This is a genomic window from Barnesiella sp. WM24, assembly GCF_004570975.1.
Taxonomy (GTDB): domain Bacteria; phylum Bacteroidota; class Bacteroidia; order Bacteroidales; family Muribaculaceae; genus Muribaculum.
In genome coordinates, this window is the sequence record NZ_SPPC01000002.1 from 230,687 (window position 1) to 288,357 (window position 57,671).

Annotated in this window: 39 protein-coding genes (2 of these 39 running past the window's edge); 11 read left to right on the plus strand and 28 right to left on the minus strand. The window is 50.0% G+C overall.

From position 1 onward, the window contains the following. Positions 1 to 532 carry the 5' portion of a HipA family kinase gene (locus E4T81_RS02865; protein WP_135041334.1) on the minus strand. Its footprint begins 251 nt before the window's first position, so 532 of the gene's 783 nt are visible here — the first part of the coding sequence; the start codon lies at positions 530 to 532; its stop codon lies beyond the left edge, outside the window. A gap of 167 nt (positions 533 to 699) precedes the next feature. Here E4T81_RS02865 and E4T81_RS02870 point away from each other — a divergent pair, with 167 nt between their 5' ends. Continuing rightward, on the plus strand, positions 700 to 2,670 hold the full coding sequence (locus tag E4T81_RS02870) for a heavy metal translocating P-type ATPase (protein WP_135041192.1): 1,971 nt from the start codon (positions 700 to 702) through the stop codon (positions 2,668 to 2,670). Here E4T81_RS02870 and E4T81_RS02875 read toward each other — a convergent pair. The 11 genes from E4T81_RS02875 to E4T81_RS02925 all read right to left on the minus strand — a co-directional run bounded on the left by E4T81_RS02875 (position 2,664) and on the right by E4T81_RS02925 (position 20,879). Further along, positions 2,664 to 4,871 carry a DUF2339 domain-containing protein gene (locus E4T81_RS02875; RefSeq protein ID WP_135041194.1) on the minus strand — a complete coding sequence of 736 codons (2,208 nt, stop codon included), beginning with the start codon at positions 4,869 to 4,871 and terminating at the stop codon, positions 2,664 to 2,666. The two genes, E4T81_RS02870 and E4T81_RS02875, sit on opposite strands and share 7 nt — an antisense overlap. A 296-nt stretch (positions 4,872 to 5,167) precedes the next feature. Then, positions 5,168 to 8,512 carry a DUF4906 domain-containing protein gene (locus tag E4T81_RS02880; RefSeq protein WP_167761608.1) on the minus strand — a complete coding sequence of 1,115 codons (3,345 nt, stop codon included), beginning with the start codon at positions 8,510 to 8,512 and terminating at the stop codon, positions 5,168 to 5,170. Between the two features lie 43 nt (positions 8,513 to 8,555). After that, positions 8,556 to 9,812 carry a hypothetical protein gene (locus tag E4T81_RS02885; protein ID WP_135041198.1) on the minus strand — a complete coding sequence of 419 codons (1,257 nt, stop codon included), beginning with the start codon at positions 9,810 to 9,812 and terminating at the stop codon, positions 8,556 to 8,558. A 24-nt stretch (positions 9,813 to 9,836) separates the two neighbouring features. Beyond that, complete coding sequence (locus E4T81_RS02890) at positions 9,837 to 10,889, minus strand: FimB/Mfa2 family fimbrial subunit (RefSeq protein ID WP_135041200.1); 1,053 nt, start codon at positions 10,887 to 10,889, stop codon at positions 9,837 to 9,839. 8 nt (positions 10,890 to 10,897) lie between these two features. After that, the gene (locus tag E4T81_RS02895; protein ID WP_209308144.1) at positions 10,898 to 12,859 is read right to left on the minus strand and encodes an Mfa1 family fimbria major subunit; all 1,962 of its coding nucleotides are present in this window, start codon (positions 12,857 to 12,859) and stop codon (positions 10,898 to 10,900) included. Positions 12,860 to 12,913: 54 nt separating this feature from the next. Then, positions 12,914 to 14,338 (minus strand): DUF3868 domain-containing protein, encoded by a 1,425-nt coding sequence (locus E4T81_RS02900; protein WP_245206994.1) that lies wholly within the window; start codon positions 14,336 to 14,338, stop codon positions 12,914 to 12,916. 14 nt (positions 14,339 to 14,352) lie between these two features. Next, a complete protein-coding gene (locus tag E4T81_RS02905; RefSeq protein ID WP_135041202.1) occupies positions 14,353 to 14,937 on the minus strand; it encodes a DUF3575 domain-containing protein in 585 nt (194 codons plus the stop codon). Positions 14,938 to 15,487: 550 nt separating this feature from the next. Further along, positions 15,488 to 16,828: a porin gene (locus tag E4T81_RS02910; RefSeq protein WP_135041204.1), complete on the minus strand. Its 1,341-nt coding sequence runs from the start codon at positions 16,826 to 16,828 to the stop codon at positions 15,488 to 15,490. Positions 16,829 to 16,864: 36 nt separating this feature from the next. Continuing rightward, positions 16,865 to 18,343 carry a glycerophosphodiester phosphodiesterase family protein gene (locus E4T81_RS02915; RefSeq protein ID WP_135041207.1) on the minus strand — a complete coding sequence of 493 codons (1,479 nt, stop codon included), beginning with the start codon at positions 18,341 to 18,343 and terminating at the stop codon, positions 16,865 to 16,867. 38 nt (positions 18,344 to 18,381) lie between these two features. Next, positions 18,382 to 19,770, minus strand: coding sequence for a phosphoglycerate transporter protein PgtP (gene pgtP / locus E4T81_RS02920; RefSeq protein WP_135041209.1), 1,389 nt, complete (start codon positions 19,768 to 19,770; stop codon positions 18,382 to 18,384). Between the two features lie 188 nt (positions 19,771 to 19,958). Continuing rightward, the gene (locus E4T81_RS02925) at positions 19,959 to 20,879 is read right to left on the minus strand and encodes a magnesium transporter CorA family protein (protein WP_135041211.1); all 921 of its coding nucleotides are present in this window, start codon (positions 20,877 to 20,879) and stop codon (positions 19,959 to 19,961) included. Between the two features lie 132 nt (positions 20,880 to 21,011). Here E4T81_RS02925 and E4T81_RS02930 point away from each other — a divergent pair, with 132 nt between their 5' ends. Beyond that, positions 21,012 to 23,378, plus strand: a complete 2,367-nt coding sequence (locus E4T81_RS02930) for a choice-of-anchor J domain-containing protein (protein WP_135041213.1) — start codon at positions 21,012 to 21,014, stop codon at positions 23,376 to 23,378. 83 nt (positions 23,379 to 23,461) lie between these two features. Here the strand turns inward: E4T81_RS02930 and glpC are convergent, their stop codons facing one another. The 6 genes from glpC to prmC form a co-directional block, all read right to left on the minus strand. Further along, complete coding sequence (glpC, locus tag E4T81_RS02935) at positions 23,462 to 24,718, minus strand: anaerobic glycerol-3-phosphate dehydrogenase subunit GlpC (RefSeq protein WP_135041215.1); 1,257 nt, start codon at positions 24,716 to 24,718, stop codon at positions 23,462 to 23,464. Between the two features lie 14 nt (positions 24,719 to 24,732). Further along, a complete protein-coding gene (glpB, locus tag E4T81_RS02940) occupies positions 24,733 to 25,986 on the minus strand; it encodes a glycerol-3-phosphate dehydrogenase subunit GlpB (RefSeq protein ID WP_135041217.1) in 1,254 nt (417 codons plus the stop codon). Between the two features lie 8 nt (positions 25,987 to 25,994). Next, complete coding sequence (gene glpA / locus E4T81_RS02945) at positions 25,995 to 27,653, minus strand: anaerobic glycerol-3-phosphate dehydrogenase subunit A (RefSeq protein ID WP_135041219.1); 1,659 nt, start codon at positions 27,651 to 27,653, stop codon at positions 25,995 to 25,997. A 111-nt stretch (positions 27,654 to 27,764) separates the two neighbouring features. Continuing rightward, positions 27,765 to 28,466 carry a ComF family protein gene (locus E4T81_RS02950; RefSeq protein WP_167761610.1) on the minus strand — a complete coding sequence of 234 codons (702 nt, stop codon included), beginning with the start codon at positions 28,464 to 28,466 and terminating at the stop codon, positions 27,765 to 27,767. Beyond that, positions 28,447 to 28,947: a regulatory protein RecX gene (locus E4T81_RS02955; RefSeq protein ID WP_135041223.1), complete on the minus strand. Its 501-nt coding sequence runs from the start codon at positions 28,945 to 28,947 to the stop codon at positions 28,447 to 28,449. The genes E4T81_RS02950 and E4T81_RS02955 overlap by 20 nt, the downstream gene beginning before the upstream one ends. Then, positions 28,940 to 29,815 carry a peptide chain release factor N(5)-glutamine methyltransferase gene (gene prmC / locus E4T81_RS02960; RefSeq protein WP_135041225.1) on the minus strand — a complete coding sequence of 292 codons (876 nt, stop codon included), beginning with the start codon at positions 29,813 to 29,815 and terminating at the stop codon, positions 28,940 to 28,942. The genes E4T81_RS02955 and prmC overlap by 8 nt, the downstream gene beginning before the upstream one ends. A 44-nt stretch (positions 29,816 to 29,859) precedes the next feature. On the opposite strand from prmC, the gene ribD reads away from it, so the two are divergent. The 8 genes from ribD to murI all read left to right on the plus strand — a co-directional run bounded on the left by ribD (position 29,860) and on the right by murI (position 38,763). After that, complete coding sequence (gene ribD / locus E4T81_RS02965; RefSeq protein WP_135041227.1) at positions 29,860 to 30,873, plus strand: bifunctional diaminohydroxyphosphoribosylaminopyrimidine deaminase/5-amino-6-(5-phosphoribosylamino)uracil reductase RibD; 1,014 nt, start codon at positions 29,860 to 29,862, stop codon at positions 30,871 to 30,873. Between the two features lie 118 nt (positions 30,874 to 30,991). After that, on the plus strand, positions 30,992 to 32,530 hold the full coding sequence (locus E4T81_RS02970) for a DUF6242 domain-containing protein (protein ID WP_135041229.1): 1,539 nt from the start codon (positions 30,992 to 30,994) through the stop codon (positions 32,528 to 32,530). Then, entirely contained in the window at positions 32,527 to 33,213 is a 687-nt protein-coding gene (locus E4T81_RS02975) for a DUF6089 family protein (protein ID WP_135041231.1), read from the plus strand. The genes E4T81_RS02970 and E4T81_RS02975 overlap by 4 nt, the downstream gene beginning before the upstream one ends. Positions 33,214 to 33,223: 10 nt before the next feature. After that, on the plus strand, positions 33,224 to 33,976 hold the full coding sequence (locus E4T81_RS02980; RefSeq protein ID WP_135041233.1) for an isoprenyl transferase: 753 nt from the start codon (positions 33,224 to 33,226) through the stop codon (positions 33,974 to 33,976). 34 nt (positions 33,977 to 34,010) lie between these two features. Further along, positions 34,011 to 36,647 (plus strand): outer membrane protein assembly factor, encoded by a 2,637-nt coding sequence (locus tag E4T81_RS02985; protein ID WP_135041235.1) that lies wholly within the window; start codon positions 34,011 to 34,013, stop codon positions 36,645 to 36,647. Positions 36,648 to 36,720: 73 nt separating this feature from the next. Beyond that, positions 36,721 to 37,236: an OmpH family outer membrane protein gene (locus tag E4T81_RS02990; protein WP_135041237.1), complete on the plus strand. Its 516-nt coding sequence runs from the start codon at positions 36,721 to 36,723 to the stop codon at positions 37,234 to 37,236. A gap of 111 nt (positions 37,237 to 37,347) precedes the next feature. Continuing rightward, the gene (locus E4T81_RS02995) at positions 37,348 to 37,848 is read left to right on the plus strand and encodes an OmpH family outer membrane protein (protein ID WP_167761612.1); all 501 of its coding nucleotides are present in this window, start codon (positions 37,348 to 37,350) and stop codon (positions 37,846 to 37,848) included. Positions 37,849 to 37,926: 78 nt separating this feature from the next. Continuing rightward, positions 37,927 to 38,763, plus strand: a complete 837-nt coding sequence (murI, locus tag E4T81_RS03000) for a glutamate racemase (RefSeq protein ID WP_135041241.1) — start codon at positions 37,927 to 37,929, stop codon at positions 38,761 to 38,763. A 12-nt stretch (positions 38,764 to 38,775) separates the two neighbouring features. Here the strand turns inward: murI and E4T81_RS03005 are convergent, their stop codons facing one another. From E4T81_RS03005 to E4T81_RS03050, 10 genes are all read right to left on the minus strand, one after another. Continuing rightward, positions 38,776 to 40,803, minus strand: a complete 2,028-nt coding sequence (locus E4T81_RS03005; protein ID WP_135041243.1) for a glycoside hydrolase family 20 zincin-like fold domain-containing protein — start codon at positions 40,801 to 40,803, stop codon at positions 38,776 to 38,778. Further along, entirely contained in the window at positions 40,796 to 41,779 is a 984-nt protein-coding gene (locus E4T81_RS03010; RefSeq protein ID WP_135041245.1) for a glycoside hydrolase family 43 protein, read from the minus strand. The genes E4T81_RS03005 and E4T81_RS03010 overlap by 8 nt, the downstream gene beginning before the upstream one ends. Positions 41,780 to 41,796: 17 nt before the next feature. Further along, positions 41,797 to 42,924, minus strand: coding sequence for an endo-1,4-beta-xylanase (locus tag E4T81_RS03015; protein WP_371683027.1), 1,128 nt, complete (start codon positions 42,922 to 42,924; stop codon positions 41,797 to 41,799). A gap of 48 nt (positions 42,925 to 42,972) precedes the next feature. Then, on the minus strand, positions 42,973 to 44,403 hold the full coding sequence (locus E4T81_RS03020) for an MFS transporter (protein WP_245206996.1): 1,431 nt from the start codon (positions 44,401 to 44,403) through the stop codon (positions 42,973 to 42,975). A 30-nt stretch (positions 44,404 to 44,433) separates the two neighbouring features. Continuing rightward, on the minus strand, positions 44,434 to 46,149 hold the full coding sequence (locus E4T81_RS03025) for a sialate O-acetylesterase (protein WP_135041247.1): 1,716 nt from the start codon (positions 46,147 to 46,149) through the stop codon (positions 44,434 to 44,436). Positions 46,150 to 46,160: 11 nt separating this feature from the next. Continuing rightward, a complete protein-coding gene (locus E4T81_RS03030; protein ID WP_135041249.1) occupies positions 46,161 to 47,855 on the minus strand; it encodes a DUF5597 domain-containing protein in 1,695 nt (564 codons plus the stop codon). A 160-nt stretch (positions 47,856 to 48,015) separates the two neighbouring features. Further along, complete coding sequence (locus E4T81_RS03035; RefSeq protein WP_135041251.1) at positions 48,016 to 50,391, minus strand: endo-1,4-beta-xylanase; 2,376 nt, start codon at positions 50,389 to 50,391, stop codon at positions 48,016 to 48,018. A gap of 23 nt (positions 50,392 to 50,414) precedes the next feature. After that, positions 50,415 to 51,845 carry a glycan-binding surface protein gene (locus E4T81_RS03040; protein WP_135041253.1) on the minus strand — a complete coding sequence of 477 codons (1,431 nt, stop codon included), beginning with the start codon at positions 51,843 to 51,845 and terminating at the stop codon, positions 50,415 to 50,417. A gap of 17 nt (positions 51,846 to 51,862) precedes the next feature. Further along, positions 51,863 to 53,542 (minus strand): RagB/SusD family nutrient uptake outer membrane protein, encoded by a 1,680-nt coding sequence (locus E4T81_RS03045; RefSeq protein ID WP_135041255.1) that lies wholly within the window; start codon positions 53,540 to 53,542, stop codon positions 51,863 to 51,865. Positions 53,543 to 53,562: 20 nt separating this feature from the next. Then, a complete protein-coding gene (locus E4T81_RS03050; protein ID WP_135041257.1) occupies positions 53,563 to 56,718 on the minus strand; it encodes a TonB-dependent receptor in 3,156 nt (1,051 codons plus the stop codon). Positions 56,719 to 57,061: 343 nt separating this feature from the next. Between E4T81_RS03050 and E4T81_RS03055 the strand changes: the two genes are divergently transcribed. Beyond that, positions 57,062 to 57,671 carry the start of a two-component regulator propeller domain-containing protein gene (locus E4T81_RS03055; protein WP_135041258.1) on the plus strand. It continues 3,419 nt past the right edge of the window, so only the first 610 of its 4,029 coding nucleotides appear in the window; the start codon lies at positions 57,062 to 57,064; its stop codon lies off the right edge, out of view.

Consider the following 57,671-nt stretch of genomic DNA (forward strand, 5'->3'; position numbering starts at 1 on the left):
TATAGCTGAACGGCGACACCGCCGCTTTCTCCCAATCACGCCATGAATGATGGAAATACAATGCCGCACCGTGGTCTATCAGCCACGTCTCCCCATGCCACACAAGCATGTTGGTATTCTTTACCGTGCGGTCCACATTGGTTATAAAAGCGTCAAGCCACACAATCCGTGAGGCAAGCATCTCATCAACTGGATTTACATACGGGTCCACCGTCAGAGCCCCCGACAGGAAGTGCAGTCCGAGATTAAGCCCACGGCTCGCCTTCAGCAGGTCCTGTATCTCCTCGTCACCCTCGGCCCTGCCGAAATCCTCGTCAAGATCAAGCATCACGAGCTCAGGCACCCTGAACCCGAGCGCCCTCGCTATCTCGCCGCCAATAAGCTCGGCAATCAATGCCTTTTCCCCGTGACCTGCACCGCGAAATTTCACCACATACTTAAATCCGTCATCAGCCTCGGCAAGAGCCGGCAATGAACCGCCCTCACGCAATGGCGTGATGTAGCGCGTAACCTGCTGTCGTCTCAATTCCATCATAAATTATCTTTTGCAAATATAACAAACTTTTCCATAAAAAGACGCGGTCGCATATCCTCCCATGCCCCTAACGTGATGTTTGACGATTAATTGCATAGGCGGATATTTGAAACCAGGTTGCAAAACTTTCCATGTAATTTTGCTGTATATAAAACAAGAAGATTATGGGACATTGCAACTGTAACAACAACACTGCCACCCACAGCCACGGACATCACCACGGGCAGCACGGACATCACCACGGGCATGGCGAGGGACACTCATTAGCAGCTCCGGCGCTGTCGCTCGTGATGCTTGTAGCCGGGCTCATTATGGAGCACACGGGACTAAGCTTTTTTGCAGGGAGCGAGACGACGCGCCTCATATGGTATATCGCGGCATTTCTTCCTGTCGGAGTCCCTGTAATCAAAGCCGCCGCCGCAAGCATCAGTGCAGGCGACTACTTCAATGAGTTTTCGCTAATGGCGATAGCTTGCATCGGCTCATTCTGCATACGTGAATACCCCGAGGCTGTAGGAGTAATGTTGTTCTACTCCATCGGAGAGACATTGCAGGACAAAGCCGTAGGCAGAGCCACGCGAAACATATCACGCCTGCTTGACGTCAGGGGCGAACACGCGACAGTGATACGCGACGGAAAGGCTGTCGTCACAATCCCCGAAGATGTAACCGTAGGCGAGCTTATTGAGGTACATCCCGGAGAGCGTGTACCTCTCGACGGCACGCTCGCAAGCGACAATGCCACCTTCGACACCTCTGCGCTCACCGGCGAAAGCATGCCACGCGAAATATCACGCGGCGAAGAGGTGCTTGCCGGAATGATCTCCTCCACGAAAACGGCAAGAATCACCGTCACCCGACCATATGCCGACAGCGCCCTGTCACGCATACTCGACCTTGTAAACAATGCCCAGACGCGCAAAGCGCCCGCTGAGATGTTCATCCGCAAGTTTGCGCGGGTCTACACTCCGGCAGTGCTTGTGCTTGCGCTGCTTGTCGTCACGGTGCCGGCGCTCGTCTCGCTGATAAATCACGGGTTCCATTACGACTTCTCGGAATGGGTCTACCGCGCCCTGGTGTTTCTTGTAATCTCATGCCCGTGTGCCCTCGTGATCAGCGTCCCGCTCGGCTACTTTGCCGGCATAGGAGCCGCCTCGCGCAAAGGCATCCTGTTTAAAGGCGGCAACTATCTTGAGGCTATCACCACGATTGACACTGTAGCATTTGACAAGACAGGAACGCTCACCACCGGTCAGTTCAGCGTGACAGAAACAGAGAGCGACACTATCGGTAACCGCGAGATGCTGGCTCTTCTCGCCGCAGCCGAGACAGGCAGCACCCACCCTCTTGCCAAAGCGATTGTCAATTACGTGGAGTCGCTCGGCATAACAATTCCGGCGGCTGAAGAGGTGCAAGAAATAGCCGGTCACGGCATACGCGCCTCCATCGGGGGTAACGATGTAATCGCAGGAAATCTCAGGTTGCTCGATTCAGAAAACATACCCTATCCGGAAAGTGTAAGCCACTCGGGCACCACTATAATAGCCTGCGCGATAAACGGGAAATATGCAGGATATGTAGCGCTTGCCGACACGATAAAAGATGACGCCAAGGCAACGGTCGAAGGGCTACGCAATCTCGGTGTCAGCGATGTGGTGATGCTCTCGGGCGACAGAAAAGAGACAGTAAGCGACTATGCCCGCCGGCTTGGCATCACGGAAGCCTACGGCGCACTTCTCCCCCAAGACAAAGCGGCATACATCGAGCGGAAGAGGACAGTCGAGCGAAGAAAAACCGCATTTGTAGGCGACGGCATGAACGACGCGCCGGTGCTCGCCATCAGCGATGTCGGCATCGCAATGGGCGGTCTCGGCTCTGACGCCGCGATAGAAAGCGCCGACGTAGTGATACAGACCGACAGGCCGTCGCGACTGCTTACCGCGATAAGAATCGGACGGACCACTCACGCGATAGTAACCGAAAACATCGTCGGCGCCATCGCCATAAAGGTCATAATCCTCGTGCTCGGCGCCTTAGGCTACGCTTCGCTCTGGGCGGCTGTGTTCGCCGATGTAGGCGTGGCACTCCTTGCCGTAGTCAACTCGATGCGCATACTCTGGAAAAAATATCAGTGACGCGATTCATCGTCAAGAAGCACCCCGCGCAGCCGCTGATAGAAAAATGACACCACAAGCAGTATCGCGCCAAGCAGGATGAACACAACGATACGCCCTACAGGAGCCATGCGCCACAGGTCATACACGCCGAGTTTCAGAATCACTACCCCAAACGTGCATAACGCGATAACGCGTAACAGGCGTGAGTGAAGGCGCATGCCTAAAGCAATCTGCACGGCGCCGGCGAGAGCGAGTGTCACAGATATGCCGGCACTGTGGAGCCTCCCGAGATGAAGCGACGACAGCACCACCGAAGTGACAAGCAGCGCAAACAATACCGCTGATACATTATAATACACCATATACCATTTATAACTCAGCGGAGCGGCAGGCAAGCCTTTGCAGAACCGGTCAAATCCATTCACCGCCAACACTGCCGACAAGACAATGATGGCACAATATTGAGGCACATATAACAGAAGAGGCACGTCATCGCCTGTATAACCTCCGACGTGCATCGCCACAACCACGATTGCGGGAAGCGCAAATGCCCCGTAGCTGTCATGGCGAAATGCCAATGTCACCACGAGCATCACTGCCGCGAGGCTCAGCAACGCCACTCCACGGTAAGCTGCATACAGGAAGTAATGATAATAGATAAAGCCGGCCCCCATAAGCATCAAGACCGCACCACACCACAGCGACGCAACAAAAAGAAACCGCCCGGCAGCGACATAGCCCGAGGACATGACAGGAAGATAACGCCTGACAATCACTGCAGCGAACCATAAGGCGATGCCCGAAAGGAGATAAGAAGCACCTACACTGACCGGAGCGCCCCAGAAACACTCGTCACCGACAATCCCGGTAATAATCAGTGCCGACACGAGCGGCACAGAAATGACAAGCGTGACCACAAGATACAGACGCCGCCCTGTGTGGCAGAAGAGCCACGCAGTCAATGAAGCGTAGACGGCAAGAGATACAATCCGCACACACGGGTCACTGAACTGCATGAAAATGGCAATCAGAATAAATCCGCAAGCTGTCGCCAGGAGTATATTACTGACAACACGGTCGACAGCCGTCCTGTAATACCGGAAAAATATAATAAGATTAAGCACAGCTCCGGCAAGAGCCACTATGCCGCGTACCGGTTCAAGAAACCCGATTTTCCTGACAAGATACATCGCGAAACCGATGTAGGCGAAGTCATTTAACACCATCGCCGCTGTCAGCAGCCATGTCATCGACGACTTTTTCCCGTCGCGGCGCAGCACTGTCACAAGCGGCAGCGAGAACAATACAAGATAAAGCACAAAGAAGAGCAGCGCAAATCCCGCCGAGCCCCTGACTGCAGGCGTCGCGATGACGGTCAATGACGCGACATAGGTAAACAGACATGACAGCGGAGGCAGCAAAAGCCAGTTTTTACGCAGCGTCACGACAAACATCGCCACGTCAAGCAACGCCATGTATCCGAAAAGGAAAAACACGTTACCACCGCTGTCGCCGGCTATGAACGGAGCCACGAAGCCGCCTATAAGAGCCGTGACGGCAAGCTCCTTCCTGTCAAAACGCAAAGCGACAGCAACCATAGCCGCAGTCAAGGCGACAAGTATGCCCATCGCCAACGCCGAGCCGAAGAGCGAATAAAGATTATAGCCGATGCCCACGCTCGCAAAGCAGATGGCAAAACCACCGCCGGCAAGCAGGGATGAAAATTTACGATAATTGTCACGAAGACGGTAAGCCACAGCCCACAGGCCAAGTCCCGCAGCCATGCCGAGCAACGTGCGCGCAACCTCGTTTATCCAGTCGCGGTCGATGGCATACTTGACAAAGAAGCTTACGCCTATTATCAGCACGAGGATTCCGATTTTACTGAACAGGTTTTCACCTATCAGTCGCTCGATATTGCGCGTCCTGCCCATTGTGGCAGGTTCGGCCTCAGCCATCGGCGAAGGTGGCACCGGAGGTATCACAACCACAGGAGGCACAGGCGGTATCTCCGGAGGCAGCTCCGGTTCTGGCGCTGTCTCAAAATAAAGTTCATCATCGACAGCGATGTCAATATCGGGTTCGTCAACCTGACTCCACGACTTTTCATCATGCGACATGATGTTTCGGAGTTCCGACTTAATTTCCGAAATCTCACTCTTCAGGTTCAAGAGCAACACCATTATCACCACCAGAAGAAAAAAGCCTATTATCTCCATTGCTACTGAAATTTTTAATGTGGTAAGCCGTTCATTTTCCCAAATATAACAATTCTCTGGCTCAATTCAAAAAAATCAGCAGATAAAAAATTCCCGGCAAATGCCTATCCATCAGATAAAGGCAATACCGGGAATCCATTGGAACATAAATTAAACAAGGGATTGTCTTTTCCCAAAGACAAGACCTAAAAACCTAACTAACATTCACCTGATCAAACATGCCGGCTGCTGTCGTCACGACATTTTCCGGCGCTTCAGTCTAATTATATAGATAAAGTCATTATTGGATTATATCGTTAATCTTCCACAAGTCTTATAAACGCCGCATCGGTATCATTAAACAGCGAATAAGCATCGCTATTGAATGTATTAAAGTCAAATGTGGTATAGTTTATATCCCAAGCCGAGATAAGCGTAGGCCCGGGATTTTTAGGGTCTTCCTCTACCTCACCGGTCCAATAGACGGCGCCATTCTGCAAGTACATCGTGTAGAGCAACGGGCGATATTCCGCAAAATGTCCGGTTCCGTCAGGCATCAGCTTCGACCTGTTGCCATATCTAAGGACCCCCTCCTTATCATCTTCAGAATAATATGCCCCGGATTTACCGCTGCCATCTTTACGCCTGCCATGACCCGCGACTCCAATCGGAAAGAACAGGTTGAGACCATCTTTTCCAACATTGTAGACAAACCATCCACGCATGCCGCGCGACTGGCGACTGCTCTCGTCGACATAAGAAGCATAACCTTCCGAAACATCCACTTCGGTCAGAGTCATTGTCGCTCCGTCGCCATACAGGATTCCGGCTCCGAAGTCACATTCCTTGCGAAGATCCTGAAAATCAGCCTGTGAAGCCACTCTGCACTCTGTATCGCCTACTTTCAGTTTTGCCTTTTTAAAGAAATCCCTTGCGCTCCCATTGTTGAGGGACTTCGCGGTCTTTATCTCTCTCCACTTTTTACCAGTCTTATCCTTGTTTTCAGCATAAGGGGCAAGTATGAAATCTTCACGACTTTCAGGATAGTCCTTAAAGCGGTCACGCATCTGATTGTTATAAGACGCAATCGCATCTGTCAGGTTTCCATATCGGAACAGCGAGCCTTCAGAACGGGGATAGCGTTCTTCATGCGCGACATAACCGTTATCTTCATCGGTTGTCACATACTCCAGATTGACAGTATGCCACTTTACCCCGTTATTTGTAATCGCAACCGGAGCATAGCCCTGACGCACCATTATACGATGGGTACATGTATAATTGTTATAAAGCACTTTTATAACCGCACATCTCACATCATCGGCTGACGCTGCCTTGGACAGGAATTTCACATCAAACTGAATATCGCTACCGGTATCGCCATGAATCTTGGCACCACGTGCGACATTTCCTCCGATAGAGAGCCAACCGCCACCTCCGGTGATATACTCAACCTCTGCGCTCCAGGGTCCTCCTGATGATTTAACCGGCTCATACGGTTTTGATCCATCTTCAGTAGTGTTGTGCATCAGATGCACATTAAACGGGTCGGTACAATTCCAGCTGCGGTATATGCCTTTCGGATTCACGATACGCGGCACCTGGAGCACCTTTGCCACGATTTCCTGATTTCCAAGTCCCTTGATTTTTGCCTTGAACGTAATCTCGGCATAACGGTAATAGCCGATATATGGATTGTTGCCACGGTAACCCGCTGTCTTGATAAGATTTATCTCACGCGAAAAGAGCGGTATCAAGAAAGTGGTGTGTGGCACTCCGTTTTTGACCGTGGTCGACACCTCATATGTACCGTCTTTAGCAAAATCATCGTTTGCATTATCCGTTCTGTCGGTTGTTGGAGTCTTGGCGACATTATAAAAACGATGTCCCCTGTGATTCACTTTCTCATTAATGGCAGGGTCACCTTTTCCCTCCCAATATGCCTGATTATAAGGCAAACCATTATACTTAGACGTTGATTGATTATAGTTATATTTGTCCCCTCCTACAGCCGCTTTGAATCCTCGCTCGACCTCATCAGGAGGAGCCTGACGTAAAGAGAGGAATCCGTGCCAAGGTCCATCATTTACAACCTTATTACGAGGATATACCTCAATGCCAGCAGGAGGCACACCTGGGTTGTCCTCCGTGCAGGGGAACCAGTCGGAACGTGTAATCTCTGCTTCAAGCTCGCCTTCGAGTTCTCCGACAATAGTCACGGGATACACCATGGACTGATTGTATATATAGGGCACGTAATAATATGGGATGGGGACCTTAATGCCCTGTTCCTCATTATAATCTATGTGCCAGTCATAGTCGTTTGCCCTGCCGTTAAACGACAGAGTAAGCTTGTAGTGGTAATTTCGCTCGGCGTTATAATCGGTAGTCTCGTTCTTGCCAAGCATGAAACGATAGACTATATTTCCATTGCTCACGATGTTGTCGCGCGAACGATAATATGCCTTCACTTCTATATATGAGCCCAAAGGCTTGTCATCCTTTTTAATGTCAGAATCCTTGACGTCGCCGGTAGGAGTGTCGCCGTCCATTTCAGGATATTGACGCTTGTCCTTTCCCTCGCCCTGCATATTCTCGTAAAAGAATAGCGACACCTCATCCTGCAGGTGGCTTCCGTCGGCTTCCTCGGGATACTTGCGGCCATGCACTATCGTGGTCCATTCGGTGTTATACAGTCCGTCGTTATCGGTAGCTTCATGACCGTTGGTGTAATCGATAATCTGGGCGTCGTCGCCATAGTTTCCGCCGTCGCCGTCATTACCGTTAAGCAGCTCCCCGGCTTTTTCAACAGTGTTGGGGCGCCCGAGACAGCAGCGGGAAGGAATATCCATTATTGTCGCCGACTTCAGGTGAATCCAGATATTATCGCGCAGATTTGTGCCGTCAAAAGCGATTGTCACCTTTGACGCCGCACGCCTGAGCCATGACCTTACCTCCATGCCGTTGCTGCTTATGGTCTCTGTAGGCAATGACTCCATGCTGAAAAACTGTGCCGCCTCGATTGAGGTCTGCCCGCTTGTAAAGCAGCCAAACATCTCCGCATTATTGGCAAGACATGAGGAATCCCATTCCAGTCTCAGTCCGCGCAGCCCGTCGACGGTCGACACATCATTGTCAGCGTTATTGAAAAGTTCATCATAGGTGGTTGTAGCCTCACTATATTTCTCCGACACCGAATTTCCGAGATTAGCCACACCGATTATGGTGTATTCGCCATAAGGAACGATTATCTTATTAAGCGTGCCGGTCATCGACTTGTCCTGGGCAAGCTTGCCGTTGGAAGCGTCGTCGGGATTGCGCTCTACCTCCTTGAACACTCCGGAGCCGTGAATAAAGCGACCGTCGGGCAATCCGGCAGGTTTCTTATCAGAATCGGGATTATAGTAATAGACATAGTCTTCCAGCAGATTACCCTCCTTGTCATAGAAAAGCAGACACAAGTCGGCTATCCCGTTAAGCGCATCGCCCTTTCCCGTCTCGGCACGACCGCCCGTAAGCCCCTCAGCCATAGGCATGAAATCCATCTGCATTGAAATCGATGTCATACCTTCGGGTATGTTACCTGCGCCGTCAGGGAATCTATCCTCACAAGCCTGAGCCATAACGACAACCGCAGCGGCGACAGCTGCCTTATATAACAAATGTATTAACCGTAGTCCTCGCATAATGAATCATTTCAACAGTTCACTTTCTCACAATTATCTCTCCGTTTTCATCACGGTCAAGACCAAACACGGGTTTAAGTTCCACCCACGCGTAAGGCTGCTCCTCCACGGTGACGTCAAGAAGCCTTCCGACAGCTACATCGACCACCACATGAGTGTTGCGGAACAGCGACACAAGCTGAGGCAGCTCCGCCTTATACTCCCTGGCGGTCCACGCCTCGCTGTCGTCAGCCCCTGCCACGCGTTCCTCGGTATGGAGCGTAAGCGTGTAGCTCTGTAATCCGAGCGCCGAGCCATTGTCCACGTCGCGGCTCTCGGCAAAATATACCGGCGAAGCTGTATAGACGGCTTCGGAAGCGGAATTGCCGGCAAGCAGAGGCGGCTCACTGTAAGAGCATGTCTTGCCCCCATATGTGACACTCGACGGCATGGCATAGTCAGTAAGCCACTGGTAACGCGCCACGTCGCCACGCTCGCGCTTCTTGGCCTCATCCACAAGCCACTCGGTCCAGTCACTGACATAGACGGTGTTGACAAGATCGGTGTCGACAACGCGACAGCCTGAGCCGGTCATCCCGACATGGGGCATCAGAAAACTCCTGTCGGCGATGTCGCTTACGGTCCAGTCAACGAGCCTTATGTCGCGCGCCTCCTCATCTCCGTCACTTGCCGCAGTGCGGTTTTTAACGGTAAGGGTGAGCTTATTGACCGCCCTCACTATATAGCAGCGGCTATGCACATCGTTTTCATAGACATAGGTCTCGTAGAGGGCACTCATGGGCAGCATCTCCATCTCGCCTTCAGTGAAGCCTAACGCAGCGTCGTCAACGGGCGCCGAACCGTCTGACGCAGGCAGATATGCAGCCGGCTGACTCATGTCAAGCACAGAGCCGTCGGCAGCAACCGCCGACCGGCAATTGGCGATAAGATACACGCGCTTGAAAGCATTAGGCGCCACCTTGTACTCCTTGCGGTCATGCATCACCGCGCCGTCATAGGCGATGTAGTCATTATGCTCCACAGTCCATTCACTGCCCTCGATATTGCGGCTGAGAATGATGACACGCAGATTGTTAATCTTCTCCGCGTCGGGCAGCTCACCGGCATCGTCACCGGCAACCGCGTCAAGAGTCAGCGCGTCAATCGCCATTGTGACATAACCCGGTTCCGGCGACCCGCAGGGCTCTTCATAAGTCCTGCCGCCACACGAGGGTAATGCCGCAAGCATTACAGCACACAGCAAGCCTAAACAATATATATTAACTCTTTCAATCATTACAATGAAGCGATTGAAACGTCACTAAAATTCAGTATTGTTAATTCTCACCACCCAATCGTTAATCACCAGGCGGGTGTCAAGCCAGGTATTGTCAGGACGAAGGAAAAACACCACCGAATAGTCACTCTCACGGTCAAGATACTCCTGACTGTCGGTGATATTATAAGGAGGCTTTGAGTAGCGGTCGCTCATCAACAGGGAGAGATAGGTAATCAGAGGAAAGTCGACCACTGTGCCGCCGTCGGAACGGCGTGTGACAATAAGCCTCGGAGCGTTGCCCGACACAATCCTTGAAGTGCTCAGCTCGGCATAGGCGACTGTCACGTCAAGCGGTGTCACGTTATTGCCGACAATCGACACTCCGGTGCGTGCCTGTCCCGTAGACCAGGGACGGTAGACCACCTCCTCCACCCCGTCGGTGACAAGAGTATTGTCGCAGGCAAACAGCGAATTGTTGTCAGTGATTGAAAACTCGAAGTCATCGGGATTCACCTCGCCGCCCGCTTCCTGCTGCAACACGACACGTATATTGTTGGTGTCCTTCATCATCCTGACCGTCCCGCTGCTGTAATTGTCGGCAGAGGCGAGAGTCAGCTCTCCATAAAAGAGGTCGTGAAGACGCCTCTGAGAAGGCTCCGCCGCTCCTGTCACCGACAAGTCCATGGCGACACGCAAATCGCTGTAGCCCGTGCCCTGCCGCGGCAGGTCGACGACAGAAAATGTGGCGTCGTCACAAGCCAAGCCGCCGTAGGCAACAAGGCGGTAAGTGCCGGGGGCAAGTTCCAGGGTCATGCGGTAATCTTCATCGGCAAGCTCGCTTCCGGTGACCACGCGGGTAGTCACATAACGGTCGTCACTGTCATAGACATACAGTGTCAGACAGTCAACCTGAGCAGGAAACGCATTTGCCCACTCCATGTTGTAGTCGTAGACAAAGCGCAGTTCCATCCCGTGAGGACAAGGCTCCAGCTCCTCAAACATTCTTTCACACGACGTGAGGGTTATGCCCATAGATGTGACATATGCCGTCACACCTATGAGCTTGAAAATATTCTGTATGCTTTTGTCCGTCATGACTTTTCTTAAAATTCAATTTCGTTGACACGTACAACCCAGGGTACAGCCTCGACCTCAACATCAAAGTAGACATCGCCCTTCTCGTCGGGAGTGTCGGGATCCACGGGGTCGGGGTCGTTTTCCGACAGGCGCGGATGACCGAGACGACGTATACCGGTCACGGCAAGCTTATATACATTGTTGCGCACGACGGCAAATTCCATCCGTCCCATCACACCGTTGTTATGGTTGTCATTATGACGGTTCCAGTAGAAATAATAGCAGTAGTAGCCTGCGCCATCAAGTTCGTCGTCAACGCTTGACTCGTAGATAGTGCAGCCGGCATTCAGTGCGGCAACCTTGAACTTAGATTTAGCCTCGCGGTTGTCGAGCGCCTTGTTGTGCCATTCATTCCACAGATAGTCGGCACTGTTCACGTCATCACTGTACACATTTTCTTCATCGGTGTTTTCAGATTTTGGCACATTACTGGGAGTGCCAAATACCTGGCGGTAGAAATCGCTTCCTGTTCCGGCTTCAAGTGCAAAGGCACGCACTTCGGTCCAGCTTACATATATATTTCCGCCATGTACATAAAGAATGGCATCCTTGTCAGGATCTCCTGTAGCATTCTTAACGGCTGTAGCGATTGATGACTCCGCGTCTTCGGGAACAATCATCTTGCCCTTGAATACAACTCCGGTAGTGATACCGGCAACCTGACGGTCAACCGGACCGGGGATGGTGTTTTCAGTAACGTAGCGCCAGATGTGATAGCCCGGATCTTTAGTGGGCTTTTCTTCGCCGGTCCATCCGTTGAAATTGTCAGGTGTACCTTTTAAAACATCGGAAATCTTTGATGTGTACCACTGGTTGCGTGCCTGAATATCAATTGTCGCAGTGTTGCCGGATATATGGAAGAGTCCGAAATTAAAGTTTTCAGCGAAGCCAAGACCTGAGATAAAGTCCTCGTTGTTCTTTTGTGTGGCATCTGTGTCAACAACATAATTGCCGGAAGTCTCTGTTCCGCCTATCACGGCATCATCAGCCAAACCGTTGCCGGACACACGGCGGAAAAAGTAGAAATTCTTGCTCATGTTGACAAGCGCCATCTTGCCGAGCTGAATCTGCAAAAGGACTTTGCCATCCCTATCAGTCACCACATCATAAGTGTTTTCACCTTTAGGACTACCGTCACGGAAATCAAAGCGAGCCACACTGCGCTCAATCCTGATTGCTCCGCTGTTGTCAATCTCCTGATTGGTATTGGCATGATTGACTCCCGAGAGCTGGAACGCGTCAGCAGCCGAAGTGTGATGTTCCCAGTCGCTGAAATCCTGAGGCAACTCCTTCTTTACAATCTCCGACGAAGTCATCAGGAATCCGCTTTTATGATTGTCACCGCCCCATATTGCCGAATTATTATTTGCAGCGCCCTGAGTAGAAGTCGACGATGTCTCAATGATAGAGCATATCTCGTCAATCCAGGTCTTGGTCTTTTTAAGATATGCATCAGCAATCGATTCTTTAATGCTTTGTGTACCGTTGGCTATCAGAATGACATTAATCTTTCTCTCGTCAGCATCGAGTCTGTTGTCAGAGCCGTAGTAAGCTGAGAGCACTGACTTGTTAATCTTCTGTACCGACTTAACCTTACCGGTATTGTCGATTTCAGAGACTGACTCCTGAGTGCCGTAAGCGATAATCTCATAATCATCTTTGGTGAAAATCATCATGATTTCATTCACCTTGTTTTCATTATCGCTACCTATTTCCACTCCGCCGGTGCTGCCGCCGTTTTCTCCGGTAGTACTGCGGCTGCTGCCGGCTCCGGGGAGCTGCATGGTGATATTCATGTAGACCGCATCGTTGGGGTCAACCGGATAGCTGCCCGGCTCGTCATTGACAATGTTGTCACTTCCACATCCGGTCAACACGGATGCAACAAGGAAAGCGCCAAAACAATTACGCAAAATTCTTCTTTCCATAAAAAATATAAACAAATAGTTAGATAATTCTTAATAGGCTTACAATATCATCCCTTATTTCTGTCGATTAATCTCTTCAATCTGCTCGATCATGACTGCCGCACGGTCAATGCCCATCTCACGCGACTTAATGAAATGGCTCATCGCAGTGGCGTTGTCACCGAGAATAGCCGCGCGGGTGCCACGCGCATATTCCGCCTCGCCGGAGTCGCCCGCCTTGTCGAGATACCTCGCCGCGCGCTGCATATCGCCCGACATCATAGCGATGTTTGCCGCGTTCAGGTTGGCGACAGCGTCCTGAGGAAACATCCTGACAGCTACGTCAAATGTCTCGCGGAACTCCTCGCTTCCGGGCTCCATCTCCTTGGCGGCAAGATACATCTCGTTAAGACTAAGCTTCGAGGGCGATGTCTTTATAAGACGCTTGATTTCTTCTATGTCGTTGAATTCCCTGACCTGATAGCGCACGACATAATCGGAGTGTCGCAGACCGGGATACACCTCTTTCAGCAAAAACGCATAGTCAGCCGGAAATCTGCGCTTTATCGCGGCATCCTTTTCATCGGGAAGAAGCTGCCCGGCTATGATTTCCAATATGGCATCCTTGTTGGCAAGAGCCGATGACACGACATATCTCTCCAGTCCTTTCCAGTCTTCAGGCTCATAGTCGGTCGTAATAATCGAGTCGGGAAACGCGTAACGGCTGTTTACAAAGTCCTTCAACGCGGCTGTACGACCCTTCGCGAGACGCTCATTGTTGGCATAGGAGCCTTCGGGAGAGGCATAACCCTTTATCGACAGCCCTATTATGCGAGTGTCGGCATCATTGCGCACAGTGTCTATCGTAGCGATAATCTTCTGTAGCTCAATAGGGTTGCGGCGATAATCGGGATGAATCTCGGTGCGGTTGACGGGGAAGTCGATGTAGGCCGAGCCTTCAAGTTCATTTATCTTAGCCACAGCCTCGGGCGTGACATACAGAAATTCGGGCATAAACCTCTTTGTCTCAAAGGAGAGCTTCATAAGATTCTGCTCGTCGCCAAACACTGTTTCATCGCAGCATCCGGCAATCACGCCCGACACATTGAGCTGCGCACCGTTCATCCACGCCTCATAGGGAAGCACCGCGCTATATTCAAGCCGCTCTTTACCGCCTCCATTCAAAAGTATCGCGGAGGTGTTGAGTCCGTTGCGCAGGTCGGAATAGTAACGGTTACGCCCCGCCACTACCACCTCACGCAGGCGCAGGGTGTCGCCGCCATTGGCAAGCACGGGCTTCAATATAAGCTCTTTATTGTTTTTAGGCTTATAGCCCGACACATCAACATCCATAGTGACCAGCAGACGGTCGCCCGAACGCACAGCCGATACGTTGTCGAAATTCACATTTCCATCGGAAAATTCCACCGGAGCCGCCTCTGCGACACAACATGACGCCAACATGGCGCATACAGCGATTTTTGATATTGAATTTAGCATTATGTTGCTGATTTTTAGAATGTATAAATTAGATTAAGAGCTGCCTTTGTAGGTCCTACATAGTTGTGGGCCTTCCCCTCGGCAAGTTTTGTGCCGCAAGTGGCGCAGGGATATACATCGGAGCGGGAATAAGTCCATCCGAAGCCTATCTCCGCCTCAAAATTCCAATGTCGGTCAATTATCCATGAATAGCCGTAAGCCACACCCGCGCCGGCAAACCAGCCCTGGTATCTACGGTCGGAAAGCAGGGAAAAATCGGTGCCGAGAAACTTGATTCCGTTTTTCAATCCGCCGACATTATATTGTCCGCCGACAAGATGAGCCCCCACAAAATGACCGGAAAAGCGTTCACAAAACCAGTAACGCGCCTCGGGCTGCAGAAACCAGTGTTTCCACTTCCTGTCATGAGACAATGTCCAGCTGTTATAATCGGCTGAGACATCCACTGTCCACCGTGGGGCAAGCCCTACCTCCACCCCTGCGTTTACATTCAGCAACGCGTCATAGAGCAGATTGGTCTTTACCGCAACTTTCTGCGCTTCGATTGTAAAATGAGCCGACAAAGCAAAGGCAAGCATCAGATATACAACTCTTTTCATCTCAAAATCAATTATTCACAGGTTTAAAATCAAAATTCACTCAGGTGTGTAAGACAACAGGATTCACAGATGTTCCCTCTGCAAACCGTCAAAATAAATCCAAACAAAAAAGCCTATAGGAGCCGGGTATTAAATAATACCTGACACAAATAATGATTGTAGATTAAATCAAACTTCTCCATTTTTCCTTATTTTTTTTGCACCAAATCAACTTTTTCATAAATTCATCCTGCATGACAACCCAATCTGTCACATCGGACTATAACTAATTTTTCCGGACGCTGTTAAATCATTTGCTAATTTTCAAACATTTAGCAACGAAACACCGCACTTTTTTCATAATTGGAAAAAATTCGGGTTCAAAAATAAAAAATTTTTTACCCATAACCAAAAAATTTTCCGAAAATAAGTAAAAAAAAAAAAAAAAAAAAAAAAAAAATAGTTAATTTGGTAATGTGTTAGTAAAACATTGAGTTTTATCACAAAATCCTATAAAAACACAGGCGCGATCACCATGACCGCGCCTGAAAAAAACAACTTATTGTCTATGTCAGAAAGAGAACATAAGTCTTCCCTGTATACAGTTGAAATTGGAGTCTTCCATATACTTGTCCCTGTCAAGGTGATTGTAGTTGTACTCCAGCATCACCTGGACAAACTTGTTGAAGGAGAAGTTGGCGCCTACGGTGACAGAGTGCAGGTTACCGCCGCCGATGCTCAATGAGGTCGCGGGATAGTCGGCAATCACGCCATTGGGATAATACTGGTCACGACCGGCGGAATAGTATTCGCCGTCAACCTTGTCATTAAGCCCGGTATAGCTGTAGCGTGCCACAATCTCAAGCGAGCGGCCCGACAGTCCGCCAAGCAGACCTTCGGCGCTGTTATACTTGTAGTCGGGGCCGAAAATCTTATAACCCGCCTCGATATAGGCTCCGTTGAAGCTGTTGCTGCCAAGCGGGTTGCCGTTTTGCCATGATTCGAGTGTAGCCCAGGAGTCGATTGAGCCGAGATTTGCCTCAAAGAGAGTCTGGTCGTCACGCTTCTTGGTGACATGCTTCCACATGTACTCGGCACGTGCAAAGAACTTGGGGCTTACATACAAAGCCTCGGCACCGATATTATACACATTGCGGGCATAAGGGAGTATAGCCTCCACAAACTGAGTGTCGTCGACAAGCGTCTCCATCGGAGTGCCGAGCACCAGCTCCGTCATCTTAACGTTGTTTTCGGTTTTTCCCACATTGAGATTCTCATAGTGGAAGCTCGCGCCGATATGGAATGCCGTCGTACCGTCATTTACCGGGCGGTAAAGCCAGCGTCCGCCCACAGCCACGCCCTGATATCCTGAAGGCTGGTTGTTATAAAGGTTTTCGGCAAACACACCGATATTGGAGTAAAACGGAGTGTTGTAATACTTGTAAGCGATACCAAGCTCACGTCCGGGGCAGAGAGCCACGGTAGGCGCCGCACGGTTGATGAAGTGCAGGCTGCCGAGCGACGTGTTGCGCGCCATGCCGGCAGGGTCATTGAAATAACCGGCCTTGATAGAGTGGACACCGCCATACTCCTGATCGGGGTCAAACGAATATTGCAGGAAGATATTTTTCTGATTGAACTTGCCGCCTGAAAAATCAAAGTCGGCGTAGAAATACCAGTTCTGATATGCCATCGATGTACGTATACGCGCATCGGTAAGCTTGGCACCCGATTTCATCGGCGTAAAATCAGTGTGATACCACGCGGCATCCATCATCATGCGTGCCCCTACGGTAAAGTGCAGGTCCTCTTCCTGATTGTCGATCTTGACAGTAGGATTGGTGTCAAAGTCCTGTGCTGCTGCCGAAAGCGTAAAAGCAGCTGCGGCACATAGTATAATATGTCTTTTCATCGTTGTTGCTGTTAATAAATATGGTAAAACTGACTATTAATAACCGAGACGCTCAAGAGTCTCAACAGGGTCAGGCACAAATGAGGGCGCTGAAGCGTTGTCAAACTGCGGATTGCAACGGAAGCCGTTTTCAATCAGGTAACGCAGTGTAAGCTCCGAACGGTTGGTGAAAAGTCCGTTTAGATAAACGGTCCACTGCTTTCCGTCGACAGTAACGCTGAGAAGATCGTCAAACTGGGTTGTGTTGCCGAAATTATACTGTCCCATATATTTAGCCATCTGCGCGTAAGAGTCAAATGAATAAGGATGGTTAAGCATTCTCGAGCGTGCAATCAGATAAGCCTGCCAGGGAGCGTCAAGCTCGCCGTAATTGTTTGGGGCGCCGGCAATCGACGGGCCGATGATATGAGCCTTGTTGGCAAGAGCCATATTGATGAAGTCGGCATATCCCTGAGGAGTGTTTACCTTCAGGTCGGTCGCAGCCTTTCCTTCCCACAGGAGGAAGCACATAGGGAGCTGTCCCTTGAACACGTCGGCAGTGCGGCGCAGCGATTCGAGCGAGAAAGTCTGTAACACCACCTTACCGTTGGCGTTTCCTACATTCACCTTGCCGTCCTTATAGTTGGGCACCCCGTCACACGGTTGAGTGATTACATTCCATCCGAGACGGTCAAGCTCGTCATATACACGCTGCTCGAAGTCGCCGGGGTTAAGCCATGACTCCTTGAACTCGATGTATATACCGGGGCGGTTGCCTGTATCCTCGGGGTCGGCCTCATATTCCAGCGTATATGTGAGGCAGTCACGCGCATTCTCCGGATCCCATGTGCCGGTCACGGAATATATGCGCTCGCCGTCGGCATTACGCTTCAGAATCTTGCCCTCGGCAAAAGCGATCTGGTCGCTGAGCGCCGACACATACTGATGCTGTCCCATAGGATTATCGGGCGACTTGGGCGCGAAATTGTTGCGCGCCTGCTCAAGGCTTGACTCGTTAAACCAGCTTCCCGCGTCAAGCGCAAGCAGCTCTTCATACATGTAAGACATCGCGTAGTAAGGACGGAACGAAGCCACGTCAGCCTTATACCATTCCTCAGCCTGCTCGGCTGTGGCGCCATGAGCCATATAGAACGCCTTACGGGTCTGAGGCACATATTCGCCATACACATTTTCTATATTGGTTGTGCGACACAGATTTTCATCATGATTGGCAAGAATCACGCCGTCTTTGGTACACTGGAGGTCAGATTCAAGGTAGTCGGCGCCCATCTCACGCGCCCACCGCCATGCAGCCTCAGTCTCTTCCGGACCCCAGAATGTGGAGCCACGGTGAGCCATCACGGCATATTGCGGCACATAGTCACGCACCTTTGCCATCTCCGGGGAGATTGTGTTAACGCTGACGCGGGTTGCATCCACGTTTACATTGGTAAAGTCTTGTTCTTCCTGGCATGAGCTCAGGGCAAGCAGGGTGACAACAGAGACACATCCCACTTTAATAAAACATTTACTCATAGATTTAAAAAATTGGTTGTTAGGTAACTGAATAATTATTATTTCTTTTCCACAAGATACTGCTCTTCCTTGTAAGTGAGCCCCATAAACACCATTGAAAGCAGGCACGCACCAATAAGCATGATGAAAGTCCAGTTCCAGCCGGCGGTCTGGGCGACGTAGCCCACCACTATGTTGGCAAGAATCGCCGTGCCGAAGAAGTAGCCGAAAAATCCGGTGAGACCTGCAGCGGTGCCGGCTGCATTTTTGGGTGCGAGGTCAAGAGCCTGCACGCCAACAAGCATCACCGGTCCATAGATGAAGAAGCCTATAGCTACAAGAGAAGCCGTAACTATAAAGTAATTGTCGGAGAAAGTCCAATAGAGGAACACAAACAGAGCCACAAACGCCATGAAGATAATCGTAGGCAACGCGCGACGCCCCTTGAACACCTTGTCGCTCATCCATCCACACACAAGGGTTCCCGGAATGGCGGCAAACTCATAGGCGAAGTAAGCCCAGCCCGCCTGCTTGATGTCATAGCCCTGTGCCTCCTTCAGATAGGTAGGCGCCCAGTCAAGACAGCCATAGCGAACCATGTAGATAAACGCGTTGGCAATGGCGATGTACCACAACAGCTTGTTGTTCAGGACATATTTGAAAAATATCTCTTTTGCGGTAAGCACCTGTTCCTGCTTCTCGCTATAATTTTTAGGATAGTCGTTGCGCCACTTTTCCACCGACGGCAACCCGCATGACTGAGGGGTGTCACGAATGAGGCAGTAGGCAAGAATCGCGATGAACACAGCGACAGCAGCAGGGAAGGCATAAGTACCGATGAGGAAGTAATATTCCTTGTTGGAACCATAGAACCAGTGACCGAACCATATCGCGCCATATACAGCCATAGGGCCTACAAGGGCTCCGCCTACATTGTGGGCGCAATTCCATATCGACATCTTGGTGCCACGCTCCTTGACCGAAAACCAATGGGTCATCACGCGTCCACACGGAGGCCATCCCATTCCGTTAAACCACCCGACAAGGAAGTTTAATATAGCCATTACCGCTATGGCGAGTGACTTGTGTTCCGGGCCGAAAGCCACAACAGGGACAATCATGAACGCCATGGAGACAGCGGCGAGCACAAGCCCGAGCGGCAGGAATATCCTTGCATTACTTCTGTCACTCACGCTGCCCATAAGGAACTTGGATAGCGCGTAAGCGATTGCGTTCATTGAAAGAACGATACTGAGTTCACCTGTCTCGTAGCCGAAATTGCCCAGTTCGGGCATTGCCATCGAGAAGTTTTTGCGCACGATATAGAAGCCGGCATAACCGATAAAAATACCGATAAACACCTGCCATCTTAATCTTTTGTAACGCGCATCTGCCTTTGAGCCTGTCTCTTCAGGCTTATAGGCGGGCGGAGCTAAAAATTTCCACATTGATTATCTGATATTAGTTAGATGATGTTTCTGATTTCTTGCTTTTAGGCTTAGATAACATTCTAACAAAATGCCACAGTTTTTGTTCGTTTTTAGGTTAACAAAAGTTATCATGATAAACTTTTTCCACAATCCGCCTCGTAATATCCTATAACCGGATAGCCCGCAAGGGGTCTGCAACCGACTCGCTAAAGCCACTTGACGTGACGCAGCCAATACCAGATAAGACACGCAAAGAAAAACGAAAAAACTATTATGAACACGAAGGCATGGGCGGAAGAGCTGAACCATACATCGACATTCATCCCGTAAAAGCTCGCGATAAGTGTAGGAATCATCAGTATGATGGATATACTCGTCATCTTCTTCATTATGTCATTGACGTTATTGGAAATCACAGAAGCGAAGGTGTCCATGCTATTGCTCAGAATAGCCATGTAGACATTGACCGTATTGGTTGCCTGCCCGAGCTCAATCTCGACATCCTCCAGCAGCTCGGCGTCACAATCATCGGAAAACACTTTGTCAAGGCGTCCGGTGAGCATGCTGTTGCCCTGAAGCGAAGTATTGAAATAGACCAGCGCTTTCTGTAACTTCATGAGGCTTAACAACACCTCGTTGCGCACACTTTTCTCAAGCTGCCTTGTGAAATCTGACACCGTGTCGTTAATCTCTTTCAGATATTGCAGAAACCAGTAGGTCGAAGAATAAACCAGCCGCAAAACAAAATCGGGCTGATTGTCAATATTTATGTGGCGCCGCTTACTGTGACTGATAAAGTCGGGTATCATCTCCGTCACTGTATGGCACACGGTAATTATCATGTCGTCCTTGGTCATCACCCCGAGAGGCACCGTTGTGTATCTCATAGGGTCGTCGGTAAAATGGTGAGGTATACGCAATATAGTCAGCAGCCATCCGTCTTCATGCTCAAAGCGCGGACGCTCGTCGACATCGGCAACATTTTCCATAAATGACTCGGGGACATGCAGACTCCGGAGAAATCGGCAGTCATCCTCTGTCGGACACTCCACATTTATCCAATAATGCGGCGCCCATTCATCCCGCTCGACAAGTCCCTCATTTTCACATGAATAAAATTTCACCATAATCTACTGTACGTGAGATAAAGCAATTATGTCCACTCATTATAATAACACATCATCCCTGCAATCGTTTGCTACGGATTCCTTTTTTTCGTAACTTTGTGGCTGAAAAATCTTAACCCCAAACCAATCTATATGAAACAAATTTTACTTTCAGGGATGCTGGCGTGCAGCGCAATCTGCATGAATGCTGCATCGCCGACCGTAGACTTGCAAATGGAAAAGGCGACCGACAACCTCAAGGTCACCACCATCAAGAACTCCACCTCCAAAAATGTGACCCGTATTGCCAAAGGCGTGACTCTCAGCACAGCCAACGGCATCAAAAAGCTCAACACTATCAACTCTCTCAACAATAAAGTGCAGGGCAAACGTCTTGTAGGGGGGGTAAACGCTTCTGCTCCAGAAGGATACGTGTTATTTGAAAGTTTTGAAGACTGGGATGGCTCCGACTACAACTGGACGCCCGACGGATGGACAGTCGACATGAAAGGCGATGTAGAGCGCAAGGAAAGCTGGACCCCGTCAATTTACAATCCTGCTCTTCCTATTCCCGGACCTTCTGACGGAAACAATTATTTCGGAATCAATTTTTCAACAGGCAATCAGGACGAATGGCTTATATCTCCTGAAGTTGAAGTCAAAGAAAGTTTCATTCTCTCCTACTGGCTTTACCTTGATCCGGTATTCCTGTTCAAACTTGACAATGTGGACTGGGATAGCTATGAATTTACAAGCGAACCCGAAGTCGCAGCAACGCTTCAGATATGGGCACAGCCCGCAGGTGAGGAATGGGTGATGCTGCATGACTATGCCGATGATTACAAAGGAATGTCTCTTCTTGACCTCTTTGAGCTCACTCCTATAGCTTTGGAGAAAAAGAGCATCTCGCTTGAAAGCCTTGCCGGCAAAAATGCCAAATTCGCATTCCGCTACGTGGGTACCGACGGCAACACAATGTTTATCGATGCCATAGGAGTAGGATACCCCGAGCTAAGCGACATTTCTTACATGGAGCCTTTCTCTACGCTCTACTGGGGATTTGACAGGAGCGCAGGCATGACAGGCTTGCTTGCCGACATAGCCATGCACCCGGTATATGAACCCCTTACCTGGAACAACATGACCTATATCGAGGGCGCTGAATATACCTGGACCTACTGTGACCCTGAGACAGCTGAATTTGTTACTGACAGCGAAAATCCTGATGCACTGACAGTAACCTATGTGCCCGACTATTCAAGCGAGGCTACAATGGTAAACAATTTCTTCTATCCTCCCACACTTACAGCGACAGCACCCAACTCCACTCCCGGCAGCTACACAGCGCCCTACGCATATTTCCAGGCAGGAGGAAAGGCAGAGCGCACGCTTAACGACGGAACTTTATTTGAAGCCTCACTGCTGCCATTCGCCTACAACAACCTTGGATTGACATTCGTTACTTGTGACGACAAAACCATAGGCGACCCGGTGATTCCGGTATTCGGATATAACAAACACACCGACCAATACTGGCTGAACTATTCGCTCAACGGAGAAGATCCTAAGGAAGGTGATTATTCACGACTTGAAGGTATTGCCAACCTGTTCTGGGCTTCAGAGGCTCCGCTCGTGGTCAACGGCATCACCGCTTACGGCTGGGGACATGTAAAGCCTGACGCAGAATTTACCGCTGTCATTTACGGACTCAACAGCGAGATGAGCACCAATTTCGAGACAATGACGGAGATAGCGTCAACAACCCTCAAGGGTTCTGAATTCCTGGTTCAGTATCCTGACGCTAACGGATATATGTGCATGCCATTTGATTTTGATGAGCCTGTCGTTATCAGAAAGACAGAGGAACATCCCGCCTACTTTATCATGCTCAAGGGATTCAACTCCGACAAGGTAAATTATTTCGCGCCTCTTCAGTCGTCGATTGACGATCCCAATTATATGTGTCTCGGATATATCCTGAATCATATTGACCTGAGCAATCACGTTGACCGCCCAGAATATTACAACATAAAACCGATGGTTTATAAACAGGATGGTGAATATGTTGACCTGTACGCAGCGTTTGCCATCGGTCTTGAGGCGGAATATCCCTGGCTCACTACCGACGTGACAGAAGTCGAGATACCCTCCAACGGCGCTCCCGTAGAAGTGAAGCTTGGAAGCTACTTTGACGGCAGCAAGCTTACCGTAGAGACTCCTGCTGGCGTTGAAGGGTCAGTTGCCGGAAGATATGACAAGTGTGTGCTTACACTGCGCCACAACGATGCCGAAGTTATTGCAGAGGGCAACGTCGTAGTTAAAGGCCCCGGTGTCGAAGTATCGATTCCCGTCAAGGAAGTCGCAGCAGGCATCAATGACATTTTCACTGACGGAAACTCAAAGGAAGCGACCGGCATATATGACCTCAACGGTCGCCGCGTGAATGTAGAAGAAGCCAAAGCAGGCATCTATGTAATCAAGTATTCCGACGGTACAGCCGGAAAGACTGTCCTGAAATAATCATCCCCCTGAGGACTTAATACTGATACGCCCCGAGCCTGATAACACAGACTCGGGGCGTACTTTTCTTTCATGCGGCAGGGTCAGACAACGACTTTGTTAACCGCCTTTGTCTTTTCAATGTCAATAGCCTCGGCAAGAATCGACACGGGGTTTGCCACAGGCATGCCCGTGGACATCTCAATCTGCCACTTGCATGTCTCGCAGTCAGTAGCCACAAGGTCGACATGGCTGTTGAGTATCTGGTCAAACAGCGCCTTTCCTATGCCCTGGGAATACTCGTAATTTTCCTTCTTGAATCCATAGGTGCCCGCGATGCCGCAACACTGCGAGTCGAGTTGCACGAAATCAAGACCGGGTATCATCTTGAGCAGCGACGTCGAGTAAATCGACCATCCGAGCTTCTCCATGTGACAGGGTGTGTGGTAAGCCACTCGCTTGTGAAATCCATCTTTAAACACCAGTTTCACCTGACCGCTGTCGATGAGGTTGTAAAGGAAGCGGGTGGCAAGCATTATGTCGTCGCGCACATCGAGATTGTCAATGCCGAGTATGTGGAGATACTCGTCACGCATCGTGAACGTACAGGTCGAGCTGGTTGCGATTATCTGCATCTTGTCATCATGCACCGCCTTTCTTATCGACGCGAGGTTGATGTTGGCGTCACGCATGGCCTCGTCAATCAGTTTGTTGGCAATCTTGGCGACGCCACAGCACTTTTCCTTCTCAAGCAGCTGCACTCCATAGCCAACAGCGTTCATCAGCGTGACAAGGTCCTTGCCAAGCTGCGGATAGTTGTACTGCACGTAACATCCGTGGAAATATACAGCCTGGCGCGGATAAGCCGCCTGCGAAGAAGCGGCATGTTTCTTGTACCATGACGTAAAGGTCTGGTGGGCATAAGTGGGAAATGTGCGCCCGTCATCAATCTTCAACACCGAATCCATTATTTTCTTCACCGGCTTCAGGCGCAGAATCCCGTTGACAATCGGGGCAAAAGGAGTAGCCATTGTCCCCATGAAATCAGTGCTCGCGAGCATGCGGTCACGCAATGTAGGAGAGTGTTTGCTGTATTTTATGCGCGCCGACTGGATAATGTCGCCAATCTTGACATTTGACGGACACGCAACCTCACATCTCTTGCAATTCAGGCAATATTTCAGCGCCTCGTCATAGAAAAACGGCTTTTTAAGACGATAGCGCTCACCGTCGGGACCTGCCTGCTTCGGTCCCGGATAATCGGGATTCACGGCAGTCACCGGGCAATATACCGTACATATCGTACACTTGATACACTCCTCGAAGTTATTTTTGCTGACAGTATTTTCTTGATATTCCATAGTGCCCTCCTCTCTTACTTTAATTCATTGATAATATCGGAAGCCACCTTCAGCGCCGTCAATATGGCGACACCTCCGCCCGACTCTTCCTTCAGGGCGTCATGACCTCCTGCGACAGCTCCGATAGCCTGCATATTGTCAATTCTGCTACCGTCTTTGTAGACATGAAACGACTCATCGGTAACAACGCCAAATTTCATGTACTGCTGGTCTTTGTACAGGTCGACGTCACACCACTCCACTCTCGGACCGCTGACATTCACGTCAAGATTGAATATCGGTTCAAACACCTTGTTGGGTGTCGCTTCAAGTCCATGACTGAAAAAGCTTCCTGTAGCGAGCACAAAGCGGTCGGCCTCAAGCGTCATGTCGCCAAGATTGACAGTGCTTATTTCTTTAAGACGTCCGCCGTCGAAATTGCCTGAGCAAACGGTGTCGCCGATAAGGTAAGCGCCGCCGAGATGCTGGAAATGATTGCGCAGCCTCATCTGGGCACGCATGCCGCACAGCGACATAGGCATCGTGGACACGTAATACAGCGGACACACAACCTGCTCCTTCAACAGCCTTACAGGCTCCTCGTCAAACAAACCTATGATTGCCGGCATCAGCACAGTGTCGGCATGGGTCTCCGCAACGATACGGTTTACCTCAGCGGCAAAGCGCCTGATTACATCACCTGTGATGAATCGCGCGATATTGGTGGCTCTCATCTCTGTAGAGCTTTTGCGCAAAGTTTCAAGCTCGGGAACTGTAAAATCCCTTGCCTCACATTGTAATCCGGCAAGATTCAGCCCTCTCGCTATAAAGTCAGGATAAAAATCAAGAAATCCGGTGATATTTATTATCGCCACCTTACCCCACGGCAGACTGTCGGGACGGCTGACCGACGCATAATCAAGCATCGAAAGCCACGCAGGCTTAAACATGCCTGTCGGGGTGAGGCGATAATGATTTTCATTGTCGGAGCCGACCAGCGTGATTCCCGCCTCGGCAAACAAAGGCTTGACCTCAGGAAGCAGCCGCTTGATTGTGTCCATGCCGAGCTTGGCATAAGGATGCCCTTCCGGAACCCGGGCGATTTCATCAAGCGGATGCAACACATCCTTACCATCTTTACGTCCAAAGAGCGCTATCGCCCCGGAGTTGAAATGCAGCGCACTTTGTCCCGACGAGACAATTGCCACCTTTTTACCGGCTTTCAGGAGCTTGATACCACATACAAGCCCGCTAATACCACCTCCTATTATTATTGAGTCATATTTCATAACCGTAACTATTTTGCATCAATCTTATCCTCGGGAAGCGCAATCTCATCAAGTCCGCACACCCCCTCATAAAGCCATGACATGAACTGTCCCTCTACAAGCGACTCGCCCCACGACACCGGATACATGCCTTTCCAGCGCTCGTTGATAAACGATGAAAGGTCGCGAAGTGTGCGCTCGGCACACTTGTTTGCTTTCACCAGAATACCGGCGGCACGGCATGCACAAAGTTCGCCCTGACATGTGCCCATGCCGAGGCGTGTGCGACGCCGCAGGTTAATAAGGTTTTCACAATGCAGACGGTCGATTGCATATTTCAGCTCGCCGACAGAGACCTGCTCACACTCACACACTACCGCTTCGTCGGCAAGCGTGTTATACTTGATCTCGGCGCTAAGAGAGCCGTGACGCTCTTCCGCCGCTTTCTGGTCGGTGCTGAGGTCTATAATATGCGCCTTGGGGCGGGTCATCACAGTGCCCCCCTCGTGAGCCTCAAGCTCGGAGCCCGGCAACGGAATCTCGGCGGTGCGACACTTCACGTCCCTTCCCAGTTTCTTGCAGGCAAGGTCGGTAGCCCACTCAGCCATAAGACGGTAAGTCATCAGTTTACCTCCGGTTATGGTTATGAATCCCTCGAGACCGTCGCGGGTGGCATGGTCAAGACACACAATGCCTCGGCTTATGCTTCGTCCGGAAGGGTCATTGTCGGAGGCGACGAGCGGACGCACACCGGCATAGGCTCGCAATATACGGGTATAGGCGAGAGACGGTGCGATTTTTGTGCCCTCCCTCATCAACACATCCACCTCTTCCTGAGTCACATCCATATTGTCAATCTGGTCATACGGAATGCGGCTCGAAGTAGTGCCGATCAGCGAGATTGTATCACCCGGCACAAGGATGTCGGCGTCGGCAGGCTTGCGGCAACGGTTAATCACCACATTGTTAACACGATGTCCGAATATAAGCAACGCGCCCTTTGCCGGAAACATGTTTACTCTCACTCCCGCAAGCTCCGCGATATGATGCCCCCATATTCCACCGGCGTTAATCACGAGGTCGGCATAACGTGATGTTATCTCGCCGTTTTTGCTGTCACGCAGTTTAACGCCGGTAATGCGGTTTTGCTCGCGTTCAAATCCTATAACTTCGTGGTAAGTGAGCACATCGGCACCATCTTTGCGCGCCGACACCACATTAGCCACCGTAAGGCGGAACGGGTCAATCGCCCCGTCGGGCACCTTGACCGCACCTATTATATCATGGTTGACCGCAGGTTCGAGTCTTATCGCATCCTTCGGGTCAATCGGCTCGGCATTTATGCCTGCCTTATGGCAACACTCCACAAAATTATGCTGGTACTCAAGATCATCCTCCGGCAAAGTGACAAACAAGCCGCCGGTATCATCGACACAGTGACGGGCAATGCGCCGGAGTATCATATTCTCTTTTATACATTCCGTAGCCGACTCCTGATCGGTGACAGCGTAACGCGCGCCACTATGAAGAAGCCCGTGGTTACGTCCCGTGGCTCCTGCGGTAAAATCAAAACGCTCCACCAGAAGAGTCTTCAACCCTCGCATCGCGCAGTCACGCGCAGTGCCGGCACCTGTGGCTCCGCCACCTATAACGATTACATCATAGTGCCGATTATTTTCTTGGCTCATGGTCACTTTATTGTTGGTTTAATGATGAAAGTATCGGTAGTGGCCGACACGGCGTCCACTACCGATAATAACATTTAACAACTGATAAAGTTTCTTACAGGTGTAAATATGTCAGCTCATGTGGGCCACTCCAAGCGACAGTACCGACAGTCTGACTGTGGGTACTGCTGAAATTATGGCGTTGCAACAGGCTATCATCGTGGCTCCCGTGGTAATTACGTCATCGACCACAAGAATGTGGCGACCGGCAAGTTTTGCGCTGTCACGCACACAGTAGACCGACCGCGCGTTAAGCCATCGGCTGAAATCAGAACGTGATGTCTGAGTCGAATGTCCCCTTACGGCACGAAGATTATCACCCACCGGGATTCCGGTCACGTTACTGATTCCGTCAGCGAGATAGGCGCTCTGGTTATAGCCGCGGCGTATCATCTTCATCCAGTGAATCGGCACAGGCAGTATAATATCAATGTCGTCAAAAAAGCCGTCGCTCTCCAGCTCACGGGCAAAGCGTTCGCCCATCGCCCGCATCAGTGACGGACGTCCCTGATATTTTGCGCGGTGGATAATGTCGTTATAGCCGCCTTCACGGTAATAGTGGAAATAACCCGCAGCCCGCTCTACAGGCACTGACACAGTGGCAAGCCGCCGGTGAATGGTGTTGAACGGGTCGTTGTGTACATTGGTGCGCGGGAGGTCAAAAGCACAGTGAAGACACAAGACTTCCTCTCCGCGGAGAAGCGACCTGCCACACACCTCACAAACGCGCGGATATATCAGGTCAAGCAGGCTGTCAACTATCCTCTTCATCATAACCTCCATGGCGCAATTCATCAAGCACCCGTGAAACACACTCCCATTCAAAGCCACGCTGCATGGCAAACCGGCATAATTTAAGCGCATCGTCACGGGTCAACGGGAAATCAAACGAGCGGGACCTTGACTTCATTAGTCCGCGCAACGTGTCCATATAAGCGTCACCCGCCGTAGCCTCTGCGACAGCATCGTCGATAAGCTCACGGGAAACGCGTTTCGCCACAAGACCAAGTCTGATTTTTTTCCTGCCCCAGCGGCTAAACAAGAACTTGCTTCGCGCATAAGCCGAGGCATAACGTGCATCATCGACAAAGCGGCGGTCGACAAGCGAGTCAACGATACGGTCACGGTCATCAGCCGCTATCCCCCACCGCAGCAGCTTCTGTGTCACCTCCCAGGTACATTGCTCGGAACGCGCACACAGCAATTCAAGACGCACCATTGCCTCATCGGGTGTTACCTGCTTCTTTCTAATCATGGTCAAGCGGAGAGACTGCTGTCACAAACCGTTGTCTGCCATACATGTCGGCTTGAGAAGTTACATCACGGAATCCGGTTTTTACAAGCATGGCAATAATTTCATCGACATAATCAGGATTTATCTCAAAATACAGTCGCCCTCCGGCTTTCAGAGCTTTCACCGCATAACCGGCTATCGGGGTGTAGAAGCGTAACGGGTCACTGTCAGGCACAAACAAAGCTATCGCCGGCTCATGGTCAAGCACGTTTGCCTCCATCCCGCCGCGCTCCCGCTCTGTAATGTAAGGCGGGTTGCTGACTATGATGTCATATTCAGGCGACGACGGGACATCGAGCGACAATACATCTTCCTGAATGAAATTGACCTTGACATTAAGCGAAGCGGCATTTTCTCTCGCCACAGCCAGAGCATCGCCCGATATATCCACGGCATCAATAACAGGAAACTTCAATCCGCGCGCAAGAGCCACTGCGATACATCCCGAGCCGGTACAAAAATCCATCACTCTCACATCAGTCCTGTCGCCCCACTCTTTCACGATGATGTCGACCAGTTCGGCGGTCTCCGGACGCGGAATCAATACGGCGGGGGTCACCTTCAACTGTAATCCGCAAAACGAAGCCTTACCAAATATATATTGTATAGGCTCATGTCCGAGAAGACGCGAAACGACCTCGTCGGCACGCCCCGAGATATAACCCGATACAGGCTCGTCGCTTTTCAATACAGCGTCGACGGGAGTGTAGTGCAACAGTTCCTCGACAATCACGCGAGTCATCGCGTCAGCTTCTCCGGCAGGATAAGCGGCTGAAAGGCGCTGCTTTACACCTGCGATAAAATCTTTTAGCTTAATGTCACTTGTCATATCGGCAAATTTAGTTACTTTTATCCAACAATAAAAACAAATAAATGATGAATATAGACCAACGATTCATGAGACGAGCCATCGAGCTTGCCCGTCACGGACTCGGAAACACATCGCCCAACCCTATGGTAGGCGCTGTTATAGTCAGCAACGGCACCATTATCGGCGAGGGCTATCACCGGCGTTGCGGAGAGGGGCATGCCGAAGTCAACGCCGTGGCATCGGTCAATGACAAATCGCTGCTGAAAGACTCGACCATATATGTCACCCTTGAGCCGTGTTCCCACTACGGGAAGACACCACCCTGCTCAAAACTGATAATCGACAGCGACATTCCGCGTGTGGTTGTGGGTTCTACCGACCCCAATGAAAAGGTGAGCGGAAGAGGCATAAACATGTTGCGTGAAGCCGGGGTCGAAGTCATTACCGGAGTGCTTGAAAAGGAGTGTAAGGCTATCAATCCTGTGTTTATGACCGCCCACTCCTACCGGCGACCCTGGGTGACCTTGAAATGGGCGCAAAGCAGCGACGGATATATCGACAGCCGCCTGTCGCCTTCCGACCCGCCGACCATGTTTTCGTCTCCGCTTACTAAAGCGCTCACCCACCGGCTGCGTTCGCTTCACGACGCCATCATGGTAGGGAGCGGCACAGTCAGAGCCGACAATCCCGCCCTTGATGTGCGCGAATGGCACGGCAGCTCGCCACGCCCGGTCATCGCCGGTCATTCAGGCTCGGTTCCGCAAGACTGCCGCCTCCTTGACAGCCCGGTCGCGCCTATCATGCTTGAAGGCAATCCCGGTCCGGGAGCGATAAAAGACTATCTGGCCGCACTGTTTTCAGAAGGCATCACTTCGGTACTTGTCGAGGGTGGCGCCCGACTTCTACAGTCATTTATAGAGAGCGGCATATGGGACCTTGCGCGAGTCGAAACCGCCCCATTCCACGCCTGCCGCGGTGTAAAATCGCCGGTATTGGGACGGCTGCCCGACCGGCAACTTAAAATCGGAGATAATCAACTCTACTATTTCAGCAACAACCCTCTGCTTTGGCGTTAAAAAGCCATAAAAAGCGTCAATATATATCTAAATATCCACAATTACGTGACCGTTTTAGGGAAATAAGGAAAATGTTGCTAAATTTGCAGTTTGAAAATTAACGTCTACAAAATATAGTATGCTAAAGAGATTCGGGTCGTATCTATCCATTGCAGCGGCATTGTCAACAGGGCTGACCGCCTGTAATGATGACTCCAACAATAGTCTTACAACAGATGACACCGGCTATACTTCGGAAACGATGTATTCAAGCACGGCAATCACTTCATTCAATCTGAAAGCCAACAGCAAGGTTTTAGCAAATCTTGACTCCATATTTTTCACTATCGACCTTGAAGGAGGCCGAATATTCAATGCCGACTCGCTGCCCTACGGCACCGATATATCAAAGCTGATACCAAACATCGGCACATCGGGAAGCTCCAAAATAGAAATCCTGATCCGCAACAGCTCCGTGATGAAGGACACAACCATCACCTACAGCTCGTCAATGCGCGACAGCATTGACTTCGCGGCAGGCGGTGTGATAGCGCGTGTGACCTCGCTCAACGAGCAATACACCCAGCAATACAGCATCAAGGTAAATGTACATAAGGTGAAAAGCGACTCGCTCGTATGGGATCGCATCGCCTGGCAGCAGTTGCCCGGCAACCCCGAGTCACAGCGCACGCTGATTCATGGAGAAAATATATATTCATTTCTTCTTGAAGCCGGCGGAAACTGCCGCATAGCGGTCATGGACAACCCGTCGGAGCCGATGGCTGTCTCCGCGACCGCCAACATGCCCGCCGGGCTTGACCTGCGTTCAATCGTGTCAAACGGAAATGAGTTTTTCGCACTTGACAACAACGGTGTCATGTATTCTTCCACCGACGGAGTCTCATGGAACGGCACCGGCGAGACATGGAGTCATATATATGGCGCATATGAATCACAGATACTCGGAGTGAAGAAAGTCGGCGACGACTACTATCACGTGACATATCCCGACAACGGCACATCAGCCAAAGTACCTGCCGACTGCCCGATAGACGGGACAAGCGACCTTATCGTCATGGAAGCGTCAAAATGGGCTGATGACCCGCAGGCAATATTTACCGGAGGCAAAATCGCCAACGGAAATCTTACAGGAGCCACATGGGCATACGACGGCTCGCAATGGGCAAAAATCAGCATGACCCCTATCGACCGTGCCAAGGAAGGCATGTCACTATTCCCCTACTTCACTTTCCGCAAGGCGACCAACAGCTGGTCGGTGACCAAGCAGATGACCCTGTTTGCTACAGGCGGACGGCTTGCCAACGGCACAACATCCAAATATGTGTATATCTCCAATGACATGGGAATAACCTGGGAACGCGCCGGCGACCTTATGCAGCTCCCGTCCTACATCCCGTCATTCTTTAACGCCGATGCCATCGTGTGGGCATCGGAGCTTGGAAGCCGAGGCACAGGCATGGGTTGGAACGAAATGACTACACCCGCCATACCTGCGTGGCTGATGCTCCCGGAAGAAGGCGGACGCGCCATAAGCCCGGTTACCACATGGGATTGCCCCTACATATATCTGTATGGTGGAGAAAACACTTCGGGCACACTTAATCCGCAAGTGTGGAGAGGAGTAATCAACCGGCTCACATTCAAGCCGCTGATATGAGATTTTTAGCTGTAACGCTCGCAATCGCAATGCTGTCGATAATGACACCTTGGAAAGCCGCATCGCAAGAAGCCGCCTATAAATTTGACATAGGTGTAGCTCTTGGCGCAAGCGGCTATCTTGGCGACGCCAATACAGCAAACCTCATGAGCCATCCGGGCTTTGCCGGAGGCGCCTCGTTCCGATACCTGATCAATACACGGTGGGCAATAAAGGGAATGTTTACCACAGCGGGACTTAGCGGAAACAGCGCCGACATGGAAAATGTATATCCCGGCGGTCAGACCTACAAGTTCACCTCCACCGTATATGACATAGGAGCGAGAGCCGAATTCAATTTCTTCAACTACGGAATAGGAGAATCCTACCGCAAGCTACGTCGCTGGACTCCCTACCTCTCTCTTGGCGCGGGAGTTACAATTGCCTCAGCCGAAGGCACCTATGTGGCGATGAACATCCCGATGGGTGTAGGTCTGAGATACAAAGTGACCCCACGCATAAATCTCGGGCTTGAATGGAGCATGACAAAGGTGTTTGGCGACAATGTGGACGGACCTGTACTTGATGACCTCTATGACATCAAGAGCTCTTTTCTCAAAAACACCGACTGGTATTCCCTTATCATGTTCTCAATCAGCTATGAATTTGGAGAGCGATGCAAAAACTGTTTTTACGTAGACTAAAATGACCGATATGTCACTCATTAACGAAATAGACTCCGACCGGCTTCCACGCCACATAGCCATCATCATGGATGGCAACGGAAGATGGGCAAAAGCGCGTGACCTTGACCGCTCTGAAGGACACGTGGAGGGAGTCAACACCGTAAGACGGATTACAGAGATAGCCTCGGAAGTAGGAATAGGCTATCTTACACTATATACGTTTTCAACTGAAAACTGGAACCGCCCACAGGCTGAAGTTGACGCGCTTATGCACCTCATTGTCATCGCTATCGAACGCGAGACAGCCGACCTTATTAAAAATAACGTGAAGCTGACAATGATAGGCGACTTCAGCCGCATGCCGAAATTTGCCTACGACCGCCTGTGCAAGTGCATGGACGATACAGCCCACTGCACCGGACTCACACTCATCCTCGCCATAAGCTATTCATCACGATGGGAAATAACCGAGGCGACAAGGAAGATAGCCCGGAAGGTAGCGGAAGGCTCGATGTCAATCGACGACATCACTCCCGAGACAATAAGCGACAATCTTGCCACCGCCGGCATACCCGACCCCGACCTGCTGATTCGCACGGGAGGCGATTTCCGCGTAAGCAATTTCCTGCTCTGGCAGATTGCCTACTCTGAAATATACGTGACCTCAACCTTCTGGCCCGATTTCAGCAAAGACGACTTCTGCCGCGCAATACTCCAGTATCAAGGCAGGGAACGACGCTACGGACTTACAAGCGAACAAATTAACGACAATCAAGAATAAGCATCACCCCTATTTTTATATACTACATCAGATTATGCGTTTAAGACTGCTCTTCATACTGACAACAATGCTTGGAATGAGTGTCTCGGCTCAGGTAAAATCACTTTACGACGAGCCTGTGGACACCATATATAACCCTACAGTCATCTACTCCGGAATGCCGAAGACCTATCAGATTGCAGGCATAAAAGTGACGGGTGTGCCCAATTACGAAGACTATATTGTGATAGGCTACACCGGTCTTAATGTCGGTGACCGCATAGAGATACCCGGACCGGAAATCACCAATGCCGCCAAACGCCTTGCACGTCAACGCCTGTTCTCGACCATCCAGATTAAAGTCGAGAAAATCGCAGGCGACAAGGCATGGCTCGAATATGCCCTGAAGCCACAGCCGCGCATATCGGCGATCAACTACTACGGCATGAGCAACGGCGAGAAAAAGGACATCGAGGAGCGCCTGCAGCTGATGAAAGGCAATCAGATTACGCCTAACCTCGTGAACCGCGCAACGGCGATAATCAAGAAGTATTTCGCCGACAAAGGATTTGGAAACGCCACTGTAAGGATTGACCAGATAGAAGACCTGTCAGCGCCTAATGAAAACATTGTAAACATCATTGTCGACAAGCATAACAAGGTTAAAGTCCATAAAATCTATGTTTCAGGCAACGAGGTGCTGAGTGACAATGCCATTCAGCGCACAATGAAGAAAACCAACGAGAAAAACAAGCTTATCAACCTGTTCCGCCAGAAGAAATTTGTCGAGAGCGACTTTGAAAACGACCTTGACCTCATCATAGAGAAGTATAACGAAAAGGGCTATCGCGACGCGAAAATCCTTAAAGACAGCGTTGTCCCCTATGACGACAAGACTGTCGATGTCTATATTGATGTCGAGGAAGGAAAGAAGTATTATATCAGCGACATCGACTGGGTAGGCAACACAATCTACCCGACAGATGTGCTTGACAGAATACTTGACATACGCCCCGGCGACGTCTACAACCAGAAACTCCTGAACAAGCGCATCACCGACGACGACGACGCGGTAGCCAACCTGTACATGAACAACGGTTATCTTTTCTATCAGCTCGTCCCGATAGAAAAGAATATCGAAGGCGACTCGATCGCTCTTGAGCTGCGCATGTTTGAGGGTCCGCAGGCGACAATCAACAATGTAATCATCAACGGTAACGACCGACTTTATGAAAAGGTGGTGCGCCGTGAATTACGTGTAAAGCCGGGTCAGCTCTTCAAGAAAGACGACCTTATGCGCTCTGCCCGTGAAATCGCACAGACCGGACACTTTGACCCCGAAACAATGGATATACGCCCTGAACCCAACGAGGAAAACGGAACGGTAGACATCCTGTTTAATCTTGAGTCAAAGGCAAATGACCAGGTGGAAGTGTCATTCGGATGGGGTCAGACAGGTCTTATCGGAAAACTTGCCCTGAAGTTCACCAACTTCTCAATAAAGAATCTATTCCGACCCGGAACCTACAAGGGTCTGATACCGCAGGGAGAGGGTCAGACATTCACCATAAGCGCGCAGACCAATGCCAAGTATTATCAGAGCTACTCTGTGTCGTTCCTTGACCCGTGGTTTGGCGGCAAACGCCCCAACTCATTCTCTGTATCGGCATATTATGCACGCCAGACAGGTATCAACTCATCTTATTACAACAACAACTGGTATAACCCCTACCTCTATGGAGGATACGGTTACGGTTACGGCTACGGCAGCAGCTACTCTGATTACTACCAGAACTCATATGAAAATGCCTACGACCCCAACAAGGTGCTGCAGATGGTGGGCGTGACTGTCGGTTTCGGTAAGCGTCTAAGCTGGCCCGATGACTTCTTCACCTTCCAGGCCGACCTCAGCTACCAGTGGTACTACCTTAAAAACTGGGATTACCTCTACTACATGAACAACGGTGTCTCCAACTCTATTGTGCTCGGACTCACCTTGTCACGCAACTCAATAGACAACCCGCTCTATACCCGTAGCGGATCTACATTCTCCGTCAATCTACAGATGACGCCTCCCGCATCACTCTTCAACCGCCATAAGAACTGGGAGCAGCTTTCTAAAGAGAACACCGTACAATCACGCAAGGAGCTCTATAAATGGATTGAATACTGGAAACTCCGCATAAAGTCGCGCACCTACACTCCGCTGACTGATCCTGACGGAAAGTGGACCCTGGTGTTCATGACCCGCGCCGACTTCGGTCTGCTCGGCAGCTACAACAAGTGGCTGAAATCACCGTTTGAGACCTTCTACGTCGGTGGTGACGGCATGTCAGGCTCCTATACCTACGCGACAGAGACTATTGCCATGCGCGGTTACGAGAACGGACAGTTCACTCCTTATGGACAAGAAGGCTACGCCTATGCACGTGTCGGCATGGAGCTTCACTTCCCCTTCATGCTTTCACAGTCCACAACCATCTACGGACTTACATTCCTTGAAGCAGGTAACGCCTGGACCGAAGTTAAAAACTTCTCGCCGTTTGACCTGAAGAGAAGTGCCGGCGCCGGTGTCCGCATCTACCTGCCTATGGTCGGCATGATGGGTATTGACTGGGCATATGGTTTTGACACCGTGTTTGGAAAGAAAGGCGGAAGCCAGTTCCACTTCATACTCGGTCAGGAATTTTAAAAAAAATCACAACTTGACTAAACTAAATACTGATAAAAGCGTCATATTATCATAACCATTTAATTGACAGCACATGAAAAAGATGACATTAGCGCTCTTTATGATGATAGCTTTCGCATTTGGAGCTTCTGCACAGAAATTCGCGCTTATCGACATGGAGTATATCCTTAAAAATATACCCGCCTATGAAATGGCAAACGAACAGCTCAACCAGATTTCGCAACGCTGGCAGAAAGAGGTCGAGGCAAAAGCCACAGAGGCGCAGACAATGTATAAGAACTATCAGAGCGACATGGTGTTTCTGACCGACGAACAGAAAACCAAGAAAGAAGCAGAGATAGTAGCCAAGGAAAAGGAAGCCACCGAGCTTCGCTACAAATACTTCGGTCCGGAAGGCGAACTTTACAAAAAGCGTCAGAGCCTCATGCAGCCTATCCAGGATGAAATCTACAATGCGGTCAAGAAAGTAAGCGACGAGAGAGGCTACCAATGTATATTTGACCGCGCCTCATCAGCCAATATCATCTACGCGTCGCCCCGTATTGATGTCAGCAACGAGGTTCTTGCAAAGATGGGATATGCCAACTAAGCGGCATAAAACATATTTTAAAGACTTTGATTAGTATATATGAACCGAGTTTCTTATCTTTGCAATATCAAATTAACATCTATAGAAAAATTTAACATTACACAACTCAATATGATGAAAAAAATTTTGCTCGCTATCCTTGTAGCGTTCCCGATGCTTGCAGTAGCTCAAGCTCCCAAATTTGGTGTGGTAAACTCTCAGACAATCATTGAGGCTATGCCCGAGTTCAAGGCCGCCCAGGAACAGATTACCACCTCTTCAAAGCGTTACGAAGACGAATTCCAGAAGCTCCGCGAGGAAGCTGAAAAGAAATACAGCGAATTTCAGGGTCTCGCGGCTGACACCCCCGAGTCAATCAAGGAGCGCCGCATCCAGGAAATCCAGGAACTTGAACAGAAGATGCAGCAGTTCCACGCAACAGCTACTCAGGACCTCCAGCGTCAGCAGGAAGCCGCTTATGCTCCTATTCAGGAAAAAGTACATCAGGCAATTGATGCAGTAGGTAAAGAAAACGGCATGACATTTATCTTCGAGAGCGTTATGCCCCTTTACACCGGAACTGACGTTACCGACGTCACTCCTCTTGTAAAGACCCGTCTTAACATCAAGTAATAAAGACAGCATCAATAAACCCCGAAAAAAATAAGAATGCCGTACCTCAAAGGGGGTACGGCATTAATTTTTTACCTCATGACAACACTCAGTTCATCACCGGGACCAATCGGTGTTTTCGACTCCGGCTACGGGGGTCTGACAATACTCGACGAGATACGCCGCAAGCTCCCTCAATATGATTACATATATCTTGGAGACAATGCAAGGGCACCCTACGGCACACGCTCATTTGATATCGTCTACCGCTTCACTCTTGAAGCCGTAAACTATCTTTTTTCCCAAGGATGTCACCTCGTGATACTCGGATGCAACACTGCTTCGGCAAAAGCATTGCGCACAATCCAGCAGAATGACCTGCCGGCAATCGACCCTGCGCGCAGAGTGCTCGGAGTTATACGCCCTACAGTCGAGAAGATTGGCGAGATAACATCGACAGGCAACATAGGCATCGTCGGCACTCCGGGCACTGTGCGCAGCCGCAGCTATGACATGGAAATCGAGAAGCTGTATCCCGGATTCAGGACATACTCCCAGGCATGCCCCATGTGGGTGCCTCTTGTCGAAAACGGAGAGGCTCAGGGCGACGGCACCGACTATTTCGTAAAACGCGATGTAGAGGCGCTCATGTCAAAGCATCCGGCAATTGACACCGTGATATTGGGATGCACCCACTACCCTCTCTTGAAAGACAAGGTAGAGAAATATGTGCCCGAAGGCGTGAAGGTGCTTTCCCAAGGAGCTATTGTCGCCGACAGTCTTGCCGACTATCTTGACCGCCATAAAGAAATGGCGGCACGTTGCAGTAAAAATGCAACATGCCGCTATCTGACTACCGAGAGCTCCGACAAGTTCTCCGAATCGGCAAGCCTGTTTCTTTCAGAGCCGGTGGAGGCAACCTCCATCAGCCTCTAAGGCCGGGGCTTATCATCTTTTGGAGTCAAGGAGCTCTGCCGACGGTGATTCATAATTGGTGATACCGAGGTCGATTCCGCGCAGAGATTCGAGAGTATGCACAGGTGCAGTCACGTCATCAGGCAACGGCATACCCGAAAATTCGCCAAAATAAAGCAGGCAACCGTCTTTCCACCATTGGGCGTCGCGCGCCTGTGTGGCAAGTCTGCGCTCAACGTCTTTGTAGAGCGAGGAATCCAGATAAGGAGCAGCGGCATACCATGCTTTCTGCATGTCGCTGACCTTGTTGCAGCCATGCTCATAGTGACGGCACAGCTCGTCCCACAGCGTGGCGCCTGACTTCATCTTGTAATCCCACGGCAGATGATGAAACCAAAGCAAGAGTTCATCAGGGCATGTAGATGCCGAGGCATACTGCGTACGATACGGCTCGGGATACTGTGCCACAGCATCACTTCCCGCAGGAGAACGGTTAAACCCGATACCTGCAGAATCGGCTCGATGGTAATAAGACGGAAGCCACGAAGGACTTGCTCCTTCCGGATTGCACCATGGTTCAGGTCCATAATGATGACCAAAAGCAAATAGATGATGCAATCCGAGAGGCATCATATAGTCGACGACAGCCTCACGGCTTACCAGCATCATCTCTTCAAGCCCCTCTTTTACCCCGGCAGGGATTTCAGCGGTCTCATAGACTGTCATCGGCAGCCATTCCTGCGCGATTGCCTTGCTTGTAAGCATCGGATTCCAGGCAAGACGCCCGAAAGCATACCAGTTAGCCTGAGCCATCGGATGACCGGTCCAGTTGTCATCATCCCCGACATTTGCCACTCCGGCTATAGCTTTCAGGGACTCCGGCTTTACCCAACCGAAAAATTCCTCCCACATCGGGGCAAGATAGGCAAGATGATTGGCATGTCCGAGATATTCCTGAGTAATCTGAAGCTCCGCCATCTGTGGAGTCGAGGGCATCGCTCCAAAAAGAGGGCTGAACGGCTCACGCGGCTGAAAATCAATCGGGCCGTTCTTAATCTGCACAATCACATTGTCATCAAACATTCCGTCAAGCGGATTAAACTCAAGGTAAGCCTGCTTTGCACGGTCGGCATCATTGGCTGAATAGACAAATGCACGCCACATAACCTTACCTCCATGAGGACGCAGCGCCCGCGCCATCATATTGGCGCCCTCGGCGTGACTACGCCCGAAGTCACAGGGACCCGGCTGCCCTTCAGAGTTAGCCTTTACAAGAAATCCGCCGAAATCGGGAATCAGCCCGTAAATCTCTTCACACTTTCTTTTCCACCACTTAATGACATCCTTATCCAAAGGGTCGGCGGTCGGCAGTGAATCGAGCTGCATCGGTGCGGCAAAATTAGCGGAAAGATACACCTTTATTCCGTAAGGGCGGAAAATATCGGCAAGAACCCTGACTTTTTCAAGATACTCCCGCGACAGAATACGAGATGACGCATTGACATTGTTCAGTACCACTCCGTTAATGCCGACCGACGCGTTGGCACGCGCATATTCTTTATAACGGGGAGAAATCACGTCAGGCAGTTCATCCCATTTCCAGAGACTGCGACCGGCATAACCACGCTCTATCGTGCCGTCAAGGTTATCCCAATGATTCAGCACTCTCATGTCAAATGCAGGAGTCTCGACAATGGTGGTGTCCGGTGTCGCACCCGTCGACTGTAGGCGCAGCAGATGGTAAGCGCCATATAGCAGTCCGATTCCGGAATTTGCCGTAACGGTAACATTGGCGTCCCCGGGCACAATACGGTAGCCCTCCTTACCAAGCGACTTGTCGCGTTTCTCCCTCAGAACCACGTCACCGCCTCGCCAGTGGTCACGCAATTCCTGAGCGGCAATAGAAGCCGACTCGCCTTTTGCCTCCAGTTTTACCGACACATCGTGCCGTCCGTCGACGGCAGCAGGCAGCCATAATCGCGACCCGTCATATGCCATTGCCGACATGCTGAAAAGCATGCCGGCAACTATAGTCATAAAGGTTGATATATACTTATTCATCACCTGTACCTCCACCCTCAATTGTAATTATTCTGCCATCGGCATCATATTCCAGCTCGGTCACTTTCAGGCTGCGCAACCATGTCTTACCACCCGAAGGCACACAGTCGTGGTGGAAAAGATACCATTTGCCCTTATGCTCTATGATAGCATGATGGGTAGTCCAGCCGACAACAGGAGTAAGGATACATCCCTGATAGGTAAACGGTCCGTAAGGATTATCGCCTATCGCATAGCAAAGACGATGAGTGTCGCCGGTAGAGTAAGAGAAATAATACTTTCCATTGTACTTGTGCATCCATGATGCCTCAAAGAAACGGCGGGTATTGTCGCCGGCGGTCAGCGGCTTGCCCGTGGCAGGGTCAAGCACGACAATCGGGCGGGGTTCCTCTGCAAACTGTAGCATATCCTTGCTAAGACGCACGACGCGCGACGGTATGGCAGGCGCGTCATCCGGCTCGAGATGCGGTTCTTCAAGAGCTTTGTTGTCGCGATAGCGCTGAAGCTGTCCACCCCACAGACCGCCAAAATACATGAAGTAATCATCACCTTCCTTGAACACGGCAGGGTCTATCGAATAGCTGCCACGCATAGGATCGGGAAGCGGGATAAACGGTCCCTCGGGACGGTCGGCAACAGCCACTCCTATATGAAACACATCGTTTTTATCTTTCATCGGGAAATACATATAGTATTTTCCATCCTTTTCAGCTACATCACAGTCCCAAAGCTGACGTCCCGCCCAGGGTATATCCTGAAGGTCAAGCACCTTTCCATGGTCAACGACCTCGCCTTCCATGACATCATCGGTCGAAAACACATGATAGTCCTTCATCTCGAAGTGGTCGCCATTGTCATTTTCCCCTGCGCCGCTGTCCCAGTCATGAGAAGGATAAATATAAACTCTGCCATTAAACACGTGTACCGACGGGTCAGCCATGTAATCACCGGGTACAAGATATCTCATTTTTTTCATCGTTGTATTGCTTTTAATTACTTATTATCTGATTCAAGATATTTTATAAGGAAGGGTTTGACCTCATAGTTGCGGTCAAAGAGAAGAGGATATTCAGTGCGTCCAGCCATAGGCCAGTCATTTTTCCACGAGTCGCCGTCGCTTACACCCCAGGCTGTAACACGAGAAATCACGTCGGAATGTTTCACAAAAAGCGCCATCATCTTGTCCATACGCTCATTCCATTCCCTGGACACTTCCTCGGGAAGTCCGTCGGGATAGGGATTCAGACTCTGCTGCGACGCGATAGTGTCGCCTACGTTTGCCGAGCGGGTAAGAGTGGGAAGCGCGCTCATGTCCCATTCGGTAATCATGACCTTACATCCGGTGGAGGCAAAAGCCTCGATTGACTGCTCAAACTCATCTATGGAAGGATAGTCCATGCCCATGTGTCCCTGCATGCCGATTGCATCTATCCTCAACCCGCGCTGCTTCATGTCATTGACCATCTTCACCACTGTCTCGCGACGACCCGGCACATTCATGCCGTAATCATTATAGTAAAGCTCTGCATCGGGGTCGGCTTCATGGGCATAGCGGAATGCAAGCGGAATAAACTCTTCGCCCAGTATGCGGTAAAAACCGCTGTCACGGTAACTTCCATCTTCCACGATAGCCTCATTTACCACATCCCAGCCTTTTACCCGGCCCCTGTACCGTCCGACAACGGTGTAAATATGGTCGCGAAGCCTCTGCTTCAAGGTCTCGGCATCAACATCATTGCCATTTTCATCCACAAGAAACCAGGGAGCACACTGCGAATGCCATACAAGGCAATGACCGATTATAAACATGCCGTTTTCCTCACCGAATTTCACAAAGGCGTCAGCATCATCCCAGAAGTATTCATTCTCCTGAGGATGAATCTTTTCGCATTTCATGACATTTTCTGCCACTATCGAATTAAAATGTTTCGCCGCCAACGCTTTTCCAAGAGAGTCGGTACCGGCGACCTGATCGGCGTTTACAGCCACTCCCATAAGAAAATTATCCTTAAACGCCTCTTTAAGTGTAGGCTCCGCCTCCACTTTTTGCGAACACGATGTCGTCGACATCGCCAGGATTGCCATTCCAGCAACCAACATCGATGAAACTGTTTTTTTCATAAACCTGTACTAAATATTATATATAACTAAGATAGCCAATCACTGTTTTTAAGCTTTGTGGCGACGCTCAATCTCGGCATTAATGCTGTCGATACGGTCATCGTCAAGCTCATATTTAGAGATGATGAACATCGCAAGCAGAAGCAACACGGCAGGAATCACCGACACGAGCCAGAGTATACCCTGCTCGGCAAATGGAGTCTGCACCGGTGCCTCCATGTCAAAATGCACAAACTGCAGCACTAGTCCCGGCACCACGCCTCCAAGCGCCATGCCCGCCTTGTAGAATATACCGGTCAAGGCGTTTACAATACCGGAGATACGCTTGCCGTGGGTATATTCACCATAAGAAATCACCTCCGGCACAAGAGCCCACATATAGCCTGTGGCAACGATTATACCGGTCGACTTGATGAACTGAGCGACATACACGAGCCACATATGCTCCTTGAGCGCATCAATCATAGAAATCATGTAAAGCAGTCCCATTCCTATAACGGCAGTCATAAGAAAAATATAGAACATGCCTTTTTTGCCTACCATCCGCTTAATCTTAGGAATCATCGGCATAAAGATGAACGCCGGTATCGAGCCAAGTCCCATGAATATGGAAAGCTGGTCGGCTGAGCCGTGAAGATTATAGTTGATATAATAAGCGCCCGCCGAATTGCTTATCGCCATAAGTCCGAATGCAGTGATAAAGAAGAATGCAAGCACACGTAACGGTTTATTGCGCACAAACTCCAGCCACAGGTCAGAGACCTTGACATTTTCAGTCTCCGACTTGTCCATGACCACACGCTCGCGACATTGCGTGAAGCAGAATATCAGCAGAGCAAGACCAATCACTCCGTAGATAGTCATTGTAATAAACCATGCCGAGTCACTTGAAGAAAGGTCGGTGGTCTCGGAAGGGTCAAAAATTTTAAGAATGATAGGAATTCCCATGCCAACTGCAAGACCGCCCACGTTAGCCATGAACATTCTTACAGAAGTAAGTATCGTGATTTCATTGGTGTCACGTGTCAGCGACGCGTTAAGCGCGCCATAAGGCACATTGACAAGCGTGTAGCACATCGATAGCCCGACATAGGTCACATAGGCATATAGAAGTGAGCCTGAAAATCCATTCCAGAAGCATAGGATGGCAAAACCGGTCAACGGAATGCCGCCAAGCACAAGATAGGCACGGTATTTACCCAGCTTCGGGTCATGCTTGTCGACAAATGTCCCTACCAACGGGTCCCATATCACGTCCACAATCCTGACTATCAAAAACATGATTGCAGCGACTGCCGGTTCAAGTCCATATACATTAGTATAGAAGAACAGCAGATACATGCTTATCGTCTGATATATCAGATTCTGCGCGAGGTCACCGGCGCCAAAACCGATACGCTGCGTCCAGCCAAGCTTATAGAAACCTTTGCTTCCTGCAGCAGCTGCATTATTTCCATTCATTGTTAACTGTGTATCCATATTCATTTTTTATCTAAGGTCAATAACATACTACTTTTTGCCGTTGCGGAGGGTCACCGCATCAGCGACACGACCGCCTAAGGTCTTTTTATCCAACGGATGAATGTCATTCCACTCCCCAAGGTCGGAATTGTGGATAAGCACCGCATCGGGTGTCTCCTCGGCAACTTTTGCCTGAACTTTACGCATCTCAGCCCATGCTGCCCTTCCGGCTTTGTCATCGGGATGGAGATAGTCGGCAAGCTCGACTATATAAAAAGGAAGCTCCCGGTCGCCAAAGGCTCCGCGCCAGTCGGCAATCATGGTCTTCAGCAGGGCGCCGTATTCATTGCGTCGGCCTACATTGGACTCGCCCTGATACCACACGACTCCGGCAAGCGGCAACTTGACAAGAGGATGTATCATGGAGTTGTACAACACGACAGGCTTATAGCACCAGAACTCCATGCCGGGACCATGAACCATAGGTGCGCCAAGACGATAACGCCACTCCCCTTCAAGGCTCTTCTCGTCGCCATTGCCAAGAATCAGCTTATAGGGCTTTTCAGGTACAAAGCTTCCTCTGCCATTCTGGCTGAACAGACGCACTGTCACATTATTGTCGCCCTCTTTCAGTACACCTGCAGGCACATTGTAAATGCGCGGAGGATACTGATAGGAAGTCGTGCCTACAAACGTGCCGTTGACATAAACAGAATCGGCGTCAACAATACATCCAAGCCGCAGCACGGCCGGGCCTGACGCCTGAGCGGCTGTAAGATTTACATTTTTACGAAACCAGTGAGAACCGTTGACCGCATTAAGACCGTCGCTCGCCCAGCTGTTGCCCCTCCATCCATTATGGAGATCGTCTCCGGTCACCGTACCGTCGGTAACGGTACCCTTAATTATGTCAACGGTAGCCCAGCCCGAATCATCAAGTGACGGGTCAAACCACTTCTTTTCGCCATGCAATCCCGGGTCGCCGGCATAAAGCGCGGCAGCCCAATGGGCATAATTCTCACCCTCGACTTTCTTTATATGGGCACGGTAAGCATCATCTTCATATATGCGCTTCTCATTTATAGCCCTTGGAAAGGGTTTAAGTGACTCTTCACTTATCCATGCCTCCACGGGGGTGCCACCCCAGTTGGAGCTGATTATACCGACAGGCACTCCGGTACGCTCATTCAAGTCCTTGGCAAAGAAGTAGCCGAGGGCTGAAAATTTCATCACATTGTCCTGTGTGGCAGGCTTCCATGCAGCCGGTTTTGTATCCTCAAGCGGAGTGTGAAACTCCACCTCACGCGGAAGATAATACTGCCTGACCTCATTGCTTGAATAAGAGGCAATCTCATCGGCAAACATGTCGGTCACACGCGACACAGGCAGCTCCATATTGGACTGACCGGAACACAAAAACACATCGCCCGAAAGCACATCGTCAAGTGTCACGTCATTAATCGTCACCGTATAGGGACCACCCGCCTTGAGCGCCGGCAATTCAATTGTCCACTTGCCGTCGTCGCCTGCGACTGTAGTTACACCCTTACGTTGACCTACGGGCTTATTTTTCTTATCGGTCACCTTAACCGACACTAATTCTCCGGGCTCAGCAGTACCCCATAATCTGACCGGAGCCTCTCTCTGTACAATCATCCCTGACGACAACACTTGCGGAAGCTGCACCCGTGCGTCGACGGGCAGAGCGACCGATGACATCGCCAAAGCCACAGTAATAGATAAATACTCTTTTAAATAATTCATTATTAAGGTTGTTACTTATATTGATATAGTTTTACATGCAATACCTGAAAATCATCGACGCCAATACGGACATGACGCCCCTGGTGGGTCTCGTCGCCATTATATCGGCGTATAAACCTCCATGAGCCGTCAGGATTGACAGCCACCTCGTCGACTGAAGCAAGACCTGCACGCATGCCTCCGCCCCACGCGGGCGAAGAATTACGGTCGGCACCGGCATTCAAGAAGCCGTCCTCGCCAAGATTACGCTTCACGCTGCTCTCAGTCTCATTTTCAAACTTAACCACAATGCCTGTCCCCGCGACAATATATTCATCGGCGGCGAGACGGATAATGACGCCACCGACAGGCATCCATTCAGAGCCGTCAGTGGCTCGCGGATCCCACGGCAAGGTGAAATAATGGTTGGCAGTTATCTTAATCCCGTCATTACGCAATATGCGCTCAGTCGAGTCATTGTCAAAGTAAAGCCCTTTCATCAGCCCCGTGCCCTGATAACGGGCAAGCAAGGGCATAAGCTCCTGCAACGCTGCATATCCCTTCACCGGAGCAGATGACGGCGAGTCGCTTCCGTTTTCTATCGAGAACGGGCTAAACCCTATCGCATCATGCTCGCCGATTACATAAAACGCCTGCGCGGCATTTCCGTCGCCACGACGTATTTCAGGGATAAACAATGGATTATCGGGAGTATGGTATTGCGCCACCCAGTCAACAAACCCCTTGTCATAGAGGTCAGGCGCAAGTATATCAATAGTGGGAGCCGCAGCATGCCAAATGTCTTTAAGATGAGCAAGCGGACCGGCAGAAGGATATTCCCCGGGCTTCCTGCCGCGGCTGTTCATAGCGGCGTTGACATACAACGGGCGACCAAGTATAGCCTCAGCCTCCTTCGCAAGCCCCTCTACATAACGGGCATAGTTCCATGCCATGAAATACTCGTCGGAATAGATGTCGTCGCCAAATACTTCACGCCAACCGCCCTCGCTCTTCATCCCGTTGTCACGCCAGCGCGACATTAACTGCGGATGAAGTGATTTCTTATTTTTTTTAAGGTAACTGATAAGACCGGCAGGCACGCCCTTGGCATATTCCCGCTCTGCGGCTGACGAATAATCGCGCGCGTCTTCCAGCATACCTATTTCATTTTCAATCTGCACCATCAACACTGTATCATCTTTATCTACAGCGGCGAGATGATTAAGCCACGTCTTGAATGCCCGGCTGTCGGCATTATATACATTTTCTGAAAAGGCGCTCGCTATCTCAAGCGGCTTGCCTTCGGCAGTGCATGCTCTCGGATATTTCTTATAGTCAGCCTTAAACCATGACGGCGCATAGCAGCTCATTGAGTTTTTCCAAGCGCCAAACCATAGAAACACAACTTTCAATCCGCTTTTACGAGCCTCTTCAAGAGTCTTGTCGATAAGTGAAAAGTCATACTCGCCCTCTGCCAGCTCGATCATGTCCCAATAAACGGGGACAAGAACCGTGTTGAGATTCATGCGGCGGAGTTTGGGAAAGATGCGTTCGATGTCGGCATTGCATGAAGCCGAACTGTTGCCAAGCTCGCCTCCCAATATGATAAACGGCTTGCCATCAACCATAAGCTGCGTGGCACTCCCCTGTTTACGGAGGTTAACAGCAGCTGATGCAACAGATACAATACATGCCAGCACACATAGCACGGCGATTACTCTTTTCATTATCCTTAATTATAAAAAACCAAAATACAGAAGAACCAAGATTATGTTAACAGCAAAGTTATATTTTTAATAATTTTCACCAATCATTTTTCATGGAAAATTTTCACTGAAAACCTATAAATTCTTAGTTCTTCCGTATTTTGGAGGGTTAGTAATTCAATTATTCCGCTTCTTCCTCTTCTGATTCATGCAATCCTTTCCAGTCATCACCGGAGAAAGAGTCGGCGATATTTGTTCCGGCGATGCCGTCACATACACCCTTGTAAGCCACCTTACGCTGATAGTTGCTGTCAAAGATATTGGGCGCGTCGCCTTTCAGCCAGTATTCATGCTCCTTCTTGTTGTCAGAAAGAGTCCAGATTGTAATTGCCGATTGCTGTGCAGCGGGCACATTCTCAAAGTAGGAGTTGACAATCATGCGGTAAGTCTCGCCCTGAGCGATAAGCTGCTCAGCCGACGGAGTGACAGTCTTGCCTTCCTCAACACCGAAAGCCACGTCAAGCTCAGTGATGCGGACAAGCTTGCCTGTCGCTGCCATTGTCTGGAACATCGCGTCAACCTGCTCTTTGGAGATGTTGACATTTACGTGCATCTGAGTACCGATACCGTCAACCTTAGCCTGACCGTTCTGGTCGATATAGTTTACAAACTTGACAAGTTCGGCAAGCTTCGCAGGATTGGATTCCAGATTATAGTCATTGACAAAGAGCTTGGCATCGGGAGCATATTTACGTGCAAACTCAAATGCCTTCACAGCGTAGTCCTTACCTAAGTAGTAACCCCAGTACCAGTGCTGGTTACCGGCATCTGAAGCCCAGTTGAGGTTAAGACCCGCATCTTCCGTCTCTACAGGCTCGGCATCGGGAGTGCCGTCACTTGCAGTACCGCCAAACACACCGTCGATACCTCTCCAGCGGGGATTACCGTCAGTGATAGGCTCGTTGATTACGTCCCACGCATCCACGCGGTTGCCGACATGCTCTGCGACAGCCTTGATCCACTGCTCCATGGCATCGGTAAGGATAGCGCGCTTCTCTTCAGCACTCTTCAGAGTATAGGTTATACCTCCTGCACGGCGTTTAGCCTTTGCAGGCTCTTCACTGACTTCTGTCACCATTACATTGTCGATATAGTAAGTCACACCGGGAACATAACCGAAGTCGAGATTAAACTGCCATGTAGTGGCTCCGTCAACAAAATTACAGCTGAAGTTCTGCAGGATTACATGTATATAAGTCCATCCGGTAGATGTCTCAAACGCCTCGGTCCAGCTTGACTGTGAGCCGGTCCAGTTCATCCAAGGCCACTGATTGGAAAGTGCGTTACTGAATGACACACGACCCTGACCCGCCTGATCGGACTTTACATAGAATGACAGCTCGACCTTGTTGTCTGACATAATCGGAATCTCGGGAGAAATCACCTGAAGATCCCAGGCATTTGCCACTGCGTCATTTGCCACCATTTTAAGTACATTCTTGTTGCCTGAAGGAGCATCCTCAACCTGTGCCGTTTCAACACCGCCGCTGGGATTTTGAATAGTCCAGCCTTCGAGTCCATTATCACCGGCAGAGAAATCACCATTCTGGCACAAATTCTGCGGGCCGTCATTTTTAAGACCAAACTTAAAGTCATCAACCCATAGATTGCTGCCGGGCGTACCACCAAACTGTATACCCACACGGCAGATATCGGCAGTGCTATTTTCGTCATATACAAATTCTCCGGTACAATAAGTCCAGTCAGGACCTGCTGTAAACGTATCCTTGTATATTCCGCCATATGATTCATTTTGTCCCATAAACTGAACAGCGAGATTAGCATCAGACTTTACATAGAAAGAATAAGCGTAAGTCTCTCCTACGACAAGATTGGTAGGCCAGAAGAGCTGACAGTCATAGTTTACATTAGTCTCGTCGGTCATTGTGAAATGCAGTGCATAATTACTTTCATGACCAGGCTGCTCAACTGCATAGGTATATTTACCCCACAGACCTGTCCAGCCGTCGGCATTACCGTTTTCAAAATCAGAATTGCCAACTACGTTTATACATACATCACCTGCGCTGACCTCAACTTTCATCTCAGGCGCGATAAGCGACTTGAGGTAGGTCTGCTGCTGCTGAGTGTGCCACAACATGTTATGACCGTAAAGCTTCATGTCGGCAGGCAACGAAGCCATTATCTCGTCGACAGTCGTGAAGTCAAGCGAGCCGTTGGATTTCATCAGCGCGCCCATCTTCATGGCGTTGCCGAGGGTGACTCCGGTGAAGTTGGCGTCGACAATCGCCTTGTAGGCGGGATCGTCGAGATACATGTCGGCACCCATGCCCAGGCCGATTGTGACCTCGGGATGATACTGCGCCATATAATCTTTGATAGGCTTGTAAAGGGCTATCTGCTCAGCAAGCTGCAGAGGGATTTCTGACACCTCCACGGTAGGGTCGCCGTCCTTCCACTCCATGATCTGGTCATCGCAGCCTGACATTACAGTGGCAAGCGCGACTGACGGGAATATAATTTTATTTAGTTTCATTGTAAGATTCTTGGTTTAAATGATTACTCTTCTTCATCTTCAGGATAGTCAGAGACTGTCACAAACTCGTAAGGCACAATGCGCCAGTTGTCAAGGTAAATCTTAGGACCGTTGAAGGTACTTGACTTGAACTTGAACACATCACCGCCCTTCTCTACTTCAAAGTCACTGTTGACAAAGCCCATGCCGAAGTTACGGTAGCTTGCATCATTACGGTCGGTTATGACATCCTGGAACACAGGCTTGACAGCTGCATCATTGTCACTGAATATAGTCTTGTACTTGTTGATTTCTGACAAGGGAATCGTAACTGTCTGCCATCCGTCGGTAACAAACGGAATTGAGGCGGGATTGTCCTCAGCGTCAGTGCCGAGCCAGGGGAGATAGAAATATGTGAGACCATAGCGGTCGTCAGATCCGTAACCGGCCCAGTTGTAATTGTTGATAAGCGCGATTTCGAGCTGACCTGTACCTTCCCAGGGTTCCGGTACATTAATCTCAAACTGAAGCGCCACCTTTGTAAGCGAGGTCTCGGGAGCGATAAACTGAGTCATTCTTGACCAGTCGTCAAGATCACTGTCATTACCGGCAGTCCAGCACTCGGTGACACGCGGCTTTGCCGATGGAACTCCATTGGCAAGCAGACGGTCGGGAACAAGCTGGAAACACTTGCCATATTTACCTTCCGGGTCATCGGCAAGGTCGTCGCTATTGATCATCGAGCCATCTTCTTTCCAGCTCCAGTAACCTTGTTCACCGGCTCCATCAAAGTCGAGAATCATGCAGTTGCGATTATTGAAATAGTCAGGAGTCTGGGCGATACCGTTAGCTCCGACAGCGGTGATGTGACCACCATCGGTCACTCCCGACGGCATTACAAACGAGAACCACTCGCCATCTTTGTCATCGCTTACTATACCTTCAGTGATTTCCAATCCTCCGGGCAAGGTAATCTTGCTGATTTCCTGAAGAGAACCGCCATAGACCACCACACGCTGACCGGCAACCGGCATAGCGTTGCTGATTGATGTCACAGAGGGAGAAGCCGCACGTATCTCAAACTCACAGACACCCTCGGTGCCATCCTTCACAAGACGGATTGTGTTTCTGACAGCCTCATCGGCGTCAGTAATAGGAGTCTTGGCATTGAGAGTGACGAGCATCGAGTTGTCACTGACATAGGCACGGTTGAAATATGTGTCATAGCCGTTGACATACACTTTCTTGATGCCCATGAAGCCGCTACCCTCAAGACGTATCATCTGACCGAGACGGGCATAAGTGACCTCGCGGTCGGGTACCGACGACTTGACATCCTCAAGATAAACCTTGTTTACCACAGGGGTGGTCTTTTCATTGTCCTTGTCAAAATAAGGGTCATCGTCATTGCAGGCGACCATTCCTATCGACAGGACCGCAAGGGCTGAAAGCCATATATATTTTAAACTTTTCATGTTGTTGCTTAATGATATTATTTATACAATTCTTCAACCGATACCTCACGGGCTCCAAACTCGTAAGCCACAGGCGCTTCCTTGAGCTTGGGGTTACGTCCGGCGTCTACATCGGAAACAGGAAGAGTAAGACGAGCCACTGTAGCCTGGTCTACGTCGGTAGCGTCGGCGGTCTTTTCATACTGGCACTCCTCTTCTTCGTTCCACTCGTAGCTTGCGTTACGGTCCTGATGGTTAAGGTAAGTCACCACCTCCGACTCCATATAGTAGGAACGGCGAAGCAAGTCATACCAGTACTGACCCTCAAACGCGAGCTCGATACGGCGCTCGTAGTGGATAGCGTCATAGTCGATGCGGCTCAGCGAGGGCATGCCGGCGCGAGTGCGCACCTTGTTGAAATATTCAAGGGCTGTAGCGTCGGTTGTTGAAGCGTTGTTGCCAAGAATAGCCTCGGCAAGATTCAGATACACTTCGGCAAGACGCAGCATGTAAGTGTTGACACCCGATGACTGCTGATAGCTCTGACCGTTGTCGTCAAGCTTTCCTATCACGTGCTTCTTTACGTTACATTTCTTCGCATAGTCGCTTTCAGTGACGTTATAGGTATAACCGCCGTTTTCGACATTCAGGTCAGGGTAATACTCCCCTACTGTGGCGATGGTGTGATGACGGCGTATGCGGTCCTGCTTGTCGTAGGCGCGTACAAGGTCAAATGAAGCATAGGTGGCATTGCCCCAGTTTACCTCACATACCATTGTAGACCATCCGAAAAATGCAGAGATGGCATTGTTACAGCCCCAGCCGATAGCTCCGGTAGAGCCTTGCAGCCACTGTAGCTGGAAAAGCGACTCCTTATTGTTGTTCCATGTCTTGACAGCGAAAAGGTCACCGTAGTTTTCCATCAGTTCTGCCGGGCCTTCAATACACTTGAGCGCAGCCTTGCGGGCGAGGTCAAGGTAATAGGTGTTTCTGACTCCGCGGTTATGGTCTTCAGCGATATTGGTGCCGTCATAGGCGCCATCAGTAGTCAATCCTGCCATTGAAAGATAGACACGTGAAAGAAGACCAAACGCGCTGTATCGTGTCACACGTCCTGCCTGAGATGCCTGAGGCGCAAGATTGGCAGCAGCATACTCAAGGTCGCGGATTGCAAATTCCATAACATCGGTCACGCGATGAGCGGGAAGCACGGGATTTGCGGCAGCATCGGTAGTATTGGTATATATGATTGCCTTATTCCAGAGCGAGCCGATGTACCAGTAAGCGAGTCCGCGCATGAAACGCGCCTCAGCCATTCCTTGAATCTTTGCCGCCTCTGACGCACCGGGACCCGAATTAAGGATACGGTTCACGACATTATTGGACTGCGCCACTACTGAATAGAAGGCATTCCATGAGTCTTCAAGACCCGGAGAGAGTGACGTTTCAGTAAAGTTGGTATAAGGATATATATAGTCCGACCAACGCGCGGTGATATTGTTGGAACGTCCGTCGCCCATGCTGTAATAAGCCTTCTCGTTGAAACTGTTCCACACATAATTATATAGAGGCGATGTAGTCGCAAGCACAGCGCCGTCATTGTCGATAAAGGAGCCGTCACTACCTTGGGTAGTGTTCTGCTGAGTCAGGAAGTCATCGCACGAAGTAAGAGCGAGACAGCCGGCAAAGAGAGTGGCAAATAATATTTTAGTTTTCATTGTTATCGGTTGTGTTAAGGTTAGAATGAAACATTGAGACCGAAGGTGTAGATACGCGGCGACGGATAGCGGCCGTAATCAACGCCTGTCATAAGAGCGTCACCATACATTGCGCCAACCTCGGGGTCAAGACCTTTATATTTGCTCCATGTATATACATTCTGTGCGCTGAAATATACACGCAGATTTTGGAGATAGATCTTGCGCATCCAGTTGCGGGGGAATGTATAGCCGATCGAGATGTTCTGCAGGCGGATGTAAGAGGCATCCTCTACAAGAAGGTCGCTGACGCGGGTATAGTTGGCGTTGGCGTCGGTGCGCTGCAGTGCCGGCATTGTAGTTGAACCGGGGTTAACCACATGCAGGTTACGGAAGTCATCGGCGGGAAGGTTGGGGTCTATTACATCAACCTTTGCGTAGTTGAGTGAAGAGCGCAGGATATTGGAGTTCTGTCGCGGATCCTCGATACGCATACGGGTAAGGTTGAGCGCGTCATTACCGTAAGAACCGGAGAAGAAGATGTTCAGGTCAATGCCTTTCCATGTAAATGTATTGCCGAAGCCCCATGTGAATTTAGGCTCGGGATTACCGATAAATGTACAGTCGCTGCTGTCGATCACACCGTCACCGTTGATATCCTCATAGATATAGTCGCCAATCCAGGTCGAGCTCTGTGAAATGGTGTTACCGGAAGGGATAGCAACCTGCTGGATGTTGCCTGCCGCATCATGGTAGTAGAAATCCTCAGGCTTGTCAAAACGGCCTATCACCTTATATCCCCAGAATTGACCGATAGGCTCGCCTACGACGGTCTTGGTGACGATATAGTTGGTTGAAGAGGGCTGATAGCTCTTCTCGATAGATGAATTGGCTGTGTCGAGCGACTTAACCTTGTTGCGGTTAAGGGAGAACACTACGTTTGATGTCCACTGGAAATCGCGGGTCACGATATTGGTTGTGTTAAGGGTAAGCTCTATACCTTTGTTCTCGATTGAGCCGACATTACCCCAAGGATTGTTTGCCGCGCCATGACCTCCTGAACCAAGGAATGAAGGCAACGGGAGCTGGAGAAGAAGATTGTCGGTCTTTTTGTAGTAGACGTCGGCGATAAATTCGATACGGTTCTGGAGCAGACCCAAGTCAAGACCTATATTGTAAGAAGAGGTAGTCTCCCAGGTAAGGTCGGGATTGGCAGTGTTGCCGGTGAGCACACCTACACCCCAGGGGGTAGTCTTGTTGGCAAGGAGAGCCATGTAAGCATAGTCGGTTACGTTCTGGTTACCGGTCTTACCCCAGCCTGCACGCAATTTCAGCGAATTAATCTCGTCAACATCACGGAGGAAATTTTCCTGTGACACACGCCATGCAAGAGCGACAGCCGGGAACCAACCCCACTTGTGACCTTTCGCAAACTTGGACGAACCGTCACGACGGATAGTTGCCGTCAAAAGATAACGCTCGTCAAAAGAGTAAAACGCGCGACCGAAGAATGACGCGATTGAATTGATGTTGCGCGAACCGGTACTGGTTGACTTGGAGATGTCACCGGCGCTAAGGTCGGGTGTACTGTTGGAGAGGAATCCGGTAGTGGCTCCTACCTGATTTTCCCAATAGCTCTTTGACATTTCCTGACCAAGCATTACATTGACATTATGCTTGCGGGCAAATGTGTTATTGTAAGTAAGGATGTTACGCCACGACCAATATTTAGTATCGGTCTTTGTCCAACGCGATGTGCGCTGATCCTGAGTCTTGATACCAAACTGATAGTCAGGTTCGTAGAAATAATACTTATTCAAGTTGTAATCACCTGAAAGCTCGGTGCGTAGAGTCAGCCCCTTGTAAAGTGTGGCTTCAAGGAAAGCGTTCAGGCGGAAGTTGAGTTTCTTGTTTTTGTTGGTGATGATTGACGCAAGACCTACAGGATTGTCAGGCATCCACACATCATCGGGTCCGTCAAATGAACCGTCGGGGGCGGTCACTGCTACAGTAGGTTGCTGAATAAGCGCGCTGATGATAGTATTGTTGTCAGTGCCCACCTGCTGCTTTGAGTCGGTAAGCGAGAAGTTTACTCCACCTCTCAGCCAGCTCTTTATCTGGGTTTCCAGATTAGAGCGGAGTGTGTAACGCTTGAAGCCCGAGCCAAGAGCGATACCGTCCTGGTCGAGATAGCCTCCGGAGAAAGCCCAGGTTGTGCGTTCGTTACCACCGGTGACCGACACGTTATGGTTCATCATGAATGCCTTGCGGAAAAGTTCATCCTGCCAGTCGGTACCCTCGCCAAGAAGCTCCGGGCGTATGAAAGCGTTGTTCTTGTCAACAGAGCTCAGATAATCGGCACGGAAATTATGATGCTCGGCATATTCGCGAAGGTTGAGCATGTCATACTTCTTCGGCATCTCCTGCCATCCAAGATAAACATCGTAAGTGACGGTAGCCTCACCTGCCTTTCCTCGCTTGGTGGTGATCATGATGACACCGTTGCTCGCGCGCGAACCATATATAGCCGTAGCCGAAGCATCCTTTAATACGTCCATTGACACGATGTCTGACGGGTTGATTGATGCAAGCGGGTTAGAGCTCTCGTCATCAGTAGCGGAATCAATCACCACGCCGTCGATAACAAAGATAGGCTGATTGGTGGCATTCAGTGAATTGATACCGCGGATACGGATTGAGGTCGAAGCACCCGGAGTTCCGGAGTTTGCCTGAATCTGCACACCGGCAGCACGTCCCTGCAACACCTGGTCGATACTGGTAGAAATTGACTTCTTGACCGCATCCTCTCCTACAGAGACTACCGATCCGGTAAGGTCGCTACGCTTCATCTGACCGTAACCGACTACAACCACTTCATCAAGAACGGCTGAATTTTCCTGCATTGTAACATTAATTACATTGCGTCCGTTGACTTCGATGTTCTGCGTGTTGTAGCCCACGTAAGAAACTGTGATGGTAGCCTTGGGCGATACACTTAAAGTGTAATTACCATCAATGTCAGTCGATGTACCGTTGGAAGTACCTTTTTGCTGAACGGTTGCCCCGATCAAAGGTTCTCCCAACTCATCGACTACTGTACCCGAGACTGTGATTGTCTGGGAAAATGCCCATAGCGGCGACATAATGCATATCAGCATTGCCGCTATGAATTTCAGATTAAACTCTGTGCATTTCATGAAAATAATTTTTAGTTTTTGGGAATAGTTAAAGTTCTCGATTGGTTTGATTTTCCGGTAATAGTTTTTTGGGGTTGAGTTAATTTTTTAATAAAAATGGGTTAATATTTTTTGTGATATTAGTTGGGTTTAAAAAGGTTGATAAATTGATTGATCTTGTTGCAAATTTAATCTTTTTATACATTATACCATCAATTTTCACGTAACAATTATACCTTTTTATGCAACACAAATGTCATTTACGTTACATAAATCATCGATTACGTACCATTTATGTTATATAACATAAAATTTATCTTTTCTCCACGTTCCATTTTACTTATTTTTGCACAAAACCAAAGCCATGAACCCAAAGCGTCTATTTATCACCCAACTCCTAATTATTTTAACACTTTCCGTGTCATCACAGCAGACTAAGTTCTTCTCGTCAGACGGAAACCTGTCAAGCTGCCTTGTCAACAAGATATATCAAGACAGCAAGGGATTCATATGGATTGCCACGGAATACGGGTTGAACCGATTTGACGGCACAAGATTTGTAACATATAAAAATGTGGCGGGCGACAGCACGTCGCTATGTGACAACTATGTGCGCACCATCCTGGAAAACCGGAACGGGAAAATGCTTGTCGGGACACTGAAGGGGCTCATGGAATGGGACCGGGCGAGCGAGTCGTTCCGCCGGATACCGATTTATCTAAAAGAATCAATAATCACCCCACACGTGACGGATATTATCGAATTATCCAATGGCGACATCTGGATATGCACCGCCGGATATGGTATATTCCTATATAATCCCGTCTCCGACAGCATCTCACGGCTCGACATGCTGTCAGAGGCCGTCGGGAGTGAGTTTATCAGCTGTATCTATGAGGATTCGAGCCACGCTGTATGGATCGGCACCGAAAACAAAGGTGCCTGCCGCTACTACCCGGCAGGCGGCAAGGCAA

Bases quoted from the DNA above. Each gene is read 5' to 3' on its own strand.
- E4T81_RS02870 (WP_135041192.1), top strand. From the start codon at position 700: ATGGGACATTGCAACTGTAACAACAACACTGCCACCCACAGCCACGGA.
- E4T81_RS02875 (WP_135041194.1), bottom strand. From the start codon at position 4,871: ATGGAGATAATAGGCTTTTTTCTTCTGGTGGTGATAATGGTGTTGCTC.
- E4T81_RS02885 (WP_135041198.1), bottom strand. From the start codon at position 9,812: ATGATTGAAAGAGTTAATATATATTGTTTAGGCTTGCTGTGTGCTGTA.
- E4T81_RS02890 (WP_135041200.1), bottom strand. From the start codon at position 10,889: ATGACGGACAAAAGCATACAGAATATTTTCAAGCTCATAGGTGTGACG.
- E4T81_RS02895 (WP_209308144.1), bottom strand. From the start codon at position 12,859: ATGGAAAGAAGAATTTTGCGTAATTGTTTTGGCGCTTTCCTTGTTGCA.
- E4T81_RS02900 (WP_245206994.1), bottom strand. From the start codon at position 14,338: ATGCTAAATTCAATATCAAAAATCGCTGTATGCGCCATGTTGGCGTCA.
- E4T81_RS02905 (WP_135041202.1), bottom strand. From the start codon at position 14,937: ATGAAAAGAGTTGTATATCTGATGCTTGCCTTTGCTTTGTCGGCTCAT.
- E4T81_RS02910 (WP_135041204.1), bottom strand. From the start codon at position 16,828: ATGAAAAGACATATTATACTATGTGCCGCAGCTGCTTTTACGCTTTCG.
- E4T81_RS02915 (WP_135041207.1), bottom strand. From the start codon at position 18,343: ATGAGTAAATGTTTTATTAAAGTGGGATGTGTCTCTGTTGTCACCCTG.
- pgtP (WP_135041209.1), bottom strand. From the start codon at position 19,770: ATGTGGAAATTTTTAGCTCCGCCCGCCTATAAGCCTGAAGAGACAGGC.
- E4T81_RS02925 (WP_135041211.1), bottom strand. From the start codon at position 20,879: ATGGTGAAATTTTATTCATGTGAAAATGAGGGACTTGTCGAGCGGGAT.
- E4T81_RS02930 (WP_135041213.1), top strand. From the start codon at position 21,012: ATGAAACAAATTTTACTTTCAGGGATGCTGGCGTGCAGCGCAATCTGC.
- glpC (WP_135041215.1), bottom strand. From the start codon at position 24,718: ATGGAATATCAAGAAAATACTGTCAGCAAAAATAACTTCGAGGAGTGT.
- glpB (WP_135041217.1), bottom strand. From the start codon at position 25,986: ATGAAATATGACTCAATAATAATAGGAGGTGGTATTAGCGGGCTTGTA.
- glpA (WP_135041219.1), bottom strand. From the start codon at position 27,653: ATGAGCCAAGAAAATAATCGGCACTATGATGTAATCGTTATAGGTGGC.
- E4T81_RS02950 (WP_167761610.1), bottom strand. From the start codon at position 28,466: ATGATGAAGAGGATAGTTGACAGCCTGCTTGACCTGATATATCCGCGC.
- E4T81_RS02955 (WP_135041223.1), bottom strand. From the start codon at position 28,947: ATGATTAGAAAGAAGCAGGTAACACCCGATGAGGCAATGGTGCGTCTT.
- prmC (WP_135041225.1), bottom strand. From the start codon at position 29,815: ATGACAAGTGACATTAAGCTAAAAGATTTTATCGCAGGTGTAAAGCAG.
- ribD (WP_135041227.1), top strand. From the start codon at position 29,860: ATGATGAATATAGACCAACGATTCATGAGACGAGCCATCGAGCTTGCC.
- E4T81_RS02970 (WP_135041229.1), top strand. From the start codon at position 30,992: ATGCTAAAGAGATTCGGGTCGTATCTATCCATTGCAGCGGCATTGTCA.
- E4T81_RS02975 (WP_135041231.1), top strand. From the start codon at position 32,527: ATGAGATTTTTAGCTGTAACGCTCGCAATCGCAATGCTGTCGATAATG.
- E4T81_RS02980 (WP_135041233.1), top strand. From the start codon at position 33,224: ATGTCACTCATTAACGAAATAGACTCCGACCGGCTTCCACGCCACATA.
- E4T81_RS02985 (WP_135041235.1), top strand. From the start codon at position 34,011: ATGCGTTTAAGACTGCTCTTCATACTGACAACAATGCTTGGAATGAGT.
- E4T81_RS02990 (WP_135041237.1), top strand. From the start codon at position 36,721: ATGAAAAAGATGACATTAGCGCTCTTTATGATGATAGCTTTCGCATTT.
- E4T81_RS02995 (WP_167761612.1), top strand. From the start codon at position 37,348: ATGATGAAAAAAATTTTGCTCGCTATCCTTGTAGCGTTCCCGATGCTT.
- murI (WP_135041241.1), top strand. From the start codon at position 37,927: ATGACAACACTCAGTTCATCACCGGGACCAATCGGTGTTTTCGACTCC.
- E4T81_RS03005 (WP_135041243.1), bottom strand. From the start codon at position 40,803: ATGAATAAGTATATATCAACCTTTATGACTATAGTTGCCGGCATGCTT.
- E4T81_RS03010 (WP_135041245.1), bottom strand. From the start codon at position 41,779: ATGAAAAAAATGAGATATCTTGTACCCGGTGATTACATGGCTGACCCG.
- E4T81_RS03015 (WP_371683027.1), bottom strand. From the start codon at position 42,924: ATGAAAAAAACAGTTTCATCGATGTTGGTTGCTGGAATGGCAATCCTG.
- E4T81_RS03020 (WP_245206996.1), bottom strand. From the start codon at position 44,403: ATGGATACACAGTTAACAATGAATGGAAATAATGCAGCTGCTGCAGGA.
- E4T81_RS03025 (WP_135041247.1), bottom strand. From the start codon at position 46,149: ATGAATTATTTAAAAGAGTATTTATCTATTACTGTGGCTTTGGCGATG.
- E4T81_RS03030 (WP_135041249.1), bottom strand. From the start codon at position 47,855: ATGAAAAGAGTAATCGCCGTGCTATGTGTGCTGGCATGTATTGTATCT.
- E4T81_RS03035 (WP_135041251.1), bottom strand. From the start codon at position 50,391: ATGAAACTAAATAAAATTATATTCCCGTCAGTCGCGCTTGCCACTGTA.
- E4T81_RS03040 (WP_135041253.1), bottom strand. From the start codon at position 51,845: ATGAAAAGTTTAAAATATATATGGCTTTCAGCCCTTGCGGTCCTGTCG.
- E4T81_RS03045 (WP_135041255.1), bottom strand. From the start codon at position 53,542: ATGAAAACTAAAATATTATTTGCCACTCTCTTTGCCGGCTGTCTCGCT.
- E4T81_RS03050 (WP_135041257.1), bottom strand. From the start codon at position 56,718: ATGAAATGCACAGAGTTTAATCTGAAATTCATAGCGGCAATGCTGATA.